The organism is Jatrophihabitans sp. YIM 134969 (genome assembly GCF_054456675.1).
Genome location: NZ_JBTJEQ010000009.1, coordinates 1 through 55609, shown reverse-complemented (window position 1 = coordinate 55609; position 55609 = coordinate 1). Strand labels below are relative to the sequence as shown.

Annotated in this window: 61 protein-coding genes and 1 tRNA gene (1 of these 62 cut by a window edge); 31 read left to right on the top strand and 31 right to left on the bottom strand. The window is 72.8% G+C overall.

What is annotated here, in order from left to right:
• On the bottom strand, positions 1-403 hold the start of the coding sequence (locus tag ACXR2U_RS07065; RefSeq protein ID WP_458824250.1) for an N-acetyltransferase family protein. 422 nt of this gene lie to the left of the window's left edge; only the first 403 of its 825 coding nucleotides appear in the window; its start codon is at positions 401-403; its stop codon lies beyond the left edge, outside the window.
• A 7-nt stretch (positions 404-410) separates the two neighbouring features.
• Positions 411-1238 (bottom strand): alpha/beta fold hydrolase, encoded by an 828-nt coding sequence (locus ACXR2U_RS07060; RefSeq protein WP_458824249.1) that lies wholly within the window; start codon positions 1236-1238, stop codon positions 411-413.
• 107 nt (positions 1239-1345) lie between these two features.
• On the opposite strand from ACXR2U_RS07060, the gene ACXR2U_RS07055 reads away from it, so the two are divergent.
• The 5 genes from ACXR2U_RS07055 to ACXR2U_RS07035 are packed head-to-tail and all read left to right on the top strand — an operon-like array spanning position 1346 to position 5792.
• Positions 1346-1729 (top strand): winged helix-turn-helix transcriptional regulator, encoded by a 384-nt coding sequence (locus ACXR2U_RS07055; RefSeq protein ID WP_458824248.1) that lies wholly within the window; start codon positions 1346-1348, stop codon positions 1727-1729.
• Positions 1730-1753: 24 nt separating this feature from the next.
• The gene (locus ACXR2U_RS07050; RefSeq protein ID WP_458824247.1) at positions 1754-3061 is read left to right on the top strand and encodes a M16 family metallopeptidase; all 1308 of its coding nucleotides are present in this window, start codon (positions 1754-1756) and stop codon (positions 3059-3061) included.
• On the top strand, positions 3058-4392 hold the full coding sequence (locus ACXR2U_RS07045) for a M16 family metallopeptidase (protein WP_458824246.1): 1335 nt from the start codon (positions 3058-3060) through the stop codon (positions 4390-4392). Before ACXR2U_RS07050 ends, ACXR2U_RS07045 begins: the two co-directional genes overlap by 4 nt.
• Positions 4382-5401 carry an NAD(+) diphosphatase gene (nudC, locus tag ACXR2U_RS07040; protein WP_458824245.1) on the top strand — a complete coding sequence of 340 codons (1020 nt, stop codon included), beginning with the start codon at positions 4382-4384 and terminating at the stop codon, positions 5399-5401. The genes ACXR2U_RS07045 and nudC overlap by 11 nt, the downstream gene beginning before the upstream one ends.
• Positions 5402-5450: 49 nt before the next feature.
• Complete coding sequence (locus tag ACXR2U_RS07035; protein ID WP_458824244.1) at positions 5451-5792, top strand: hypothetical protein; 342 nt, start codon at positions 5451-5453, stop codon at positions 5790-5792.
• Between the two features lie 129 nt (positions 5793-5921).
• On the opposite strand, the gene ACXR2U_RS07030 is transcribed toward ACXR2U_RS07035, so the two are convergent.
• From ACXR2U_RS07030 to ACXR2U_RS07020, 3 genes are read right to left on the bottom strand one after another with little or no spacing between them, the layout of a single operon-like run.
• Positions 5922-6446 (bottom strand): GNAT family N-acetyltransferase, encoded by a 525-nt coding sequence (locus ACXR2U_RS07030; protein ID WP_458824243.1) that lies wholly within the window; start codon positions 6444-6446, stop codon positions 5922-5924.
• A 3-nt stretch (positions 6447-6449) separates the two neighbouring features.
• A complete protein-coding gene (locus tag ACXR2U_RS07025; RefSeq protein ID WP_458824242.1) occupies positions 6450-7106 on the bottom strand; it encodes a nucleoside/nucleotide kinase family protein in 657 nt (218 codons plus the stop codon).
• Positions 7107-7370: a mycoredoxin gene (locus ACXR2U_RS07020; RefSeq protein WP_458824241.1), complete on the bottom strand. Its 264-nt coding sequence runs from the start codon at positions 7368-7370 to the stop codon at positions 7107-7109.
• 90 nt (positions 7371-7460) lie between these two features.
• Between ACXR2U_RS07020 and ACXR2U_RS07015 the strand changes: the two genes are divergently transcribed.
• From ACXR2U_RS07015 to ACXR2U_RS07000, 4 genes are all read left to right on the top strand, one after another.
• A complete protein-coding gene (locus ACXR2U_RS07015; RefSeq protein ID WP_458824240.1) occupies positions 7461-9500 on the top strand; it encodes an ATP-dependent helicase in 2040 nt (679 codons plus the stop codon).
• Positions 9501-9617: 117 nt separating this feature from the next.
• Positions 9618-9851: a hypothetical protein gene (locus tag ACXR2U_RS07010; protein WP_458824239.1), complete on the top strand. Its 234-nt coding sequence runs from the start codon at positions 9618-9620 to the stop codon at positions 9849-9851.
• A 208-nt stretch (positions 9852-10059) separates the two neighbouring features.
• Positions 10060-10416 (top strand): WhiB family transcriptional regulator, encoded by a 357-nt coding sequence (locus ACXR2U_RS07005; protein ID WP_458824315.1) that lies wholly within the window; start codon positions 10060-10062, stop codon positions 10414-10416.
• Positions 10413-10658, top strand: a complete 246-nt coding sequence (locus ACXR2U_RS07000; protein WP_458824238.1) for a hypothetical protein — start codon at positions 10413-10415, stop codon at positions 10656-10658. The genes ACXR2U_RS07005 and ACXR2U_RS07000 overlap by 4 nt, the downstream gene beginning before the upstream one ends.
• A 166-nt stretch (positions 10659-10824) precedes the next feature.
• Here the strand turns inward: ACXR2U_RS07000 and ACXR2U_RS06995 are convergent, their stop codons facing one another.
• Positions 10825-12147 carry an ABC1 kinase family protein gene (locus tag ACXR2U_RS06995; protein ID WP_458824237.1) on the bottom strand — a complete coding sequence of 441 codons (1323 nt, stop codon included), beginning with the start codon at positions 12145-12147 and terminating at the stop codon, positions 10825-10827.
• 100 nt (positions 12148-12247) lie between these two features.
• Positions 12248-13312, bottom strand: a complete 1065-nt coding sequence (locus ACXR2U_RS06990) for a hypothetical protein (protein ID WP_458824236.1) — start codon at positions 13310-13312, stop codon at positions 12248-12250.
• 238 nt (positions 13313-13550) lie between these two features.
• Between ACXR2U_RS06990 and ACXR2U_RS06985 the strand changes: the two genes are divergently transcribed.
• A complete protein-coding gene (locus tag ACXR2U_RS06985) occupies positions 13551-14159 on the top strand; it encodes a M48 metallopeptidase family protein (RefSeq protein WP_458824235.1) in 609 nt (202 codons plus the stop codon).
• A 24-nt stretch (positions 14160-14183) separates the two neighbouring features.
• On the opposite strand, the gene ACXR2U_RS06980 is transcribed toward ACXR2U_RS06985, so the two are convergent.
• On the bottom strand, positions 14184-15647 hold the full coding sequence (locus ACXR2U_RS06980; RefSeq protein WP_458824234.1) for a zinc-dependent metalloprotease: 1464 nt from the start codon (positions 15645-15647) through the stop codon (positions 14184-14186).
• Positions 15648-15803: 156 nt separating this feature from the next.
• Here ACXR2U_RS06980 and ACXR2U_RS06975 point away from each other — a divergent pair, with 156 nt between their 5' ends.
• The 4 genes from ACXR2U_RS06975 to ACXR2U_RS06960 all read left to right on the top strand — a co-directional run bounded on the left by ACXR2U_RS06975 (position 15804) and on the right by ACXR2U_RS06960 (position 20489).
• On the top strand, positions 15804-16124 hold the full coding sequence (locus tag ACXR2U_RS06975) for a hypothetical protein (protein WP_458824233.1): 321 nt from the start codon (positions 15804-15806) through the stop codon (positions 16122-16124).
• 26 nt (positions 16125-16150) lie between these two features.
• Complete coding sequence (locus tag ACXR2U_RS06970; protein ID WP_458824232.1) at positions 16151-17179, top strand: YlbL family protein; 1029 nt, start codon at positions 16151-16153, stop codon at positions 17177-17179.
• 158 nt (positions 17180-17337) lie between these two features.
• Entirely contained in the window at positions 17338-20343 is a 3006-nt protein-coding gene (locus ACXR2U_RS06965; protein WP_458824314.1) for a UPF0182 family membrane protein, read from the top strand.
• A 72-nt stretch (positions 20344-20415) separates the two neighbouring features.
• Positions 20416-20489, top strand: a tRNA-Met gene (locus ACXR2U_RS06960).
• A 59-nt stretch (positions 20490-20548) separates the two neighbouring features.
• Here the strand turns inward: ACXR2U_RS06960 and ACXR2U_RS06955 are convergent.
• The gene (locus ACXR2U_RS06955; RefSeq protein WP_458824231.1) at positions 20549-21118 is read right to left on the bottom strand and encodes a TetR/AcrR family transcriptional regulator; all 570 of its coding nucleotides are present in this window, start codon (positions 21116-21118) and stop codon (positions 20549-20551) included.
• Between the two features lie 115 nt (positions 21119-21233).
• On the opposite strand from ACXR2U_RS06955, the gene ACXR2U_RS06950 reads away from it, so the two are divergent.
• Positions 21234-21764: a cupin domain-containing protein gene (locus tag ACXR2U_RS06950; protein WP_458824313.1), complete on the top strand. Its 531-nt coding sequence runs from the start codon at positions 21234-21236 to the stop codon at positions 21762-21764.
• A gap of 44 nt (positions 21765-21808) precedes the next feature.
• Positions 21809-22729, top strand: a complete 921-nt coding sequence (locus ACXR2U_RS06945; RefSeq protein ID WP_458824230.1) for a YhjD/YihY/BrkB family envelope integrity protein — start codon at positions 21809-21811, stop codon at positions 22727-22729.
• 80 nt (positions 22730-22809) lie between these two features.
• On the opposite strand, the gene ACXR2U_RS06940 is transcribed toward ACXR2U_RS06945, so the two are convergent.
• A complete protein-coding gene (locus ACXR2U_RS06940; RefSeq protein ID WP_458824229.1) occupies positions 22810-22953 on the bottom strand; it encodes a hypothetical protein in 144 nt (47 codons plus the stop codon).
• 251 nt (positions 22954-23204) lie between these two features.
• Here ACXR2U_RS06940 and ACXR2U_RS06935 point away from each other — a divergent pair, with 251 nt between their 5' ends.
• Both ACXR2U_RS06935 and ACXR2U_RS06930 read left to right on the top strand, forming a co-directional pair.
• Entirely contained in the window at positions 23205-23762 is a 558-nt protein-coding gene (locus ACXR2U_RS06935; protein ID WP_458824228.1) for a hypothetical protein, read from the top strand.
• Positions 23763-23855: 93 nt separating this feature from the next.
• On the top strand, positions 23856-24293 hold the full coding sequence (locus ACXR2U_RS06930) for a CPCC family cysteine-rich protein (protein ID WP_458824227.1): 438 nt from the start codon (positions 23856-23858) through the stop codon (positions 24291-24293).
• Positions 24294-24317: 24 nt separating this feature from the next.
• On the opposite strand, the gene ACXR2U_RS06925 is transcribed toward ACXR2U_RS06930, so the two are convergent.
• Complete coding sequence (locus ACXR2U_RS06925) at positions 24318-24740, bottom strand: PPOX class F420-dependent oxidoreductase (protein ID WP_458824226.1); 423 nt, start codon at positions 24738-24740, stop codon at positions 24318-24320.
• Between the two features lie 18 nt (positions 24741-24758).
• Between ACXR2U_RS06925 and ACXR2U_RS06920 the strand changes: the two genes are divergently transcribed.
• A complete protein-coding gene (locus ACXR2U_RS06920; RefSeq protein WP_458824225.1) occupies positions 24759-25310 on the top strand; it encodes a YbaK/EbsC family protein in 552 nt (183 codons plus the stop codon).
• A gap of 55 nt (positions 25311-25365) precedes the next feature.
• Here the strand turns inward: ACXR2U_RS06920 and hisN are convergent, their stop codons facing one another.
• From hisN to aroA, 3 genes are read right to left on the bottom strand one after another with little or no spacing between them, the layout of a single operon-like run.
• Positions 25366-26172, bottom strand: a complete 807-nt coding sequence (gene hisN / locus ACXR2U_RS06915; protein ID WP_458824224.1) for a histidinol-phosphatase — start codon at positions 26170-26172, stop codon at positions 25366-25368.
• Between the two features lie 5 nt (positions 26173-26177).
• Positions 26178-27209: a ribosome small subunit-dependent GTPase A gene (gene rsgA / locus ACXR2U_RS06910; RefSeq protein WP_458824223.1), complete on the bottom strand. Its 1032-nt coding sequence runs from the start codon at positions 27207-27209 to the stop codon at positions 26178-26180.
• Positions 27210-27215: 6 nt separating this feature from the next.
• A complete protein-coding gene (gene aroA, locus ACXR2U_RS06905) occupies positions 27216-28514 on the bottom strand; it encodes a 3-phosphoshikimate 1-carboxyvinyltransferase (RefSeq protein WP_458824222.1) in 1299 nt (432 codons plus the stop codon).
• Positions 28515-28614: 100 nt separating this feature from the next.
• Here aroA and ACXR2U_RS06900 point away from each other — a divergent pair, with 100 nt between their 5' ends.
• Together ACXR2U_RS06900 and ACXR2U_RS06895 are read left to right on the top strand one after the other, a co-directional pair.
• Positions 28615-29175: a peroxidase-related enzyme gene (locus ACXR2U_RS06900; RefSeq protein WP_458824312.1), complete on the top strand. Its 561-nt coding sequence runs from the start codon at positions 28615-28617 to the stop codon at positions 29173-29175.
• A gap of 46 nt (positions 29176-29221) precedes the next feature.
• Complete coding sequence (locus ACXR2U_RS06895) at positions 29222-29998, top strand: SOS response-associated peptidase (RefSeq protein WP_458824221.1); 777 nt, start codon at positions 29222-29224, stop codon at positions 29996-29998.
• Between the two features lie 21 nt (positions 29999-30019).
• On the opposite strand, the gene ACXR2U_RS06890 is transcribed toward ACXR2U_RS06895, so the two are convergent.
• Together ACXR2U_RS06890 and ACXR2U_RS06885 are read right to left on the bottom strand one after the other, a co-directional pair.
• Positions 30020-30838 carry a DUF1684 domain-containing protein gene (locus ACXR2U_RS06890; protein ID WP_458824220.1) on the bottom strand — a complete coding sequence of 273 codons (819 nt, stop codon included), beginning with the start codon at positions 30836-30838 and terminating at the stop codon, positions 30020-30022.
• 58 nt (positions 30839-30896) lie between these two features.
• Positions 30897-31664 (bottom strand): DUF4118 domain-containing protein, encoded by a 768-nt coding sequence (locus tag ACXR2U_RS06885; protein WP_458824219.1) that lies wholly within the window; start codon positions 31662-31664, stop codon positions 30897-30899.
• Between the two features lie 99 nt (positions 31665-31763).
• On the opposite strand from ACXR2U_RS06885, the gene ACXR2U_RS06880 reads away from it, so the two are divergent.
• Together ACXR2U_RS06880 and ACXR2U_RS06875 are read left to right on the top strand one after the other, a co-directional pair.
• Positions 31764-32384, top strand: a complete 621-nt coding sequence (locus ACXR2U_RS06880; protein ID WP_458824218.1) for an alpha/beta hydrolase family protein — start codon at positions 31764-31766, stop codon at positions 32382-32384.
• A 30-nt stretch (positions 32385-32414) separates the two neighbouring features.
• Positions 32415-34130 carry an AMP-binding protein gene (locus ACXR2U_RS06875; protein ID WP_458824217.1) on the top strand — a complete coding sequence of 572 codons (1716 nt, stop codon included), beginning with the start codon at positions 32415-32417 and terminating at the stop codon, positions 34128-34130.
• Between the two features lie 26 nt (positions 34131-34156).
• Here ACXR2U_RS06875 and ACXR2U_RS06870 read toward each other — a convergent pair whose 3' ends face one another.
• Entirely contained in the window at positions 34157-34693 is a 537-nt protein-coding gene (locus ACXR2U_RS06870) for a MarR family winged helix-turn-helix transcriptional regulator (protein ID WP_458824216.1), read from the bottom strand.
• Positions 34694-34748: 55 nt separating this feature from the next.
• A complete protein-coding gene (gene ybaK, locus ACXR2U_RS06865) occupies positions 34749-35249 on the bottom strand; it encodes a Cys-tRNA(Pro) deacylase (protein ID WP_458824215.1) in 501 nt (166 codons plus the stop codon).
• Positions 35250-35501: 252 nt separating this feature from the next.
• Here ybaK and ACXR2U_RS06860 point away from each other — a divergent pair, with 252 nt between their 5' ends.
• Both ACXR2U_RS06860 and rsrA read left to right on the top strand, forming a co-directional pair.
• Positions 35502-36146 carry a sigma-70 family RNA polymerase sigma factor gene (locus ACXR2U_RS06860; protein ID WP_458824214.1) on the top strand — a complete coding sequence of 215 codons (645 nt, stop codon included), beginning with the start codon at positions 35502-35504 and terminating at the stop codon, positions 36144-36146.
• Between the two features lie 53 nt (positions 36147-36199).
• A complete protein-coding gene (gene rsrA / locus ACXR2U_RS06855; protein WP_458824311.1) occupies positions 36200-36496 on the top strand; it encodes a mycothiol system anti-sigma-R factor in 297 nt (98 codons plus the stop codon).
• A gap of 75 nt (positions 36497-36571) precedes the next feature.
• Here rsrA and mctP read toward each other — a convergent pair whose 3' ends face one another.
• Complete coding sequence (mctP, locus tag ACXR2U_RS06850) at positions 36572-38212, bottom strand: monocarboxylate uptake permease MctP (protein ID WP_458824213.1); 1641 nt, start codon at positions 38210-38212, stop codon at positions 36572-36574.
• Positions 38209-38475 carry a DUF3311 domain-containing protein gene (locus ACXR2U_RS06845; protein ID WP_458824212.1) on the bottom strand — a complete coding sequence of 89 codons (267 nt, stop codon included), beginning with the start codon at positions 38473-38475 and terminating at the stop codon, positions 38209-38211. Before ACXR2U_RS06845 ends, mctP begins: the two co-directional genes overlap by 4 nt.
• A gap of 128 nt (positions 38476-38603) precedes the next feature.
• Here ACXR2U_RS06845 and ACXR2U_RS06840 point away from each other — a divergent pair, with 128 nt between their 5' ends.
• Positions 38604-40112, top strand: coding sequence for a sensor histidine kinase (locus ACXR2U_RS06840; RefSeq protein ID WP_458824211.1), 1509 nt, complete (start codon positions 38604-38606; stop codon positions 40110-40112).
• Between the two features lie 37 nt (positions 40113-40149).
• On the opposite strand, the gene ACXR2U_RS06835 is transcribed toward ACXR2U_RS06840, so the two are convergent.
• Together ACXR2U_RS06835 and ACXR2U_RS06830 are read right to left on the bottom strand one after the other, a co-directional pair.
• On the bottom strand, positions 40150-40404 hold the full coding sequence (locus tag ACXR2U_RS06835) for a WhiB family transcriptional regulator (protein WP_458824210.1): 255 nt from the start codon (positions 40402-40404) through the stop codon (positions 40150-40152).
• A gap of 566 nt (positions 40405-40970) precedes the next feature.
• Positions 40971-41924, bottom strand: coding sequence for a diacylglycerol/lipid kinase family protein (locus tag ACXR2U_RS06830; protein ID WP_458824209.1), 954 nt, complete (start codon positions 41922-41924; stop codon positions 40971-40973).
• Positions 41925-41983: 59 nt separating this feature from the next.
• Between ACXR2U_RS06830 and ACXR2U_RS06825 the strand changes: the two genes are divergently transcribed.
• Entirely contained in the window at positions 41984-42415 is a 432-nt protein-coding gene (locus ACXR2U_RS06825; protein WP_458824208.1) for a hypothetical protein, read from the top strand.
• Between the two features lie 15 nt (positions 42416-42430).
• Here ACXR2U_RS06825 and ACXR2U_RS06820 read toward each other — a convergent pair whose 3' ends face one another.
• The 4 genes from ACXR2U_RS06820 to sodN form a co-directional block, all read right to left on the bottom strand.
• Entirely contained in the window at positions 42431-43261 is an 831-nt protein-coding gene (locus ACXR2U_RS06820) for a SigB/SigF/SigG family RNA polymerase sigma factor (RefSeq protein ID WP_458824207.1), read from the bottom strand.
• Positions 43258-43707: an ATP-binding protein gene (locus tag ACXR2U_RS06815; protein WP_458824206.1), complete on the bottom strand. Its 450-nt coding sequence runs from the start codon at positions 43705-43707 to the stop codon at positions 43258-43260. Before ACXR2U_RS06815 ends, ACXR2U_RS06820 begins: the two co-directional genes overlap by 4 nt.
• Positions 43708-43842: 135 nt before the next feature.
• Positions 43843-44430, bottom strand: a complete 588-nt coding sequence (locus ACXR2U_RS06810) for a histidine phosphatase family protein (protein WP_458824310.1) — start codon at positions 44428-44430, stop codon at positions 43843-43845.
• A 98-nt stretch (positions 44431-44528) separates the two neighbouring features.
• Positions 44529-44924 (bottom strand): superoxide dismutase, Ni, encoded by a 396-nt coding sequence (sodN, locus tag ACXR2U_RS06805; RefSeq protein ID WP_458824205.1) that lies wholly within the window; start codon positions 44922-44924, stop codon positions 44529-44531.
• Between the two features lie 117 nt (positions 44925-45041).
• Here sodN and ACXR2U_RS06800 point away from each other — a divergent pair, with 117 nt between their 5' ends.
• Together ACXR2U_RS06800 and ACXR2U_RS06795 are read left to right on the top strand one after the other, a co-directional pair.
• Positions 45042-45422 (top strand): S24/S26 family peptidase, encoded by a 381-nt coding sequence (locus ACXR2U_RS06800; protein WP_458824204.1) that lies wholly within the window; start codon positions 45042-45044, stop codon positions 45420-45422.
• 160 nt (positions 45423-45582) lie between these two features.
• Positions 45583-46758 (top strand): NAD(P)-dependent malic enzyme, encoded by a 1176-nt coding sequence (locus ACXR2U_RS06795; RefSeq protein WP_458824203.1) that lies wholly within the window; start codon positions 45583-45585, stop codon positions 46756-46758.
• Between the two features lie 52 nt (positions 46759-46810).
• Here the strand turns inward: ACXR2U_RS06795 and ACXR2U_RS06790 are convergent, their stop codons facing one another.
• Complete coding sequence (locus tag ACXR2U_RS06790) at positions 46811-47743, bottom strand: NAD-dependent epimerase/dehydratase family protein (protein ID WP_458824202.1); 933 nt, start codon at positions 47741-47743, stop codon at positions 46811-46813.
• Between the two features lie 119 nt (positions 47744-47862).
• On the opposite strand from ACXR2U_RS06790, the gene ACXR2U_RS06785 reads away from it, so the two are divergent.
• The gene (locus ACXR2U_RS06785) at positions 47863-48573 is read left to right on the top strand and encodes a TetR/AcrR family transcriptional regulator (protein ID WP_458824201.1); all 711 of its coding nucleotides are present in this window, start codon (positions 47863-47865) and stop codon (positions 48571-48573) included.
• An 89-nt stretch (positions 48574-48662) separates the two neighbouring features.
• Complete coding sequence (locus ACXR2U_RS06780; protein WP_458824200.1) at positions 48663-49850, top strand: alpha/beta hydrolase; 1188 nt, start codon at positions 48663-48665, stop codon at positions 49848-49850.
• A 14-nt stretch (positions 49851-49864) separates the two neighbouring features.
• On the opposite strand, the gene ACXR2U_RS06775 is transcribed toward ACXR2U_RS06780, so the two are convergent.
• The 4 genes from ACXR2U_RS06775 to ACXR2U_RS06760 all read right to left on the bottom strand — a co-directional run.
• On the bottom strand, positions 49865-50041 hold the full coding sequence (locus ACXR2U_RS06775) for a DUF6104 family protein (RefSeq protein WP_458824199.1): 177 nt from the start codon (positions 50039-50041) through the stop codon (positions 49865-49867).
• Between the two features lie 6 nt (positions 50042-50047).
• Positions 50048-51055 (bottom strand): Gfo/Idh/MocA family protein, encoded by a 1008-nt coding sequence (locus tag ACXR2U_RS06770; protein ID WP_458824198.1) that lies wholly within the window; start codon positions 51053-51055, stop codon positions 50048-50050.
• Between the two features lie 95 nt (positions 51056-51150).
• Positions 51151-52032: a DUF559 domain-containing protein gene (locus tag ACXR2U_RS06765; RefSeq protein WP_458824197.1), complete on the bottom strand. Its 882-nt coding sequence runs from the start codon at positions 52030-52032 to the stop codon at positions 51151-51153.
• Between the two features lie 137 nt (positions 52033-52169).
• Positions 52170-55609 (bottom strand): multifunctional oxoglutarate decarboxylase/oxoglutarate dehydrogenase thiamine pyrophosphate-binding subunit/dihydrolipoyllysine-residue succinyltransferase subunit (locus ACXR2U_RS06760; protein WP_458824196.1); only part of this gene is annotated, 3440 nt, incomplete at its 5' end.

Genomic DNA, 55609 nt, shown 5'->3' with positions numbered 1-55609 from the left:
CCTCGACGCTGGTGCTCCGCCACGCCTCGAACTCGTCGGCGGTCATGTCGCGGACGTCGAAACCCTCGGGCAGCGTAGGGGCCCCGGCGGGAGCGGGCTTGACCATGAACCGGCTCAGGACCGTTGCATCCTGCAACACGGTCAGCAGTTCGGTCTGGTCGTCGCCGACCTGCACGGTCATGGCCGTCCGACCGGCCTCCGCGGCGTGGGCCCGCGCGGCGGCGAGGAGTTCGGGGTCGCGGTGGGAACCGGTGGTGCCCGCGATCCGGCCCACCGTCACGAGCCCGCGCTCGACCTTCCAGCCGACGTGGCCCACCACGGAGCCGTCCGACGTCGCCGTCATCCACTCGTCGCCGGCGGCGACCTCGACCCCAGCCGGACCACCGGGATGAAGTTCGATCACCCGCCGATCATGCCCAGAACTCTCGCAGCGCCGCGACCAGGTCGGCCGGCCGGTCCAAGGGGATGAGGTGTCCGCACTCGTCGAACTGTCGTCCGGAGACCCGGTCGCCGAGCGGCTTGAGCTGTCGGAACAGGGCGTCGCCCACCGGGTGCGCCCCGATCGCCAGTGTCGGCACCGTCAGCCCGGATGTGGCCAGCGCCGCGATCTGGGCGGCCGACTCCGGCATCGCGCGGTAGTACTCGAACGCGCACCGCAACGACGCGCGCCCGGTGTAGGCCGCCACGAAGGCGTCGCGGAGGTCCGGCGCGACACCCCGGCCGCCCCAGGTGCCGGCCCGCAGGAACCAGTCGACGTACTCGGCCTCGTGGCCCTCGAGCACGGTCTCGGCCAGGTCGGGCACGGCGTGGAAGCCGAACCACCACGGCGGCCCGGCGGCGAGGAACGCCTCGGCGCCGGGCAGGGTCCCCGCGAGCGACTCCATCACGACGAGGCGTCGGACCCGGCCGGGCTCGGTCAGCGCCGCGACCAGGGCGGGCGGCGCGCCCGCGTCGACCCCCACCACGTCAGCGGGTCCGTCCTCACCCAGCGCGTCGAGCAGGGCCAGCGCGTCGGCGGCGAGGGTGCGGGCGTCGTACCCGTGCGGTGCGCGGGTCGTGTCGCCGAGTCCGCGCAGGTCGGGTGCGATCACGCGGTGGTCGCGGGCGAGGTCGGGCACGACCTCCGACCACAGCGCGCGGGTGTGGGGGAAGCCGTGCAGGAGCAGGACCGGCGGCCCCTCGCCCGCGACCGTGGCGGCGATCTCGATGCCGTTGGCCCTCACCCTGACGTCGTCCACGCCCGTGCTCCCGTCCCGTTGCCGGTTACTGTTGGTGACCAGGTGAACGTAGGAGAGCGCCGCGGTGTGCGACAGACGGCACTTCGAGGGAAGGTGGTGACGTCGGGGTGACCACCTCGCGACGACCGAGGGCCCAGCGCGGTGACCTGTTCGATCCGGCGTGCCCCACCCGGCAGTTGCTGGACCGGGTCGGCTCGAAGTGGGTCGTCATGGTCGTGACGGTGCTCGAGGCGGCGACCGAGCCCGAGGTGCGCTTCGCCGAACTGCGACGACGGATGCCCGGTGTCTCGCAGAAGATGCTGGCGCAGACGCTCAAGCAGATGGTCGCGGACGGCGTCGTCGCCCGGCGGGTCGAGCCGACCGTTCCGCCCGCGGTGCACTACTCCCTCACCGGCCTGGGCCGCTCGCTCGCCGTGCCCGTCGCGGCCCTCAAGGAGTGGGCCGAGGCCCACATGGCCGAGATCGACGCCCACCGCGCCGCCACCCCGTGAGCGTGGGTGCCTAGGGTGGATCGCGTGGCCCGTGCCGTGACCCTCCCGTCCCCGTCGTTCACCTTCCACCGCGAGACGCTCGGCAACGGCCTGCGCGTGCTGATCTCGCCGGACCGCTCCGCGCCCGTGGTCGGCGTGGCCGTCCTCTACGACGTCGGGTTCCGCTCCGAGCCCGAGGGTCGCACCGGCTTCGCCCACCTGTTCGAGCACCTGATGTTCCAGGGCTCCGCGACGTTGGAGAAGCTCGCGCACTTCCGGTACGTCCAGGGCAGCGGCGGCGTCTTCAACGGCAGCACCCACCCCGACTACACCAACTACTTCGAGGTGCTGCCGAGCAACGCCCTCGAGCGCGGGCTGTTCCTCGAGGCCGACCGCATGCGCCGGCCGCGGATCACCCAGGACAACCTGGACAACCAGCTCTCCGTGGTCAAGGAGGAGATCCGGGTCAACGTCATGAACCGGCCGTACGGCGGGTTCCCGTGGCTCGAGCTGCCGCCGGTGCTGTTCGACACCTTCGCCAACTCCCACAACGGCTACGGCGGTTTCGAGGACCTGGAGTCGGCCACCACCGCCGACGCCGAGGACTTCTTCACCCGGTACTACGCGCCGGGCAACGCCGTGCTCTGCGTGGTCGGCGACCTCGACGTCGAGGACACGATGGCCATGGTGCGCACGCACTTCGGCGACATCCCCGCCGGCGCGCCGCCCGTCCGTCCCGACTTCGGTGAGCCGCCGCTGACCGCCGAGCGCCGGGCGCAGGCCCACGACCAGCACGCGCCGATCCCTGCCGTGGCCATCGGTTACCGCGTGCCCGACCCGGTCGGCGACCTCGACGCGCTGCTGGCGTTCGTGGTGCTGGCCGAGGTCCTCTCCGACGGCGACGCCTCGCGGCTGTCGGTCCGACTGGTCCACCGCGACCGGCTGGTCACGGACATCGGCGCCTACATCGGCGAGTTCGGCGATCCCTTCGACGAACGCGACCCCACGCCGTTCACCATCACCGCTCACTACCCCGACGCCGGGTCGCTCGACACCATCCTCGCGGCGATCGACGAGGAACTCGCCCGCATCGCCGGCGGGGACCTCGAGACCGCGGAGATCGACCGCGTCCGCGCCCGGCTCGTGGCCGGCATGAGCAAGGAGCTCGACTCGGTGATGAACCGCGCCCTGGAGTTCGCGAAGTTCGAACTGCTGCACGGGCGGGCGGAAGTGATCGAGGAACTGCCGGCCCGCCTCGCCGCCGTCACCCCCGACGACGTCGCCCGCGCCGCCGCGGCTCTCGCGCCGCACGCCCGCGCCGTCGTCGAGCTCGTGCCGGGCGGTGCCGCGTGAGCGCCCCCGTGACGGGAGTCCCCGCGCTGACCGCGCCGGTGCGCCCGAAGAAGCTGTCGGTCACCGACCGCGTCCTCGACAACGGGCTGCGGGTCGTCGCCGTCCGCCGCACCGGGGTGCCGCTGGTCGAGCTGCGCCTGCGGGTGCCGTTCGCCTCGCCGAACGCCAAGCGCCCGGCCCAGGCGTCGTTGCTGTCGGACGCGATCCTCACCGGTACCGAGCGCTACGACCGCGCGGGTCTCGCCGCGGCCATCCAGGCCCTCGGCGGCGACCTCGGGGTCGGCGTCAACGCCGACCGCCTGCAGGTGTCCGGGTCGGTGCTCGCGACCGCGTTGCGGCCGATGCTCGACCTGGTCGCCGAGGTGCTGACCGCGGCGTCGTACGTCCCCGCCGAGGTCGACGTCGAACGCGCGCGGCTGGCCGAACGCCTGACCATCGCGCGTTCGCGCGCCGGGACCGTGGCGAGCGAGGCACTGGGCCGCGCGATGTACGGCGACCACCCGTACGCCCGTGACCTGCCCCAGGTCGCGGACATCGAGGCCGTCACCCCGGCGCAGCTGCGACGGTTGCACAGGGATGCGATCGTGCCCGAGGGTGCGACGCTCGTCGTGGTCGGCGACGTCACCCCGGCGCGCGCCATCGCGGCGGTCGAGCAGGCCCTCGCCGGCTGGACCGGCGCGGCGAGGACCCCGCGCATGCCGAAGCTCCCGCCGATCACCGGCGGCGCGTTGCAGCTGGTCGACCGGCCCGGTTCGGTGCAGTCGTCGCTGCGGATGGGCACCACCGCGCTGCGTCGCACCGACGACGGGTACCCCGCCCTGCAGCTGGCGAACCTCGTGTTCGGCGGGTACTTCTCCTCGCGTTGGACCGAGAACCTCCGTGAGGACAAGGGCTACACGTACGGCCCGCACAGCCGCATCGAGCACGACGCCCTCGGGTCGTCGCTCACCCTCGACGCCGACGTCTCGACCGAGGTCACCGCGCCCTCGTTGCTGGAGACCGAGTACGAGATGGGCCGCATCTCCACCCTGCCGGTCACCGAGGCCGAGGTGGAATCGGTGCGGCAGTACGCGACGGGCACGCTGGCGCTGTCGATCGCCACCCAGGCGGGTCTCGCCTCGACACTGTCGACGTTGCTCGGCAACGGCGTCGGTGTCGACTGGCTCGCCGAGCACCCCCGACGCCTCGCCAAGGTCACGGTCGACCAGGTGTCCGCCGCGGCCGCGGAGTTCTTCGCGCCGTCGCGGTTCGCACGGGTGATCGTCGGCGACGCCGCGACGGTCGAGGGGCCGCTCGGCCGGCTCACCGAGGTCGCGCGCGATGCCGGCTGAGGGTTCCTCGATCGAGGGCTCGCGCCCGCCCGCGAACGCGTTGGCACTCTCGCGGCTGGCCCACGATCGCGCGGCCCACCGCCGCACCGATCAGGCGTGGCTCGACGCCGAGTGGGAGCACGCGCGGGTCCTCGTGATCACCACGGCCGGTCTGGTCGCCGTCGTCGACACCGAACTCGACGGCGGCACGGTCGAGACGGGCGTGCTGTACGTACGCGGTGGCGACGTCGCGTCCGGCGCCCCGCCCGCGGTGTCGCCCGGGCCGATCTTCCTCGGCGTCGACGGCCCGGCGCCGTTCTTCGCGCACGTCGTCGCCGCCGACGCCACACCGCCGGAAGGCGCCCGGTTCGCGAACCTGCGCGACGTCGGTGCCGCGGTCGACGAACTCGACGCCGGGTTGCTCACCAGTGCCGTCGCCCTCGTCGCGTTCCACACCCGCAACGGGTTCTGCCCGCACTGCGGCGCGCCGTCGGTGCCGGACCACGCCGGCTGGGTGCGTCGCTGCACCAACGAGGGGATCGACCTGTTCCCCCGCAGCGACCCCGCCGTGATCATGCTCGTCCACGACGGCGGTGACCGGTGCGTCCTCGGCCGCCAGCAGGTCTGGCCCGCGGGCCGGTTCTCGGTGCTGGCCGGGTTCGTCGAGGCCGGCGAACCGTTCGAGGCCGCCGTGGTCCGCGAGGTCGGCGAGGAGGTCGGGCTCGACGTCACCGACGTCCGCTACGTGGCGAGCCAGCCGTGGCCGTTCCCGCAGTCGCTCATGATCGGCTGCACCGCCCGGGCCACCACCGATCAGATCGTGCGCCGGGACGAGGAGATCGCCGAGGCGTTCTGGTTCACCCGCGACGAGGTCCGCCAGGCCGTCACGTGGGACGCCGCCGTCGACTTCGAACGGGCGGGCGGCGCGGAGCTGCCGGGCTTCGGCCCGGACGGTGTCCTGAAGGCGCTACCCGGCCCGGTGTCGATCGCGCGCCAGCTGCTCGACGCCTGGGTCGACGGCCGTCTCTGACCCCGCAAACTGCTTGCTCCGCAGCGAGCTCGCGCGGGAGCCTCGCCCGGTGACGTCCCGTGACCTCGGCCCCGCGCACGAGCCGTTCCTGGCCGCCGCCGCCGCCACCGACGCGGCGCGGAACCGGGCCGAGGTCGACCTCGGCCTCGCACGCGAGTTGCTCGGCGAAGCAGCGGTCATGTTGCACAACGGCTTGGCCTGCGACGGCCTCGACGAGCACGACCAGCGCGCCGTGATCGATGCCCTGTGCATCGATCTCCTGGCACCTGACCCCGGCACCGCGGTGCGGGCACGGGGTCAGGCCGCGCTCGACGGCGTCCCCGGCGACCTCCACGACCCCGAGGCGGTCTTCGCCGCCCACCTCACCGCGGCCGCGATCCTGCGCCTCTGAGCCACGGGGTCGGCAACGGCTCACGGCCGGGTGGCCACGGTGAGCAGGTGCGAACCCGCCCCACGCACCGGAGATCCCTCCTCGCCCGCACAGGCCGCGGCGAGGTGTCGCCGCGCGGCGCCCGAGGTTTCAGGCCGTGAGGACGTAGAGCGCGCGGTCGACCTTGCGGTCGGGGAACTCCAGACCGCCCGCCTCGACACCGGCGAGTTCGAAGCCCAGCCGCTCCGGCACGGCGCGCGAACGGCTGTGGGAGGCCGCGACGCCCACCTCGATCCACTCGACGCCGCGCTCCTCGAGGGCGTACTCGACCATGCGACGCACGGCGCGGGTCACCAGGCCGTCGCCCTCGTGCTTGGCGTCGACGAAGTAGCCGATCGAGGCGCGGGTGCGGTCGGACTCCAGCCAGAGGCCGACGGTGCCGACCGGCTCGTCGTCCCGCAGGATGAAGGCGAAGACAGCGCTGCCCTGCGCGAAGCGGTCCAGGCAGTAGCGGACCCATCCGGACGGGTCGTCGAGCGCGCCGTCCTCGGCGGCCCAGGGCTCCCACTCGCGCAGGCGGTCGGCGTTGTCCTGCCACAGGGTGTCGAGCACCGCGACGTGTCGCCGCTCGACGAGCCCCAGCGACACCACGTCGTCGGCCCGCATCGAGAACATGCCTCATGGTACGGCGAGTGCCGGGTGCCGCGGGTCCTCGACGCGCACGACGACGTCGGCCCGCGCGGCCGGTCGCGCCTCGCGTTCGTACCGTTCGAACACCGGCAGCGTCCACGCGTCGGCCTCCGGCGTGCGGCGCGCGAGAGCGGCCGCGGACGCCGACAGGTGCACGACGACGTCGGCGTCCACGCGCAGGTTCCCGAGCTCGTCGGGGACGAGCAGCAGCGAGCCGGACAGCAGCAGCACCGAACCGGGGAGGGCGGTCTCCCGCGCGGCGCGGGTCGAGCGGTTGGTCGACGGGTCGCGCAGCGACGGCAGCCAGGTGCCGTCACCGTCGGGTCCCAGGGTCGCGAGCACTTCGCGGTCCAACGCCCCGAAGTCGATCCAGCCGTCGTAGAGCGAGAGCTCGTCCCGGTGGCCGTACTCCAGGCGCAGGGAGGCGTCACGCCAGAAGGTCTCGGCCCGGACCCGCAGCGGCGCCCGACCGAGGGTGCGCAGCGGTTCGACGAGACGGTCGGCGAGGTCGTGCGCTCCGGTCGCCGGGGCACCGTCGACCAGCACGCGGACCGTGCGGTCCGAGGGCGCCACGTGGGCGCGGGTGACGACCTCGAGGAGGTGGTCGGTGAGCGCCTCGGGGTCGACCGGCCGGAACCGGGGCACTCAGGCGAGTGCGGCGAGCCGCTCGGTGACCTCGCTCGCGGCGGGGTTGGTGAGCGAGGACCCGTCGGCGAACACCACGGTGGGGACGACCCGGTTGCCGTGGTTGATCTCGGTGACCAGCGCCGCGGCGGCGTCGTCACGGTCGACGTCGACCTCGCGGTAGCCGACGCCCGCTTCGTCGAGATCGGCCTTCAGGCGGTGACAGAACGGGCACCAGCCCGTGGAGTACACGATCAGGTCCGGCTTCGGCAGGTCAGCGCTCATGGTGGAGTCCACGGTACGCAGCCGCGTCGTCGTCCACAGCCCCACGGTGGCCCTCGGAAGTGTCGGTGCCGACTGGCACCATCGGTCGACGTGGGCGACCCGGCGACCGAACGCATCCTCACGGGCCTGGACCCGGAGCAGCAGGAGGCGGCGCGTGCCGTCCGCGGCCCCGTCTGCATCCTCGCCGGCGCCGGCACGGGCAAGACCCGCGCGATCACGCACCGCATCGCCTACGGCGTCGCCTCGGAGGCGTTCCCGGCCGGCCAGGTGCTGGCGCTGACCTTCACCGCGCGCGCGGCGGGGGAGCTCCGCACCCGGCTCCGCGGCCTCGGTGTCGGGGGCGTGCAGGCCCGGACCTTCCACGCGGCCGCCCTGCGGCAGCTGACCTACTTCGCCCCGCGCCTGCTCGGCGGGGGACTGCCCCGTGTCGTCGACCGCACGCTGCCGCTCGTCGCCCAGGCGGCGCAGTCGGCCCGCCTGCGCCTCGACCGGGCCGAACTGCGCGACCTGGTCGCGGAGATCGACTGGGCCAAGGCGACGCTCGCAGCCCCGGAGCAGTACGTCGAGCGGGCGGGCGCGGCCGGGCGCGCGATCTCGGTGCCGGCGCCGACCGTCGCCGACCTCTACCGCCGCTACGAGGCGGCCAAGGACGAAGCGGGCTCGGTCGACTTCTCGGACCTGCTGCTGCTCATGGCGGCGGGCATCGAGACCGTGCCGGAGATCGCCGAGGAGGTGCGCTCCCGCTACCGCCACTTCGTGGTCGACGAGTACCAGGACGTCTCGCCGTTGCAGCAGCGGGTCCTCGACGCCTGGCTCGGCGACCGGGACGACCTCTGCGTCGTCGGCGACCCGAACCAGACCATCTACTCGTTCGCCGGAGCCACACCGGACCACCTGTTGCGGTTCCCGCGGCGCTTCCCGGGTGCCGCGGTGGTGCGCCTCGAACGCGACTACCGGTCGACGCCCCAGGTGGTCGCTCTCGCCAACGCTGTGGTGCGGCCGTCGCGCCTCGGGGTGGCCGGTCCCGGGGGACGCCCGGTCGACGGCGTGGGTCTGACGCTCGTCGGGCAGCGGCCCGACGGTCCGGAGCCGGTGTTCCGCGAGTTCGACGACGAACCCGCCGAGGCCGCCGCGGTCGCCGCCTCGTGCGCCGCGCTGGTCGAGCGGGGGACGCCGGCAGCGGAGATCGCCGTGTTGTTCCGCGTCAACGCGCAGTCGGAGGTCTACGAGCAGGCGTTCGGTGCGGCGGGGATCCCGTACGTGCTGCGCGGCGGCGAGCGCTTCTTCGACCGGCCCGAGATCCGCGAGGCGCGGCTGTTGTTGCGTGGTGCAACGATCAACGAGGATGCCGAGAAGCCCCTGCGGCAACGGGTCGCGGAGGTGGTCGCGGGGCTCGGCTGGCACGAGGACGCTCCGCCCGCCGGTGGCACCGCACGCGAGCGGTGGGAGTCGATCGCGGCGCTCGTGGCCCTGGCCGACGATCTCGTCGGTGTCTCGCCCGAGGCCGGCATGCGCGAACTCAACGCCGAACTGGACCAACGCGCGGCGGCGCAGCACGCCCCGACCGTGCAAGGCGTCACGCTCGCCTCGCTGCACGCCGCCAAGGGCCTGGAGTGGGACGCCGTGTTCCTCGTCGGCATCACCGACTCCACCCTGCCGATCGCGCACGCCACCACACCGGACCAGGTCGCCGAGGAACGCCGGTTGCTCTACGTCGGGGTCACGCGGGCCCGTGAGGTGCTGACCATCTCCTGGGCGCGGGCCCGCAGCGCCGGCCAACGTGGCAGCCGCCGCCCGAGTCGCTTCCTCGACGGCCTACGCCCCGGCGCCGAGGACGCCCCCCGCAAGGCGCGGCGCAAGGCGGGCGCCGTCCCCGAGGGGTCGGACGCCGCGACCTTCGGCCGGTTGCGGGTCTGGCGCAAACGCCAGGCCGAGGCGCAGGGCGTGCCCGCGTTCGTCGTGTTCTCCGACGCCACGCTGGTGGCGATCGCCGACGCCGCACCGTCGTCACGCGCGGCGTTGTCGCGCATCGCGGGCGTGGGATCGGTCAAGCTCGACCGCTACGCCGAACCGGTGCTCGCCGTGCTCGGCGGGCAGGACCCCGAAGCCGTCGAACCGGTGTCGGTGTAGCCCCATCGCGCAGCACGATCTGAACGGATCGTTAATTCGGTTGTGGCGTTCTCTCAGGCTGCGATAGCGTCTCGCCCGACACAGCGCGCAGCAGCGCGCCTCGGATGCAGTGAGGAGGTGGCCACCGTGGAGAACTTCAGCCAGACCAACGGTCTGTGGCAGGGCAACGCCTGCTCCGGTGCTGGGTTCCTCGTGCCCGCCTCCGCCGCTCCGTACGCCGCCACCGGTCTGTCCTTCGCCGGCGCCGTCGTCGTGACGGATGCCGCCGCCGGCCTCGGTCAGCCGAAGGCCATGCGCACCCACAAGTCCATCACCCGTCCGGGGAACCCACCTCGAGGTCGACACCGCTGAGCGATCAGCGCCGGCTCACCTCGAGGCCGCGGTTCCCTTCCTGGGAACCGCGGCCTCTTCCGTTTGTCGGGCCACGCACCGCACTCCGGTTCCCTCCGCAGACCAGCACCCAGACACCCATCGCAACAACCAGGAGGTGACCGTCATGAGCACGACTCTCGACACCACACCCGTGACGTGCCCGACGACCGACCACGGTCCGACGGTCATGCCTGCCCGCGATGCCGACGCCTTCACCGCTCCGACCGTCACGGTCGACGCGCTCGAGGGTGTCACCGACGACGAGAGCACCGACGTGATCATCACCTTCGACAGCGACGAGCTGCCGTGCCGCCAGCACGACGCCGACCTGTGGTTCGCGGAGAAGCCCGCGGACCTCGAGACGGCGAAGTCCCACTGCCGTGAGTGCCCGCTGCGGGCCGAGTGCCTCGAAGGCGCACTCGACCGGGGCGAGCCCTGGGGCGTGTGGGGCGGGGAGATCTTCGACCGTGGGGTCGTGATCGCCCGCAAGCGGCCGCGCGGACGCCCGCGCAAGCACGACATCAGCACCCCGGTCGCGGCATGACCGCCGCCCGGACCACCGACTTCACCCCTCAGGAGAACACCATGTACGGACTGCAGGAAGCCCTGTCCCGCGAGCGATGTGCCGACCGCCGTCGTGAGGCGGCCCGGTACCGGCTCGGACGCCAGGAGGCCTCGGCGCGGCGATGGCGTCGTCGCGCCGAGTCCGCCCGCCAGCGGGCCGAGAGCTACGAGGCGGGCGTGGCCGAGTCGGCCCGCCGCGACTACGAGCTCGCCGGCCGCTGACCCGATCCGCTCGTCCCAGTCGAGCGCGGGTCGGCACCACCCGCCCGGTCCGTCGGCCGGTGCGGGTCACACCCCGAAGGCCCGGACGTCTGTCGTCGAGACGTCCGGGCCTTCGTCGTCCCCGTGCGTCGCGTGGGCCCCGGGAGGCCGGACCGCGACGGGCGGGTCAGACGACGGAGTCGGGATCGGCGAAGCCGGGGTACCACTTCTCGGCGATGCCGCGGTACGGCGCGGTGGAGCCGAGCTGGCACAGGATGCCGAGCGAGCCGAGGGTCACGCGGTGCATGAGCAGGTACTCCGGCGGCAGGTTCAGGCTCCGGCCGACGCGGGCTTCCTCGCTGCGCGGATCGCCGACGCGGGCGGCCTGGCCGCGCATCCACTCCCGGGTGAAGGTGAACTCCGGGACGGCGAGCGGGTCGAGGATCGGGCGCAGGTACCCGAGGATCGCGTCGGGGTCGGCCTTGACACCGGGACGGACGAACTTCTCCCGTGTCATCAACCGCATCATGGCGTCGACGTCGCCGTCGACGGTGTAGCGGGTGAGCGCACCGAGGGTGCGGGGGGTGCCGTTCGGCATCCGCGCCACCGCGCCGTAGTCGATGAGCCCGAGCCGGTCGTCGGGCATGATCCGGAAGTTCCCGGGGTGGGGGTCGGCGTGCAGCATGTGGGCGCGTTGCGGGGCGCCGAAGTGCAGCAGCGCCAACAGGTACCCCGCACGGTCGCGCTGCTCCTGGGTGCCGTCGGCGATGACGTGGGCGAGTGGGGTGCCGTCGATCCACTCGCTGACGACGACCTTCGGCGCACTCGCGACGACCTTCGGGACCAGGATGTCCTCGTCGCCCTCGTACGCCGCGGCGAAGGCGCGCTGGGCGTCGGCCTCGAGGGTGTAGTCGAGCTCCTCCTCGATCCGGTCGCGCAGTTCGGCGAGCAGCGGCTTGACCTCGATGCCCGGTGAGATCCGCCCGAACAGGCGGGCGAGGCGCGACATGGTCGCGAAGTCGGCCATCAGCGCGGGGCCGGCGCCCGGGTACTGGATCTTGACCGCGACGGTGCGGCCGTCCTTCCACGTGGCCTTGTGGACCTGGCCGATGCTCGCGGCGGCAGCGGGCACGTCGTCGAACTCGGCGAACCGGGTGCGCCACGAGCGGCCGAACTGTTCGTCGAGCACGCGGTGCATGACGTCGGCGCCCATCGGCGGCGCCGCCTCCTGCAACTTGGTCAGCGCCTCGCGGTAGGGGGCGGCCGCCTCCTCGGGCAGGGCCGCCTCGAACACCGAGAGCGCCTGCCCGAACTTCATCGCCCCGCCCTTGAGCTCGCCCAGGACGGCGAAGATCTGCTCGGCGGTGCGGGCCTGGATCTCGGCGTTGACGGTGTCGGCGGACTGGCCCGCGAGACGGCGTCCGAACCCGACGGCCGAACGTCCGGCCGCGCCGAGCGGCAGTGACGCGAGACGTGCTGTACGCGCCCCCCGCTGGGGGATGTCACTCATCGGCGGAGCCGGGTGTTCCTTCGGGAGGCCACACCGCCATTCTGCCTCGCCGCCTCCTCGGGCGCCGCCGGGACACCCCGTGGTCGACCCCCGGGCGCCCTCATCCCCACGCCGCGCGGCACCCGCACTCGGGGTGGGGTCGCCGGGGCCGCCGCCGGGGCGCGGCCCAACCGGGTCGCAGCTCGTAGGAGCCGTCGAGCGTGCCGCCCGCGGTCGGGTCGTCGTCGAGCCAGCGCAACACGAGGTCGGCGGCGAGCGCGCCCACCCGGACGGCGAGACCGGGGTCGGGGGCGGCGTCGGTTCCGGCTCGCGCGAGCAGTTGGACGGCCAGCACCGACCAGGCGGGGTCGTGGTCGAGGCGGTGCAGGTCGGCGCACCGCAGGCACGCCGACACCCCGGGCAGGACGAGCGGGCCCACCTCGCCGCGGTCCGAGTCGACGTGGACCGCGAGGTGGGCGCGGGTCGTGCGGTGCAGCAGTTCCCGGAGCTCCGGCTCGACCGGGGCGTCCAGGCAGACGACGACGAGGTCGGGCTCGATGTCGGCCGGCGGGGAGACATCGGTGCGGGGGGCCGCGCGCGCCACGGCGTCGGCCGCGGCGGCGGCGAACCGACGGCCCTCGTCGGCCGCGGTCAGCCCACCCGGGAGCAGGTGGCGCCGTCGCACGGTGCCGGTCGACGCGAAGCCGACCGCCCCGACGCCCGCGGCGGCCAGCAGCGCCCCGATGTAGGCCGACACCCGGGTGACGCCGACGACGTCGACCCGGGCCCGCCGGCGGACCGCCGTGGGATGCGGGCGTTCGACGCCGAGATCGGCGTCGAGGGACCGACCGGGGAGGACCCCGCCGATCGGGTCGGTGAGCTCGGCCGCCGGCTCCGCCCGGACGTAGCCCAACTCGGCCAAGCGGTACAGCGTGGCGAGGTCGACAGGCCCCGGGCGGGCCGCGGGTTCGCGACGGGCCGGCCCGGCGCCGCCGAGCGGCCGGGGCGGGCGGGCCAACGAGGCGGCGACGCCCCGGTCCAGGCCGGAGACGACCACGCCGACGTCGCCCGCCTCGAGGTGGAAGCTGCCGTCACCGCGCCAGAGCATCCGGACGCCGGGCGCGAGCCGGAAGTGCGCCGCGGCGTCGTCGATCCCCGGCAGCGGCACGGTGGTCGAGACGGTCACGGACGGACTGTGGCACGACGACGACGCCGGCGGGACGGCCGATCCGCGACCTGTGGACAACTCCCGGCCGCCGCGCGTCGGGCGCACCGGCAGGGCGGGCGTGGACCACCGGAGTGGATCTTGCCTGACCGTCGAGTCGAGGTTCACAGGTGTGGACGGCGTTGTGGACAACCTCGTCGCGGTGCCGCGCCGGTGTTGCCGGCCGGGACTGTCGGTGCCCGCAGCTACCGTTCGGGGCATGTCAGCAGTGCCGTTGCGGTCGGTCGCGGGGGAGCGGGTCGAGGTGCGCCGGAGCACCCGTCGGCGGCGCACCGTGTCGGCCTACCGGGAGGGCGACCGGATCGTCGTCCTGCTGCCCGCCCGGACCACCCGCGCCGACGAGGCGAAGTGGGTCGAGGAGCTCGTGGGCAAGATCGTGGCGCGCGAACGGCGCGGCACCAGCGCGGGTCCGAAGCGCAGTGACACTGCGCTGTTGCGTCGCGCTCGCGAACTCAACCGGCTGTACCTCGGCGGCCGGGCCGAGCCGGACCAGGTCCGCTGGGTCGGTCCGCTGCGGTCGCGGTGGGCGTCGTGCACCCCGGCGGACCGGTCGATCCGGGTGTCGGAGCGGCTGCGCCCGATGCCCGCGTGGGTGCTGGACTACGTCCTGGTCCACGAGCTCGCCCACCTGCTGGAACCCGGCCACGGGCCACGGTTCTGGGCCCTGGTCGAGGCGTACCCGCGTACCGAGCGGGCGCGGGGCTACCTCGACGGCGTGAGCGCCGCTGCGGGGCTCGGCATCGACGCGGACGGGGACGACGCGGACGACCGCGACGACGCCGGCGACGAGGAGTCCGCGACCGGCTGAGCGCCGGGGACCCGCCGCCCGGGCTCAGCGCCCGGTCGGCCCGTCCGGCCCCTCGCCACGGGTCTCGTCGCCCTCCGACCCGTCACCGGCCGGACGCGCCGGGCCCTCGGCGTCGCCGGATCCCGACGCCGCCTGGGCGGTGAGCGCCTCGAAGGCCTCGATGAGCGAGGCGGCGTCGTCAGGGCTGACGTCGTTGGCGGCCTTGACCCGGCGGGCGTAGTCCAGCGGGTCGTCGAGGTCCGCGGCGGTCGGCAGCAGGTCGGGGGCGTCCCACACGCCGTCGCGCCCGGCCGGGCCGACCTGGTCGGTGAGGCCCCACCACAGGGTGGCGGCGTCGCGCAGCCGACGCGGACGCATCTCCAACCCCACGAGGGTGGCGAAGGTCTGCTCGGCCGGCCCGCCCTCGGCCCGGCGGCGGCGCAGCGCCTCGCGCAACGCCGAGGCGCCGGCCAGGCGCGTGCCCGCGGCGGCGTCGACGATCGTGTCCACCCAGCCCTCGACCAACGCCAGCACGGTCTCGAGCCGGGCGAGCGCCGCCCGCTGCTGCGGGGTGTCCTCCGGCGTGAACATGCCCTCGCCGAGGGCGGCCTGCATGCTCTCGGGGTTGGTCGGGTCGATGCGGCCCATGACGTCTTGCAGCGCCGACGCGTCGATGGTGATGCCCTTCGAGTACGCCTCGACGGCCTCGACCACGTGCGCCCGCAGCCACGACGCGTGGTGGTAGAGCCGGTGCGTCGCGGCCTCCCGCAGAGCGAGGTACAGCCGCACCTCGTCCTCGGGGCGTTCGAGCTGGGTCGCGAGGGCGCGCACGTTCTGCGGCAGCAGCGCGGCGGTGCCGACGGGGCCGAGCGGCAGCCCGATCTCGGTGCTCGAGACCGTCTCGGTGGCGAGCCCCGCGATGCCCTGGCCGACCTGGGCGCCGAACATCAGCCCGCCGAAGCGGCCCATGATCGCGCCGAGCGGTCCGAGCTGGCTCGCCATCTCGGCCGGCAGCGCCTGACCCATCGCGCCGACCACCCGACTCGCGACCGGGTCGCACAGCATCGCCCAGCCGTCGAGGGTGCGGGCGACCCAGTCGCTGCGCGACCAGGCGTCAGACGTGGTGACCCCGCTCGGCAGGTCGGTGACGTCGTCGAGCCAGAGGTCGGCGAGGCGCACGGCGTCGCGGACCGCGGTGCGGTCGACCTCGCCGACGACCGCGGAGTCGGCCTGGACGGCGGAGTTCGCGAGCTGGCGGGCGAGGTCCCAGTTGACGGGGCCGCCCTCGCCCGAGAGCAGCTTGCCGAGCTCGGCGAACAGCGGCATGCCGCCGCCCGCCAGGTTGCCGAGGTTGCCCACGTTGCCGAGGTTGCCCAGAGCGCTCAGGTCGAGGTTGCCGAGGTCGCCCAGCCCGAACGCGGCGAACGGGTTGACCGGCTGCTCGCCGTCGCCGTTCTCGTCGTCGGGGTCCCGGTCAGAAGGACCGAACCCGAACGGGAGGTTGCTCATCGAGGGGCTCCTCTGTCGTTGCTGAACTTGAGTCACTGCGACTCACCCTACTGATCGGGGCGTGTCACCTGCACAACGCGCGGGCGCCGCGGTCCGTGCCGCGTGGTGCGGTGTTGCGCCCACGGCGAAACCGTCCCCGGCGGTAGCGTCCGGCCCGTGGGGTACCGGATCGCGACACTCGCGGCGCACGACGCCTGGGCGTTGTGGCTCGCCGCTCCGGTCCTCGGCATCGCGATGGTGTGCCTGGGGGTCTGGTGGTGGTCGCGCCCGGCGCGGCCCGTCACGACCGCACGCAGCATCGACGGCCACCACGCCTACCTCGACGCGTTGTCGCGCAGTCCCCGCGAGCGGGTCGTCGCGCCCGCGGCGGACCTGCCCCCCGTGCTCGTCGACCAGCACGCGCACGCGGTGGTCCTCGACGCCGTGGACGACGACGACACCGACGCCCGGCCGAGCACCGTCACGCTGCACGGCTGAACGGCAGCGCTCGTTACAGTGCGGGCGTGAGTCGTCGCCTGCGCGCCCTGGTGGTGACGGGCGTGCTGTTCGTGGTGGCCGTCGCGGTGGCGATCCTGTTGCCGGTGCCCTACGTCGTGCTCGGGCCGGGCGTCACGCTCAACACCCTCGGCGAGGACCCGAACGGCAAGCCGATCCTCACCATCACCGGTGGGAAGGTCCGCCCGACCAGCGGCAACCTCAACCTCACCACGGTCAGCGTCTCCGGCGACGACGTCAACGCCCTGCAGGCCCTCGCGGGCTGGCTGCGCGGTGACCAGATCGTGGTGCCGCGGGCCTCGGTCTACCCGCCGGGCCAGAGCGAGCAGCAGACCAACGAGCAGAACGCGCAGGACTTCACCGACTCGCAGAACACCGCCGAGGCGGCCGCGTTCTGCGAGCTGGGCTACCCGAAGGGCTTCGGCGTCCTGGCGGTCACCAGCGACAACGCCAAGAAGTACCTCAAGCCGGGCGACCAGCTCGAGAGTGTCGACGGCCGCACCGTGAACTCGCCGGACTCGTTGCGGGCGGTGCTCGCGACCGAGAAGCCCGGCGACACGGTCCAGGTGCGGGTCACCCGCGCCGACGAACCCCTGTCCTTCCCGGTCGTGCTGTCGGCGCCGGTGCAGGGCAGCGAGGGCGCGAGCATCGGGATCGGCGTCGGGCAGGCCTGCCTCGCTCCGTACCAGATCGACTTCGGGCTGGCCGACGAGATCGGCGGCCCCTCGGCCGGGTTGATGTTCGCGCTGGGCATCGTCGACAAGATCGGGCCGGACGACGTCACGGACGGCCGGTTCATCGCCGGCACCGGCACGATCGACAGCACCGGCAAGGTCGGGCCGATCGGCGGGATCCAGCTGAAGATGATCGCGGCGAAGGACGCCGGGGCGACGGTCTTCCTCGCACCCGCCGACAACTGCACCGACGTGCGTGGGCACATCCCCGACGGCCTCGACGTCGTCAAGGTGACCACCTTGCAGGACGCGCTGTCCTCGCTCGCGACCCTCGACGACGGCGGCAGCGTCCCGCACTGCTGACCCCGCGCTCGTCCACGGCTGTCGCCGGGTCCCCGCACAGCCGGGGTGGCGGGCGTTCCGTCACGACGCCGAGGGCGGGACCCCACTCGGTACCGTGAGCGCGGGATCGCGCCGGGCGGTCCGAACCCCTCGTCCAGCGGAGTGTGCAACCCGTGGCCATGCGGCCCCCGATGCCGTCGATGCGTCTGTCCCGGCGCTCGAAGATCCTCCTCGGCGTGATCGGGGCGCTCGTCGTCCTGCTCATCCTCGGGTCGTCCCTGTCGGGGTACTACCTCGACTACGAGTGGTTCGGCGAGGTCGGCCAGCGGGGCGTGTTCACCTCGGTCCTGGTCACGCGGCTGGTGCTGTTCGCCGTGTTCGGCGTGATCATGGCCGCGATCATCGGCGTCAACGTGGTCGTGGCCTACCGGCTGCGTCCGCCGTTCCGTCCGATGTCGCCGGAGCAGCAGAACCTCGAGCGCTACCGCAACCGGATCGAACCGCGGCGCGGCCTGCTGCTCGGCGTCCTGCTCGCGTTGTTCGGCATCATCACCGGCCTGTCGATGCAGGGCGGCTGGCAGGGCTGGACGCTGTGGCTCAACGGGGTCTCGTTCGGCCAGAAGGACCCGCAGTTCGGCCTGGACGTGAGTTTCTACGTCTTCAACCTCCCGGTCTACCGCACCCTGTTGGGCTTCGGTTTCACCGCGATCATCTTCGCGTTCCTGCTCTCGCTCGTCGTGCACTACATCTTCGGAGCGGTGCGGTTGCAGACCCCCGGCCCGAAGATGACGCTCGCGGCCCGGCGCCACCTGACCGTGCTGGTGTTCGTGTTCGTCGTGCTCAAGGCGATCGCCTACTGGCTCGACCGGTACGAGCTGGTCTTCTCCTCCCGAGGGCAGGGTTTCAACGGCGCCTCGTACACCGACGTCAACGCGGCCCTCCCGGCCAAGACCATCCTGTTCTGGGTCGCGATCGTCATCGCCCTCGCCGTGCTGGCCAGCATGTGGCTGCGCAGCGTGCTCATCCCGACCACGGCCTTCGTCGTGCTGCTGGTGCTGGCGGTGCTCGCCAACGGCATCTACCCGGCCGTCGTGCAGCAGTTCAAGGCCAAGCCCAACGCCAACGTGCTGGAGTCGACGTACATCGCGCGCAACATCGCGGCGACCCGGCAGGCCTACGACATCGTCGACTCCGCCCAGGGCGGCGGCGTGACCTACCAGAACTACAACGTCACGGGCACGCCGGACGTCGGTTCGTTGACCACCGACAACCCGACCATCGAGAACATCCGCGTGCTGGACCCGAACATCCTCTCGCCGACGTTCAACCAGCTGCAGTACATCCAGAACTTCTACGGGTTCCCGGACAAGCTCGACATCGACCGCTACGACGTCGACGACACGACGAAGGACTACATCGTCAGCGCCCGTGAGCTCAAGGCGCAGAACCTCACCGGCGACCAGCTGAACTGGATCAACCAGCACACCCGCTACACGCACGGGTACGGGTTCGTCGCCGCGGCGGCGAACAACGCCGCGGCCACGACCTCGGGCACCTTCGACGCCGGCAACATCCCGCAGACCGGCGCCGGTTTCCCCCTGAGCCAGCCGCGGATCTACTTCGGCGAGGACATGGTCGACTACTCGCTGGTCGGCGCCCGGCTGCCCACGCCGGCCGAGTACGACGGCTCCGAAGGCTCGTTCACCTACGACGGCAAGGGCGGCGTCAGCCTGTCCAGCCTGTTCAACCGGTTGGCGTTCGCCACCCACTACCGCGAGCTGTCGTTCCTGCTCAACGACGTCGCCACCGCGCCGGGCGCCCGGGTCATCTTCGACCGCGACCCGCGCGAGCGGGTGCAGAAGGTCGCGCCGTTCCTGAAGATCGACGGCGACCCGTACCCGGTCGTGGTCGACAACAAGGTCGTCTGGATGGTCGACGGTTACACCACGACGGCCAACTTCCCCTACGCGCAACGGGGTTCGCTGGCCGACCTGACCTCGGACACGCTCACCGTCAACAACCGCAGCGCGGTGCTGCCGGACGACCAGGTGAACTACATCCGCAACTCGGTCAAGGCGACGGTCGACGCCTACGACGGCACGGTGACGCTCTACCAGTGGGACGAGAAGGACCCGATCCTGAAGGCCTGGATGAAGGCCTTCCCGGGGCTGGTGCAACCCAAGAGCAAGCTCACCGACCAGACCGACCTGGTCAGCCACGTGCGGTACCCCGAGGACCTGTTCAACGCCCAGCGGTCGATGCTGCAGAAGTACCACGTCGACGACCCGTCGACGTTCTACTCCTCGACCGCGCAGTGGACGACGCCCTCGGACCCGACCTCGACGGCGACCAACAAGCCGTTCCAGCCGCCGTACTACGTGCAGGCGTCGAACGCGGAGAACCCGGACGTCACCAGTGGTGACTCGACGTTCCAGCTGACCTCACCCATGAACGTCCAGAAGTCGGAGAACCTCGCCGCGTACGTCAGCGTCGACAGCACGTACGGCGACGACTACGGCAAGATGACCGTGCTCCAGGTGCCGAAGTCGCCGTCTATCTCCGGGCCCGAACGGGCGTTCACCACCAGTACCGGCCGCGCCGAGGTCAGCCAGGACATCCGGTTGCTGGAGGGCAACCGGAACACGGTCCTCTACGGCAACGTGTTGACCCTGCCGATCGGCGGGAGCTTCCTCTACGTCATCCCGGTCTACACGGTCGGCTCCAACGAGGGCAGCTACCCGATCCTGCGCCGCGTGCTGCTCTCGTACGGCAGCGCGATCGGCTACGAGCCGACCCTCACGCAAGCCCTGCAGGGCCTGCAACAGGGCTTCGTCGGACGGTTCCTCGACACCAACAACCAGACCGGGGGCGGCACGGTCACGCCCACCTCGCCCGGCTCGACGTCGTCGCCGACCGGGAGCACGTCGGCGCCGACGACCGGATCGAACGGCTCGGTCGACCAGCAGTTGCAGGCCCTGCGCCAGCAGATCGCGGACCTCGCCTACCAGATCAACGTGGCCCAGCGGGCGGGCGACTACACCAAGGCCGGTGAGCTCCAGGGCCGCCTGGCCGAACTGGCCTCCCAGTACGGCAGCCTCTCGGCGAGTGCGTCGCCGTCGACCGGCACGCCGTCGACCGGAGCAGCCTCGGCCGGCAGCAGTCCTCCCGCCACGCCCACCGGCTGACGTCCGCACGTCACCGTCCCGACACCCCGGTGTCACGGCCACGACCCCGCGCGCTACAGTTGGTCCTACCGACGCGGGGTGGAGCAGCTCGGTAGCTCGCTGGGCTCATAACCCAGAGGTCGCAGGTTCAAATCCTGCCCCCGCTACAGATCGACGAAGGCCCCGGACCACCTGGTCCGGGGCCTTCGTCGTGTCCGGGGTGGTCTCAGCGGGGCGCGAGGCCCGCGAGCCAGGTCGCGAGGAGCCGGCGGCAGGTGGCGTCCCAGCCGGGGTCGACCGGCCGCGGCTGCGCGAGCAGCGACCCGAACACGACGACGTCGCGCGCGGTGACGTCCGACCCGATGCTGCCGTCGGCCCGCCCACGGGCGAGGACGCGCCGCACACAGCGGTGCACGGCCGCGCGGACGACGAGGGTCTCGGGGGCGGTGGCCGGCGGGCCGCCGTGCAGCGGGAGCACGAGCTCGTTGCGCTGACTGATCGCCGCCTCGACGAACCGGCGCAGCGCGTCCACCGGGGTGCTGCCGTCGCGTTCGGCCGCCTCGGCGTTGGCCAGCACCTGCAGGAACGACCGGTGCGTGAGGTGGTCCAGCAACGCCTCCCGGGTGGGGAAGTGGCGGTAGAGCGTGCCGATCCCGACCCCGGCGTCGTCGGCGATGGTCGCCATCGGCACCCGGGCGCCCTCGCGGTGGACGGCGGCCACCGCGGCCGCCACGAGGGCGTCGTGGTTGCGGACGGCGTCGCGGCGTCGCTCGCCGGTTCCCGTCCGTGCGGCCACGGCCCCATCGAACCACCTCGACCCGCTCTTGAAGCGGAGGAAATCATCCGGTTGACTGACGGCGTCCCGACGACCACGACCCGAGGAGAACGACGTGTCGGACGAAGACCTCTCGATGGGTGTGGACGTGGTCCCGCCGGACGACCCCGCGCGGCGGCTGACGTTCTCGAACCCCGACGACCCTGCGCTGCCGCACATCGGGTTGGTCGGTGACACCTACACGATCGTGGTGTCGGGCGCCGACACCGACGGCCGCTACACGGCCATCGACATGCACGTGCCCGCGGGCGGCGGTCCGCCGCCGCACCGGCACGACTTCGAGGAGATGTTCCTGGTCCTCGAGGGCGAGGTCGAGGTGACCTTCCGGGGCGAGACGCGGACGGCCCGCCAGGGCGAGACGATCAACGTGCCGTCGAACGCACCGCACGCGTTCCGCAACGCCAGCGACCGGCCGGCCCGGCTCATGTGCGTCTGCGCGCCCGCGGGCCAGGACGAGTTCTTCACGCTCGTCGGCCAGCCGGTCGACGGCCGCACGACCCCGCCTCCGCCCCTGGACGAGGAGGCCCAGGCCGCGTTCGTCGCCCGCGCGCGCGAGCTGGCACCGCGCTTCCGCAGCGAGCTCCCGCCGCCGCCGGGCGCCGGCTGAGAACCGGCCGGGTGCCCCGCGCCGGAGCGGGTACAACCGCACCCGTGACCGTCGCTCCCTCGTTCGCGGCTCTGCGTGAGCGCACCGGGTCCGCGGTCGCCCGGTGGCAGGAAACCGGGGCGGCGCGGGTCTACGGCCGCGCCCGGCACTACAACTTCGTCGCGCACGTGCTCGCCCTCGGCGCGCAGCAGGTGCTCTGCACGGCGCCCCTGGTGGTCGCGGTGTCGGCCGTCGTCGAGCGGGTCAGCGGCCGGGGGATGGGCGAGCTGCTCGCCACCCTGTTCGGACTGGACCCCGAGGCCGCCGCCGACGTCGACCGGCTGTTCTCCGGCTCCGCCCGCGTGAGCATGGCGGAGCTGGTCATCGGACTGCTGGTCGCGCTCGCGTTCGCGACCGGGGTCGCTGCGACCCAGCAGCGCGGTTTCGAGCTCGTCTGGGGGCTGCCGCGGTCCGACGGTGTCCGGATCTGGTTGCGGCAGGCCGCCTGGGGGATCGCCCTGGCGCTGTTCGTGACGGCCATGGTGCTCGCGGGCCGGCTCGGACGGTGGGTCGGGCACCCGGTCGCCCTCGACAGCTGGACGGCCGCGCTCGCACAGGGCGTCCTCGCGGCGTTGTTCTACTGGTGGGGACAGCGGATCCTGCTCGACGGCCGGGTGTCGTACCGGCGGCTGCTGCCGGGCGCGGTGGCGGTCGGGATCGGCATCCTCGCCCTGACCCGGATCTCGCCGCTGGTCCTCTCGGGTCAGATCACCGAGGAGGTCCGCGACTACGGCCTCATCGGAGCCGTCTTCGTGCTGTCGGTCTGGCTGATGGTGCTCAGCGCCGTGCTCATGGGCGGGGTGCTGCTCGGGGTCGTGATCGTGCGCCGGGGTGAGGCCATGCGGCCCGTGCCGACCGGCGAGACGCAGACGGCGGGCGAGGGTGAACCGCACCTGGCGCTGACGGAACCGACCCCACCAGCCTGATCACTCGATCTCCGAGTGTTCGGATCAGGTCAGCGTGAGGGCACGACGATCAGCGCCGTGCGGTGCCGGACGCGTGAGGGTCAGGCGCCGAGTTCCCAGTAGGCCGAGAGCTGGTCGCGGCACGCGGAGGAGCAGGTTCCGCGGGTGGACGTCGCGGTGCCGCACCAGCGGCAGCGACGGCCGTGCCGGTGGGCGTCGGACCAGCGCAGCAGGAGAGCGAGCATGGTCCGTGTGTGCCCCCGTGCGGAGCGATTCTCACACCGTCAGCGCTTCCGAATTCTCGAGTTACTCGAAACTCGATGTTTCAATCCGGACAGACCCGGACACACCGTTCGGCGGCGTTCGAGGGGGTCGGATCGTCACGCCGGGTCCGCTCGTCCGTTGGGCACGGGTGACGGGTGCCGACGGGGCGCACCGCGTGGTTGGCTGGGTGACGGTCGCTCCGGGGAACGGCGACCGCGAGGGGGACTGACGCATGGCAGGTACGGCAGCGGCGGGGTCGTTCGGGCACGAGGGCGCCGGTGCCGGCATCGGCCACCACGGCGGCCGCGTCCTCGTCGGCGCGATCGTCGCGATGATCGCGCTCGCGGTCTTCCCGCTCCCGCCCGAGAACCCGGCGTCCTTCGCCCTGCCCCTGCTGCTGTTCGTCGTCGTGCTCGGCGCCTGGGTCCTCATGCGGCGGCACGACCGGTCGCTGTGCGAGCGCTGCGTGCGCACCATGCCGCTCGACGCCGCGGCCACCGCGCAGCGCCGGCACCGTCGGTTCGCGGTCGTGCACCTCGGCGCGCGCCGCGGTGTCGTCGCGGGCTACCTCGTCGTCCTGCTCGGGTCGAACGCGTTGCTGTTCCTCGAGTCCACCCCGGCCCGGTTGCTGTGGGCGGCGGTGCAGTTCTCGATGGTGTACCTGGTCCTCGCCCACTCGACCCACCGCAGCCTGCAGCCGTGGTGTCCCTGGTGCTCCGAGGGTGGGGGCGGCGAGGACGTCGTCGACACCCCGGGCCCGCTGCCGGTGGGCGGCACGAAGGTCGGCTGACCGGGTCGTCACCCGTCCGGAACGGCGACCGGTTCTGAACGTGTTCGACACACCTGTCCGGTGAGGGCGGAGGCGTCTGGCAGGCTGTCGTGCATGAGTGAGGCCGACCGTTCCCCCAGCACCGCGACCGATGCCGCGACGACGCGCTACCCGTGTGTCTGCTGCGGCCACCTCACGCTGACCGCCCCGCCCGGGTCGTACGACGACTGCCCGGTCTGTGGCTGGGAGGACGACATCGTCGGGCTGCGGTGGCCCGACCTCGACGAGGGCGCGAACCGGCTCTCGCTCATCGAGGCCCAACGGGCCTACGCCGCGAGCGGTGCGGCCGACCCCGAGCGCGACGTGCCGGTGCGCCCCGCGCGCGCCGACGAGCCGCTCGACGACGGCTTCCGCCCGGTCGACCCGGTGCGGGACAACGTCGAGTTCGCCGAGGCCCACGAGTCGCCGTACCCCGCGGACCCCACCGAGCTCTACTGGTGGCGGCCCACGTTCTGGCGCACCCCGCAGCCCGTCGAGTCCCGAGGCGTCTGATCCCGGGGTCGGCGCGTTCGCACCTCAGCCCTGGACGGTCGGGCCGACCCGTTCGATCGTGAGCTGCAGCAGGCACCGCTGGTCGCGGACCATGGCCGCGCGGTAGTCCTCCCAGTCCGGGTGCTCGCCGGAGACCCGGCGGTAGTACGCGACCAGGCCGTCCATGGCCTCGGGCAGCGGGACGATCCGCACCGGCCCCTCGACCTGCACCCACTCGCCGTAGAACGCGTCGGTCACGACCATGACGGCCGCGTACGGGTGACGGCGCAGGTGGGCGACCTTGCGGGCCGTCTCGCGGGTGCTCACCACCACGAGGCCGTCCTCGTCGACGTCGGTCGTGACCGGCGACATCTGGGTGCGGCCGTCGGCGCGGGTGGTCGCCATGGTGGCGCGGTGGTGGGTGCGCAGGAACGCACGGGCGGACTCGATCGCGGCGGCGTCGCTCACGAGTGCCACGCTAGCCCCGTGACCGACGCTCTGGACTGGCAACCGTGGGTGGCCGCGCCCGACCTGCTCGCCCCACCGACCGCCACCGCACTGGCCGCGTGGGAGGCGTCCTCGCCCGGCGCCACCGCCACCGTGCAGGTCGCGGCGATCGACCCGGAACTCGCCGACACCGCCGCGTTCTGCGAGCGGTACGGCGTCGAGCCCGAGCAGTCGGCCAACTGCGTGGTCGTCGCGGGCCGGCGTGGCGAGGTGACCCGGCACGCCGCCTGCCTGGTGCTCGCCACCACCCGCGCCGACGTCAACGGAGTCGTCCGCAGGCGCCTCGACGCCCGCAAGGCGTCGTTCGCGCCGCTCGACGAGACCGTCGCCGCCACCTCGATGGAGTACGGCGGCATCACGCCGGTCGGGCTGCCCGGGGACTGGCCGGTGTGGCTCGACGCCCGGGTGGCCGCGGCGCCGTGGATCGTCATCGGCAGCGGCGTGCGCGGTTCCAAGCTCTCGTTGCCGGGCGCGACCCTGCTCGACTACCCCGGCGCGGAGGCCGTCACCGACCTCGCCCACCCCGTGTAGGCCCGAATTCTGTGTACTCCTGCGTCGTCACGCTGCAGGAGTACACAGAATTCGGTCAGCCGCCGAGGGCCTCAAGCAGGGCGGCGTGGAGCCGGCCGTTGCTGGCCGCGGCGTCGGGGCCGTGGGGGCCGGGGGTCCCGGCGAGGTCGGTGAAGGTGCCGCCCGCCTCGGTGACGATGGGGACGACGCCCGCCATGTCCCAGAGCGACAGGTCGGGTTCGGCGGCCATGTCGACCACGCCCTCGGCGACGAGCATGTAGGACCAGAAGTCGCCGTAGCCGCGGTTGCGCCAGGCCCGCTCGGTGAGCCCGACGAGGTTGTCCAGCAACCCGCGGGCCTTCCACCCCTCCAGCGAGGAGTACGACAGCGACGCGTCCTCGAGGGCGCCCACGCCGGACACCCGCAGGCGCCGGGGCGGACCACCTGCCACCGACCCGTACGCGCCGGCGCCGCGGGCCGCCCACCAACGGCGGTGCAGGGCGGGGGCGGACACGACGCCGACGACGGTGTCGTCCGGGCCGCCCGCCTCGGTGTCGACCAGGCCGATGAGCGTGCCCCACACCGGGACGCCGCGGACGTAGTTCTTGGTGCCGTCGATGGGGTCGACGATCCACCGGCGCGGGCCGGCGGTCGGGTCGACGCCGTACTCCTCACCGGTGATCGCGTCGTCGGGCCGTTCCTCCGCCAGGTGGGCCCGGATGGCTTCCTCGACGGCCTTGTCGGCGTCGGAGACGGGGGAGAGGTCGGGCTTGGTCTCGACGACGAGGTCGTCGGCGCGGAACCGGGCCGCGGAGATGGCGTCGGCGATGTCGGCGAGTTCGAGTGCGACGCGCAAGTCGTCGCTCCACGGGGAGTCGGGCACGGACCTCAGTGTTCCGCAGTCCGCTCGGCACCACGGGCGAGGCTCTCGGCCAGGCGCCGGAAGGCCGCCAACCGTTCGGGTACCGCATGCCCGGTGGCCACCCACTCGTCGAGTCGGCAGCCGTCGGTCGCGGTGAGGTGCCTGCAGCCGCGGGGGCACAGGATCGCGCCGCCCTCGAGGTCGGGGAAGGCCCAGAGCAGGTCGTCGGGGCCGACGTGGGCCAGGCCGAACGAGCGCACGCCGGGGGTGTCGACGACCCAGCCGTGCTCGGGGTCGTCGGGCAGCGGCAGGGCGATCGCCGAACTCGACGTGTGGCGACCCTTGCCGATCGCGCTGACGGTGCCGGTGCTGCGCAGCGCGGTGGGCACCAACGCGTTGACCAGCGTCGACTTGCCCACGCCGGAATGCCCGATCAGCACCGAGGTCTGACCTTCGAGTCGCTGCCGGAGGCGGACGAGGTCGACGTCGAACCGGTCGCGCTGCAGGACGATCGCCGACACGTCGAGGACCTCGTAGCGGGCGATGGTCTCCTCCGGGCTGGCGAGGTCAGCCTTGGTGAGACACAACAACGGTTGCAGGCCGGCGGTGAGCGCGGCGACGACACACCGGTCGATGAACCCGTAGCTGGGTTCGGGATCGGCGAGCGCGGTGACCACCACGAGTTGGTCGGCGTTGGCCACCAGCACCCGTTCGGTGGGGTTGTCGTCGTCGGCGCTGCGCCGCAGGATCGTCGTGCGTTCGTCGCGGCGGACGATGCGGGCCAGGGCGTCGTCGTCGCCGGAGGTGTCACCGACCACGCCGACCCGGTCACCCACGACGATCCCGGCCCGGCCGAGTTCGCGGGCGCGCATCGCCACCAGTTCGGTGCCGTCGTCGAGGAGCACGGCGAAGCGGCCGCGGTCGACGGTCGTGACCCGGCCGTCGAGGGCCTCGACGTGCTCGGGACGCTGCTTGGAGCGGGGGCGGCTGCCGCCCCGGGTGGGACGGACGCGGACGTCGTCCTCGTCGTACCGCTCGAGGCCGCCCCGACGCGCCACGGGTGCTCAGGCCTCCGTGGATCCCACGAGCGCGGCCCAGCGCTGCGGGAAGTCGGTCATGGTCTTGGTGGTGCTGGCGATGTCGTCGACCGTGACGTCGTCGACGGCGAGGCCGAGCACAGCACCGGCCTGGGCCATCCGGTGGTCGGCGTGAGCAGCCCAGGTTGCACCATGCAACGGTCGCGGGGTGATGGCGAGACCGTCGGCGGTCTCGGTGACGTCGCCGCCGAGTGCGTTGACGCCGTGAGCCAGCGCCGCGAGGCGGTCGGTCTCGTGTCCGCGCAGGTGACCGATGCCGCGCAGCACCGAGGGGGAGTCGGCCAGGGCGAGCGTCGCGGCGAGCACGGGGGTCAGCTCGCCGACGTCGCGCAGGTCGGCGTCGACCCCGTGGACGACGCCCGTGCCGGTGACGACCAGGTCGCCCTCGGCGAACTCGACCCCGGCGCCCATCTCGGCCAGCAGGGTGCGCAGCCGGTCGCCGGGCTGGTGGGTGCGGGCCGGCCACCCCGTGACACGGACCTCGCCGCCGGTCACGAGGGCGGCGGCCAGGAACGGTGCGGCGTTCGACAGATCCGGCTCGACGTCGACGTCGACGGCTCGCACGGTGCCGGGTGCAACGGTCCAGACGCCGGGGCGGGAGACGTCCACGCTCACGCCGGCGTCGGTGAGGGCCTGCACGGTCATGGCGATGTGGGTGGCGGACGGCACCGGGTCGGCGCCGACGTGCACGATCTCCAGGCCCTTGTCGAACCGGGCGCCCGAGAGCAGCAACCCCGACACGAACTGCGAACTCGCCGACGCGTCGATGGCGATCCGCCCGCCCTCGGCGGACCCGCTGCCGTGGACCGTGACGGGCAGGTTCCCGCCGGTCGCGGCCTCGATGTCGACACCGGCCTGGCGCAGGCCGTCGACCAGCACGCCGAGCGGGCGTTCACGGGCGTAGGGATCGCCGTCGAAGTGGACGTCGCCGCGGGCGAAGGCGGCGACGGGCGGCAGGAACCGCATGACCGTGCCGGCGAGGCCGACGTCGACCGTTGCTCCGTGCAACGTCACGGGCGTGACCGTCCAGCCGCCGTCCGGTTCGTCACTGATCCCGGCGCCCAGGGCGCGCAACGCCCCGGCCATGAGCAGGGTGTCGCGAGCGCGCAGCGGCCGGGAGATCCGCGACGGGCCGTCGGCGAGCGCGGCGAGCACCAGCGCGCGGGCGGTGTGGGACTTCGAGCCGGGCAGCTCGACCGTGGCGCGCACCGGCGCCGTGGCGCGGGGTGCGGGCCAGGCGGGCGCTGCCGCCGGTGTCGAGGTCACCCGGCCATCATCCCGTACGGTCCGTGGCGTGACGGACCCACGGCAAGGCAGTTCCCCAGCTGAGGGCGTGAGCCGGTTCGGGCACGTCGAACTCGCCGACATGCCGGAGGACATCCGGGCGCGGATCGCGCCGATCGCCGAGAAGTCGGGCTTCGTGCCCAACGTCTTCCGCGCCCTGGCGCGCCGGCCCCGCGAGCTGCGGGCGTTCCTCGACTACCACGACGCGCTGATGGAACCTGATGCCGTCCCCTCCGCCGGTGCGGGGCACAGCGGGACGCTGTCGAGGGCCGAGCGTGAACTCATCGTGGTCGCGACCTCGGCCGCCAACGACTGCACCTACTGCGTGGTGGCCCACGGCGCGATCCTGCGCATCCGCAGCAAGGACCCGGAGAAGGCCGACCGGGTGGCCACGAACCCCGGCGGTGTGCCGCTGTCGCCCCGCGAGCGGGCGATCGTCGACCTCGCGCTGGTGACCGCGGTCGACCCGGCGTCGCTGACCCCGGCCGAACTCGACAGCGCGCGCGACGCCGGCCTCACCGACGACGAGATCTGGGACATCGGCGCCATCGCCGCCCTGTTCGCGCTGTCCAACCGGATGGCCCACCTGACCGGCCTGCAGCCCAACCCCGAGTTCTTCACCATGGGCCGCACTCCGCGCTAGGGCGGCCCGCCCGCGGCTGTCGGTGGTCGCCACTACCGTCGGGGCCATGTGCGGGCGCTACGTGTCGGTGCGGTCGGATGCCGACCTGCTGCGGGAGTTCGAGGCCGAGGACGCCACCGGCGACGGCGCCGCGCAGCCCGAACCCACCAGCTACAACGTCGCGCCGACCATGACGGTCCGGGCGGTCGTCAACCGGCGCCGACGCGATGCCGAGGGTGCCCCGGTCGGTGAACCGGTCCGGCAACTGCGCACGATGCGGTGGGGCCTGGTCCCGAGCTGGGCCAAGGACCTCTCGGTCGGTGCGCGGATGATCAACGCCCGGGTGGAGTCGGTGCCCGAGAAACCCGCCTTCCGCAAGGCGTTCGCCGCCCGCCGCGCCCTCATCCCGGCCGACGGCTGGTACGAGTGGAAGCGCCCGGGCGAGGGATCGGGGCCCAAGCAGCCGTTCTACATGGTCCCGCGTGACGGTCACCCGCTCGCGTTCGCTGGGCTCTACGAGTTCTGGTCCGACCCGGCTGATCCGGACGCACCGACCCTGACCACCTGCACGATCGTCACCGCGCCCTCGGCCGGCGAGCTCGCCGAGATCCACGACCGGATGCCGCTGGTGCTCGCCCGCGACGTGTGGGCGCGCTGGCTCGACCCGGCCGAGAAGGCCCCGGTCGACCTCCTGCAGCCGTGGGACGAGGCGCACGGCGAGCTGCTCGAGCTGCGGCCGGTGTCGGCGCGGGTCAACAAGGTCGACCACGACGACCCGAGCCTGCTCGAGCCGGCCACCGTCGCGGGCGGCGCCGAGACCAGCGCCGAACCCACCCTCTTCTGACGAGCTCCCGGCGGGAGCGGGTCAGACCGTCTCGGCCGGGATCCGCTCGCCCGCCTCGACCGCCAGCTCGAGGTGGTTGCCCTCGGGCGGCAGCGGGCAGGTCGCGAACGGGGTGTAGGCGCACGGCAGGTTGGTGGCCCGGTTGAAGTCCACGACCGTTCGGCCGTCGGCGTCGGGCTCCGGCACCGACAGCGACCGGTTGGCGGCGTAGGTCGTCACCCCGGACGTCGCGTCGGTGAACAGCACCATGAACGTGCCCGGCGTGAGCCCGTCGAACGCGACCAGCCGGTGGGTGGTCCCGTCGCCCAGGTCGACGACCAGTTCCCCGGGCGCGGCGTAGACGTGCTGCAGCCCGTCGACGACCGCGCCGACCGTGACGTCGCGCGGGGCGTCGTAGCGCTCGAAGACGGCCGGCCGGGCCCACCGCGGGTCTGGGGCGAAGGTCGGGGTGCCGCGGTAGCCCGCGCGGACCGGGGCGTCGGGGTGGCGCGGGCGCACGATGTCGTTGCCGGCACGCCGGGCCACCTCGATCACGGCATCGCCGGCGCCGGCCATGACGCTCCCGCGTTCGGGGATCCGTCCGAAGACGTACCGGCCGGTCACCGGTGCACCGTCGACGGTCAGCGTCTCGCCCTCACCCAGCTGGACCACGATGCCCTCGGCGTCGGTGGTCGACCACTCCCCGGGCGCGTCGTCGAACCGCGTCGGGCGGTCGTCCAGCCAGCGCAGGCTCGTGATGGCGAGGAACCCGTGGGCGTCCGCACGGTGGACCTCGTGCGCGCGGTGCCAGTCCTGCCAGGCGAGCGCGAAGTCGGTGTCGGTCGCGGTGGTGGTCGTCATGGGAGGTGCAACGCGCACCGGCCGGGATCGATGCCCTCTCGCCGGGCTCGCGGCCTCGTCAGACCCGCGACGGGCCGTGGCGCCGGTGTTCGCGTGCCAGCGCCGTCGCGGCGAGGTCGGCCACGACCTTGGCCACCAGCAACGCCGACCGGTCGGCGTGGGCTGCCGGGTGCGCGTGCACCACGAACCGGCCGTAGCCCACGCCACCACGTTCGGCGACGATCTCGAACGGCATCGGCGGCAGGCCGACCTGCTCGACCGGCCAGACCACGTCGTCGTCCCCGCCGATGCGGCCGTCGGCGTGCAACCGGGGCATGCCGCCCAGCCGGGACCGCTCGAACTGCACCTCGGCGCCACCGAGGACCTCGGCGAGCGCGGTCCGGGTCGCCGCCACCGTGGTGCGGTCGCCGGTGTCGGTGGCCGCGAGGTCCGCGAGGCGCGAGATCGTGCGGAGCTGGTGGGCGGCGAGGTCGGCGTGCGAGCGGTGCCGCCGGCCGCGCACCGCGATCTCCGTGACGGTGACGCCGACGACCAGCAGCAGCGCGGTCGTCTCGACGTCCTCGCGCGAGGTGATCGCGAACGACTCGTAGGGCCGCACCAGCAGCAGGTCGAACCACGCCGCGGCCGAGATCGACGCCAGCACGCCCGCGCCGCGGTCTCCGCGGGCCGCCACGGCGACGACGACGGTGACCATCAGCAGCGCCGCCGCCGAACCCGGCAGGTCGTCGCGCCACGGCAGCACGACCAGCGCGATCGCCAGCGGGGCGAGCACGGCGACGATCGGGACGGTGAGCCGGCGGATGCGCCGGTCGGACAGGGTGCGCATCCCTCCACCGTGCGCGCGCGGACCCGGGTGGGGAAGGCGCGCCGCCCGATCGTCACGCGACCCTCACGGCGTCCGTGCGCCCGCCGCTACGGTCGGCGGATGCCGGACGCGGACGCGACGACGGTCGACACCTCGGCGGGTCCCGCCCGCGTGCAGATCAGCGCGGGTGAGGGAGGTGTCGGGCTGCTGGTGCTGACGCACGGCTCGGCGGGCTCGGTCGACGCTCCGGACCTGCGGGCGCTGCGTGACGCCGCGGCGGGCGCCGGCTGGACCGTGGCCGCCGTGACCCAGCCGTTCCGGCTCGCCGGTGCCCGCGCTCCGGGTAGCGCCGTGAAGCAGGACGCCGCGTGGGTCGAGGTGGTGACGGCCCTGCGCGCGACGGTGCCCGGCCCGCTCGTGCAGGCCGGGCGGTCGAACGGTGCACGGGTCGCCTGCCGGACGGCGGACCCGCTCGGCGCCGCCGGGGTCGTGGCCCTGGCCTTCCCCGTGCACCCGCCCGGACGCCCCGAGAAGCACCGGTTGGACGAGCTGGACCTGCCGACGTGCCGCGTCCTGGTCGTGCAGGGCAGCCGTGACCCGTTCGGCGTGCCGAGCCCGCGGCGGGGGCGGCGCACCGTGGTCGTGGTCGACGGCGCGGACCACGCGTTGAAGGGTGCGGCGCCGGTGATCACCCGTGAGGCGCGGCGGTTCCTGCGGGCGGTCGCGGCCCGCCCCTCGTGAACGGCCGGGTCGGTGTGCGAAGGTCCAGGCGTGAGCACCGCCGCTGACGACGTCCGGGCCGCCCGGGACCTGCTGCTGACCCACCGCGAGGACCTCGCCGCCGCCCAGGCGGGGTTCGTCTGGCCGCGGCCCGAGCACTTCAACTGGGCGATCGACTGGTTCGACGGCGTCCTCGCCACCGACCACCCCGACCGGGTGGCACTGCGCATCGTCGAACCCGACGGCACCGACGCCGGCTACACGTTCGCGCAGCTGTCGGAGCGGTCGGACCAGCTCGCCGGGTGGTTGCGCTCGCACGGGGTGGCCCGTGGGCAGCGGGTCCTGCTGCTACTCGGCAACCAGGTCGAGTTGTGGGAGTCGATGCTCGCGGCGGCCAAGCTGGGCGCGGTGGTCATCCCGGCGACCACGATGCTCGGCCCGGCCGACCTGCGCGACCGCGTCGACCGCGGTGACGTCGCGGCGGTCATCGCCCGGTCCGACGTCACCGCCAACTTCGCCGAGGTCCACGGCTCTTACGTGCGCATCGCGGTCGGCGAGCCGGTCGAGGGCTGGCTGCGGTTCGCCGACTCCGAGACCTCGTTCGACCACTTCTCGCCCGACGACGAGACCCGCGCCGACGACCCGCTGCTGCTGTACTTCACCTCCGGTACGACCGCCCTGCCGAAGCTGGTGCAGCACACCCATGCCAGCTACCCGATCGGTCACCTCACGACGATGTACTGGATCGGGCTGCGGCCGGGCGACGTGCACCTCAACGTGTCCAGTCCCGGCTGGGCGAAGCACGCGTGGTCGTGCGTGTTCGCGCCGTGGCTCGCCGGCGCCACCATCGCGGTCTTCAACTACGCCCGGTTCGACGCCGCGGCCATGCTCGACGTGCTGCAACGGTTGCAGGTGACAACGTTCTGCGCGCCGCCGACGGTGTGGCGCATGCTGGTCCAGGCCGACCTCGGCGCGTGGGATCTGCCCGCGTTGCGCGAGGTCGTCGGCGCCGGCGAGCCCTTGAACCCCGAGGTGATCTCGCACGTGCAGCGGGTCTGGGGCATGACGATCCGCGACGGCTTCGGGCAGACCGAGTCGTCGCTGCAGATCGGCAACCCGCCGGGCAACGCCGTCCAGCTCGGGTCGATGGGGCGTCCGCTGCCGGGCTTCGACGTCGTCCTCGTCGACCCGGTCAGCGGTGAGCGCGGCGCGACCGAGGGCGAGATCTGCCTCGACCTCGACGGCCCCCACGGACGTCCGGTGGGCCTCATGACCGGGTACCGCCGCGACGGCGAGCACGCCGACGACGACGCCATGGCCGCCGCCTTCGCGGGCGGGGTCTACCACACCGGCGACGTCGCGACCCGTGACTCCGACGGCTACATCACCTTCGTCGGCCGCACCGACGACGTGTTCAAGGCGTCGGACTACCGGATCAGCCCGTTCGAACTGGAGAGCGTCCTCATCGAGCACCCGGCGGTGGCCGAGGCCGCGATCGTGCCCGCGCCCGACGCGCTCCGCCTGGCGGTGCCGAAGGCGTACGTCGTGCTCGCCGCGGGCCACGAGCCGTCGGCCGAGTTGGCGTACGCGATCCTCGACCACGCCCGGGCGAACCTGCCGGGTTACAAGCGGATCCGCCGCCTGGAGTTCGCCGACCTGCCCAAGACGATCTCGGGCAAGATCCGCCGCGTCGAACTGCGCACCGCGGAGCAGGAGCGCGGCGAGCAACGGCCCGCGGGGGAGTACCGCGACGACGACCCGCGCTGATCACTGCGCCGGCCGGCCGCCCCGGCTCAGACGCCGCTGATGATCTCGGTGCGTTCGTCGAGCAGGTGACCGATGCGCCGGAGGGCGTGCAGCACCTCGACCCCGATCGGGCCGTCGGTGGAGCTCGCCAGCACGGCCCGCAGGTGGTTGTTGGAGAACTGCAGCACGCGCCGCCCGGCGGGGGTCAGCACGATGAGTCGGCTGCGCCGGTCGGTCGGGTGTTGCGTGCGGCGGATGTGCCCCGCGCGCTCCAGGCGGTCGAGGATCGCCGTGACGGTGCCGGAGCTCAGCAGCATGCGGCTGCCGATCTGGTGCGGCGTGAGCGGCTGGCCGGCCTCGGACAGCAGGCTGAGCACGATGGACTCGACCGCGCCGATGCCGAAGTGGTCGGCCACCGCGGCGCGGTAGCGGTCGCCCGCGATGAGCACGGCCCGTAGGGCGACCACGGCCTGGTCGACCGCGTGGTCGGAGGTGGTGTCGGCGGTCGCGCCGGACCCCTCGACGTCGGTGTCGTCCTCGACGTCGTCGGCGGGGCGGGTCACGGTGGCGTCGGCGTCGGGCACGACGTCAGCGTACGCCAGAGACTCGAAAAACGAGTGATACGCCGGGCGAGCGAGGTCAGGCGCTCTCCGCCACCGCGGCGTACCGGGCGTCGGCCGCGCGCAGCAGGTCGTCGGGGGCCAACTCGACGGCCAGGCCGCGCTGACCGGCGGAGACCAGAACCCGGTCGAACAGGATCGCGGTCTCGTCGACGATGCGCGGGATCCCGGTCTTCTGGCCGATCGGGGAGATCCCGCCGCGCACGTACCCGGTGGTCCGTTCGGCGAGGGCGAGGTCGGCCATCGCGGCCCGTTTGACGCCGACGGCTCGCGCGAACGCTCTGAGGTCGAGTTTCCCGGAGACCGGCACGACACCGCAGCCCAGGGGCGGTCGGCGGCCGGGAGCGCCGCCGGTCTCCAACTCCGTGAGCAGCGTCTTGAAGAAGCGGTCGGGGTCGACCCCCAGCGCCGTCACGGCCTCGTCGCCGAACGCGGTGGACCGCGGGTCGTGGTCGTAGGGGTGCAGCACGTACGCGATCCCGAGCGCATCGAGCCGGGCGACGGCGGGCGTGGCGGCCACGGCGCAGACGCTAGGCCACGCCCGCCGTCGGACGCGCCGATGCGGGGGACCGTCGCCGCGGCGCGGGAATGCGGGCGGCCACGCGGTGCGTTCCACCGCCCGATGAACGCCACGCTCGAACGACTCAGCGACCCGGCCGCCGGTATCTCCGTGCGCCCGGTCGTCACGCCCACCACCCCCGTACGATCGGGGTCACGGACCGGTGCCGCACCGGCCGGGGAGGGGACAGTGACGTCGGCCAGCGAAGCGCCCGTGGGCGGGGAGACCGCCCCGATCGAGATCGACCGCGACACCCTCGACCGCGCTCCGGAGGAGACCACCGAGCAGCGCCGCGAGCGGTTCGAGCGCGACGCCCTGCCCTACCTCGACCAGCTCTACGCCGCCGCGATGCGCATGACCCGCAACCCGGCCGACGCCGAGGACCTGGTCCAGGAGACGTACGTGAAGGCCTTCGCCGCCTTCCACCAGTTCACGCAGGGCACCAACCTCAAGGCGTGGCTGTACCGCATCCTCACCAACGCCTTCATCAACAACTACCGCAAGAAGCAGCGCCAGCCGCAGGAGAGCAACTCCGAGAACGTCGAGGACTGGCAGCTCGCACGCGCCGAGTCGCACACGTCCACCGGCCTGCGCTCGGCCGAGATGGAGGCGCTCGACCACCTCCCGGACTCCGACGTCAAGGACGCGCTGCAGCAACTGCCCGAGGACTTCCGCCTCGCCGTGTACCTCGCCGACGTCGAGGGTTTCGCCTACAAGGAGATCGCCCAGATCATGGGCACCCCGATCGGCACCGTGATGTCCCGCCTGCACCGTGGGCGGCGCCAGCTGCAGAAACTGCTCGCCGACTACGCCCACGGTCGTGGGCTCGTCGGCGCCGACGCAGGGAGCGACTCGTGAGCGACCAGGACCCGGGCGGACTTTCGGCGACGCCGTCGGACCACCTCACCGCGGTGGCACCGGGCGGCATCGACTGCACCGCCGTGCTCGCCGACGTCTTCCTCTACATCGACGACGAAGGCGACGTCGACGCACGGGAGCGGATCCGCGCCCACCTCGACGACTGTTCGCCGTGCCTGCGCCAGTACGGCGTCGAGCGCGACGTGAAGGCGCTCATCGCCCGCTGCTGCGGCGGCGACATCGCCCCCGAGCGGCTGCGCAGCTCGATCCGGGTGTCGCTGTCGAGCGTGACGTTCGAGGACGGCTCGTCGGTCGAGAGCTCCTCGGTGGAGTACCGCCAGGGCTTCTGACGCCCGGCCCTCTCGTACGACGCAGGCCCGACCTCGGCGAGTGCGTCGCCGAGGCCGGGCCTCTCGCGTCTGGTTTCAGTGCGCCTTGGTCGTGAGCGGGTCGAGCTCGTCCGCCACCCCGGCGTCGCCGGAGTCGCTGTAGTAGTCGGCGGGTGAGGTCTCGTCCCGTCCGCGCGGCACCTTCACCGCGCGGAGCACGACGGTGAGCACGGCCGCGACCACGACGTTGAGGATCAACGCGGTGAACCCGATGTACCACTGGGTGTTCGTGCCCGGGAAGAACGCCAGTGACGAACCGAAGTGCGCCGTGGTGGGCGACGCCTGGCGGTACGCCATCACCGTGCCGTAGACCATGCCGGCGGCCCAGCCGACAAGCAGCGCCCACCGGTCGAACCAGCGGGTGTACAGGCCGACGACGATGGCCAGCAACGTCTGGAGGATCCAGACACCGCCCAGCAACTGCAGGTTGATCGCGTTCTGCCGGTCGAGGAACAGCACGAACGCGAGCGCCCCGAACTTGACCACCAGCGAGACGATCTTGCTGACCTTGGCCTCCTGCGCGGGGGCGGCGTCGGGCTTGATGAACTCGCGGTAGATGTTGCGGGTGAACAGGTTGGCCGCGGCGATGGACATGATCGCGGCCGGCACCAGCGCTCCGATCGCGATCGCCGAGAAGGCGAGGCCGGCGAACCAGCTCGGGAACTGCTGCTCGAAGAAGCTGGGGACCGCGAGCTGCGGGTTGGGCTTGCCGTCGGCACCGATCACCGAGGTCTTGGCCGCGATCGCGGCGAACCCGAGCAGGGCGAGGAAGCCCAGCATCAGCGAGTACAACGGCAGCACCGTGGTGTTGCGCCGGATGGTGTTGCGGCTCTTGCTCGCCAGCACACCGGTCATCGAGTGCGGGTACATGAACAGCGCCAGCGCCGAACCCAACGAGAGGGTGGCGTACGCGAACGCCGACTGCTGGCCGGGGATCAGCGCGCCGGTCGGCTTGTTGGTGACCGGGTTGGTCTTGGCGAGTTTCTCGCCGGCGGCGTCGAAGATCTGCGCGAACCCGAACTTGGTCGCCACCAGCACGATCGCCACGATGATCACGATGTAGATGAGGAAGTCCTTGACGAACGCGATCAACGCCGGCGCCCGCAGCCCCGAGGAGTACGTGTAGGCCGCGAGCACCGCGAAGGCGATCAGCAACGGCAGGTCACGCAGGAACACGTTGTCGGCGCCGCCGATGCCCACGACGTCGAGGACGGCCTGGATACCCACGAGTTGCAGGGCGATGTAGGGCATCGTCGCGACGATGCCGGTGATCGCGACGGCCAGCGACAGTGCGCGCGAGCCGTAGCGACCGCGCACGAAGTCGGCCGGTGTCACGTATCCGTGCTTGTGGGCCACCGACCACAACCGCGGCAGCACGATGAAGGCGAACGGGTAGATCATCACCGTGTAGGGCACGGCGAAGAAGCCGCTGACCGCACCGGTCGCGTACATCGCCGCGGGCACCGCGACAAACGTGTACGCGGTGTAGAGGTCGCCGCCCAACAGGAACCAGGTGATCCAGCCGCCGAACCCGCGACCGCCGAGCCCCCACTCGTCGAGGCTCTCCTCCTGGTTCGCGCTGCGACGCCACCGCGCGGCGAGGAAGCCCGCGACCGTGACCAGGACGAAGAAGAAGATCAGGACGCCGAGCGCGACGCCGTCGACACCCTGCTTCACCGTCGACCTCCCCGGCCGCGGCGGGCGCGCTGCACGATGACGTAGGCGGCGTACGTCAGCAGCGACGCCACGACGACCATGAGCAGCTGGAACCAGTAGAAGAAGGGGAAGCCCAGCAGCCGCGGGTCCTCGCGGGCGTACAGCGGGACGATGACGAGCACCACGACCGGGATCGCGAGCAGGACTACCGCGGCGAGGGCCGGTCCGACCGGTAGGGGCCGCTTGTCCGGCGGCGGCTGGTCGGTCGAGCGCAGGTCGGACATCGTTGCCTCCCGGGTGCGAGTGCCCGCCGCCGGTCATCTGCGGCGAAATCGTCCGAAACCCTAGACCCAGCCCGCTCCAGGGTCGGTGCGGGCCGCGGCGTGGCGACGGCGTGGAACGATGGACCCCGATGGCCACCCTCGCCGACGTCCTCGCCGCCCGCACCGATCTCGCCGACGACGCCGCCGCCCACCTGCAGCGGCTCGTGCAGGAGTGGCAGCTGCTCTCGGACCTGTCCTTCGCCGACCTGTTGCTGTGGGTGCCGCTGCGCGGTGAGGACCCCGAGGCCCCCGCCACGTTCGTGTGCGCCGCCCAGTGCCGTCCGACCACCGCGCCCACCGCGTACCAGGACGACCGGGTCGGCAACCTCGACCAGAGCCCGGGCCTGCGCACCGCGCTCACCGAGGCGCGCATCCTGCGCCCCCCGAGCGACGACTGGCTCGAGGGTGTGCCGGTGCGTCGCGAGGCCGTCCCGGTCCGGTTCGGCGACGCCGTCGTGGCGGTCATGGGTCGCGACAGCAACCAGACCACCGTGCGTCACCCGAGCCAGCTGGAGCTCGCGTACCTGCAGAGCGCCGCCGACCTCACCGCGATGGTCGCCGACGGCACCTTCCCGGGGCCCGCCCGCAGTGACGACTTCGGAGCAGGCCCCCGCGCGGGCGACGGCCTGCTCCGCCTCGACAGCGACGGCACGATCCTCTACGCCAGCCCCAACGCGCTGTCGGGGTTCCGCCGCCTCGGCGTGACCGGCAACCTCATCAACGCCCGCATCGAGGACACCCTCTCCCAGGCGTCGGCGGGCGACCCGCTGCAGGTCGCCGACCTCGCCCGGGCGGTCGCCACGGCCCTGTCAGGAGTCGAGCCCGCGAGCCACGAGGTCGACATCCGCGGTGCGACCGTGCGGTTCCGGGTGCTGCCGCTGCGCCCGCGCGGGGAGCCGCTCGGCGCGCTCGTGCTGCTGCAGGACATCACCGAGCTGCGCCGGCTCGACCGTCAGATCATGAGCAAGGACGCGACCATCCGCGAGATCCACCACCGGGTGAAGAACAACCTGCAGACGGTGGCCGCGCTCCTGCGGCTGCAGGCGCGCCGGACCGCGGCGCCGGAGGCCCGGCTGGCGCTCGAGGAGTCGATGCGACGGGTGAGCTCGATCGCGATGGTCCACGAGACGCTCTCGACCTCGATCGACGAGACGGTCGCGTTCGGGGAGATCGTCGACCGGCTGCTGCAGATGCTGGCCGAGATCGCGCCCGGCGACGCGCACATCACGATGCGCCGCACGGGGGAGTTCGGGCCGCTACCGGCCGAGGTCGCGACCTCGCTGGTGCTGGTGCTGACGGAGTTGGTGCAGAACGCGCTCGAGCACGCCTACCCGGGCGGCACGTCCGGCACGGTCGAGGTGACGGCGCGACGCGCCGAGGGGCAGCTGGAGGTGAGCGTCCGCGACGACGGCGTGGGGTTGCGCGACGGCTTCACCCTCGAGGGCACCGACCGGCTCGGGCTGCAGATCGTCCGGACGTTGGTCACCGCCGAGCTCTCGGGCTCGGTGGCCTTGCAGCCCCGGGACGACGACGGCCGCGGGGCGGAAGCCGTGGTACGGCTCCCGGTCCCCGCGGCCGGTCTCGACGCGGTGGTCTGACAGCGACGTCTGATCTGGGGTCAGACGGACGCAGCGGTCAGACGTTGCTCCTCGCCCGCTGACGGGCGGTGCGGCGCTTGAGCGCGCGGCGCTCGTCCTCGGACAGCCCGCCCCAGACGCCGGCGTCCTGGCCGGACTCGAGGGCCCAGGTGAGGCACTCCTGGACGACCGGGCAACGGCGGCAGACGCTCTTGGCCTGCTCGATCTGGAGCAGGGCCGGGCCGGTGTTGCCGATCGGGAAGAAGAGCTCGGGGTCCTCGTCACGGCAGATCGAGCGGTGACGCCAATCCATGGGGTGTTCTCCTGTTCGCCGGGCCGGTGTGGCCCGGTGGTCTCGTGCCGCCGGTCGTGGTGGCGGTCGGTCGGGGCCCTCGCGTTGCGCCCTCAGCTCCTACCCGTGCGGCCCGCCGGTGTCACGGCGGTCGCGGTGTGGTGGGGGCGACGGTGCGGCGGGACTCCGTTCCTGGGTGGTCGGTGAGGTCGTGCTCCAAGGGGTGGTGCAGACTGCGTACAAACGGCGGTTCCGGTGGTGCAGACGTGCGACGTGCGGTCCTGCTGCGTCCGGAGAGTTCCGGGCGCTTGTGAATTCTTTCACGAGCACCGTCGGGCGGCAACCGTCTTCCCTGCGAGGTGGCGCACCCTGGCCTCCGGTCGCCGGGTGTGGCTGTCCGGATCGTGCAGATCGTGACGGTTCCCGGACGACCTGTCCGCACAGCGTGTCGGACTCGGCGCGACACGCGCAAGCCCCATCCGGCGTCCGATCCATCAGGCCGCCCACACCACTTGCCGTGGAAGCAAAGCCCGCGACAGTCTCCGTCCGCCCGGTGAACGGGCCCCGGGGCGGCGGGTGGAGCGGTCTCAGCCCGCGACGGTGAGCGCGCGGGGGACCGACCGGATCTCGACCTGTTCGCGTTCGCCGAGGTAGTCGCCGTCGACCTGGAAGGGCATCGGGCGCGACGCCGTCAGGGTCAGACCGGGGAGGTCGTGGCGCAGCAGCACCCCGCGACCGCGCGGCCGGGGCTTCGCCCGGAGCATCTCGGCGAACCCGCGGACCGCGCTCACCGTGCCCATCGAACGACGGGCGTAGAGGTCGACCCCGGTGTCGAACGAGGCCTCCGGGGTGGGCCGGATCGGGCGGTCGCCGACGAACGTCCAGGGGTCGGAGTTGGTCGCGATGGCGAAGTAGAGGTCGGAGACCTCGGTGCCGTCGTCGAAGCGCACCGACAGCGAGGGGTGCCGTCGGTCCTCCCGCAGGAACGCGCGGACGCCGGTCCGCGCGTAGAGGGCGTGGGTCGACGGCTTGCCCTTCGCCCGGACCCGTTCGACGTCGCGCACGATCGCGCCGTCGAACCCGATCCCCGCGGCGAAGACGAACCAGCGGCTGTCGGCCCGACCGAGGCTCACGGTCCGGCGGCGGCCCTCCCGCAGGGCGTCGAGCAGGTGGCCGGTGGCCTCGATCGGGTCGGTGGGCAGACCGAGCGCCTTGGCGAAGACGTTGGTGGATCCCGCCGGGATCAGGCCCAGCGCGGGCACCCCGGGGTGGACGCCGTCGGTGAGGATGCCGTTGACCACCTCGTTGGCGGTGCCGTCGCCACCGAGCGCGACCACGAGGTCGACGCCGGCCCGCATGGCCCGGCAGGCGAGCGCCGCGGCGTGGCCGCGGTTGGACGTCTCGGCGAGGTCGAGACCCTCGATCGGGCCGCTGGACTCGTCGAGCAGATCGGCCTCGCTGGCGAGCGCCCGCATGACGACGTCGCGCTGGCGGTCGCTGACTCCGGTGGCCCGGGGGTTGGTGATGACCAGCGCGCGCACGTCCGCGCACGGTACGGCAGGTGCCGGACGGGCCCGTGCGCCCGGTTACCGTGAGAGGCGTGGCGGACCTGCGCGACGACGAGACCGGGTCGCCCGACGTCCGGTCGGGTGTCGTTCCCGGCACGCTGCTCGCCGCCGTCGTGGTCGTGCTGCTGGAGGCCCTGGCCCTGGTCGCGGTCGCGGTCGTCGTCGTGGCCGAGACGGTGTTCGGCACACCGGAGGACCTCGCCGGTTCCCTGTTGCAGGCCGCCCTGGCGGTCGTCGGGGCCGTCGTCCTCGTGGCCTGCGCCCGGTCGCTCGGACGCCTGCGGACCTCGGCCCGCACCCCGGTGCTCGTGCTCCAGCTGCTGGCGCTGCCGGTGGCCTACAGCCTGTGGTTCCAGGGCAGCGGGCGCCCGCAGATCGGCGCCCCGATCGCGGTGGCCGCGTTGGTGACGATCTTCCTGCTGTTCGCCCCGCCGTCCCGCGAGGCGCTCGACCGCCCCGAGTAGACGCCGGTCCGGGCCTCAGTCCTCGACGAGCTGGTCGCGCAGCTTGGCGAGGCTGCGGGCGACGAGCCGGCTCACCTGCATCTGCGAGAGCCCGACGATCGTGGCGATCTCGGCCTGGGTCTTGCTGGCGAAGAACCGCAGCACGAGGATCTGCCGCTCACGTTCGGGCAGCGACTCGATCATCGGGCGCAGGGCCTCGCGCGACTCGACGTGGTCCAGGCGGGCGTCGACGTCGCCGAGGGTCTCGTGGACGGGCTGGCCGCTGCGGCCGACCGTCATCGAGTCCAGCGGCACCCCGGCGTAGGCGCGGGCCGACTCCAGGACGTCGATCACCTCGTCCTCGCTGATGTCCAGGCGCTTGGCCAGCTCCGGCACGGTCGGCGCCCGGCCGAGCTCGTGCGAGAGCTCCGAACGGGTCGTCGACATCGCGGTCTGCAGCTCCTGCAGCCGCCGCGGGACGCGCACCAGCCAGCCGGCGTCGCGGAAGTGACGCTTGATCTCACCGAGGATGGTCGGGGTCGCGTAGGTCGAGAACTCCAGGCCGCGCTCGGTGTCGAAGCGGTCGATGGACTTGATCAGACCGATCACGCCGACCTGCACCAGGTCACCCAACGGCTCGTTGCGGCCGGTGAAGCGGCGGGCGAGGTACTCGACCAGGGGCAGGTGCAGTTCCACCAGTTCGTCGCGGATGCGCTGGCGTTGGCTGCTGCCCTCGGGAGCCTCGTTGAGGCGCGCGAACAGACCCATGGCCTGTTCGCGTTTGGCGGCGGCGCGCGCCTTGCGCTCGTCCCCACTCTCGTTCCGGGCGGCGGCGCGTGCCGCGGCCCGTCCGGCCGAGTCGATCACGGAGCCGCCGGTTCGCTGACGTCGGCGAGCACGGGGGAGTCGGCGACACCGGACGCCTCGAGGGCGTCCTTCTGCAGGGTCAGGCCGAGCGCGCCGTCGGCGTCGCGCACGTCCGACACGTGGGCGAGCGCCTCGAGCAGCGTCCACCCGAACCCGCCCTGGTCGAGGGTCCGGCCGTCGGCGGCGGTCACGTCGACCGCGACCTCGATGGCGTCGGGACGGACACGGAACCCGGTGCGCACGGTCGAGTCGCGGACGGCCAGCGGCAGCAGCACCGCGAAGGCCTCGTCGACCGCGATGCGGAGGTCGTCGATCTCGTCGAGGGTGAACGGGAGCCGCGCGGCCAGGCCCGCGGCCAGGCTGCGCACGACTCCGACGTAGGCGACGTCGGCGGGAACCTCGAGGGCGACGACGGCGCCGCCGTCGTGCACGTCGGATTCGGTCACGTACCCACCTTCCGGGGCCGGTCGACGCCGGACGGCGTCGTGAGGGATCACCGGAAGGGTAACCGGCGCCGATGTGGAGGTCCCGGCGAACGTCGCCCGGGCCTCTCCCCGGGTGCGGCGTCCGCGACCGGGGGTCTACTGCGCGGGGTTCGGGAAGTTCCAGCCGGCGATGACGGGGGTGCCGTGCTCGCTGCCGAGCCGCGACGGCGCCGCCGTGCCGAGGGCGAACTTCCCGCCGTCCAGCGCGGTGAGCCCGATCCACCGGGCGCCGATGACCCGGCAGATGTGGCCGTGGGCCACGAGCACGACCGGGCCGCGCGCGGTGGCGTCCATCGCGCGGCGCAGGACGCGGTCGGCGCGCTTCGCGACGGTCGCCGGGGAGTCCCCACCCGGGGTGAAGTGGGTCCAGAGCGTCCAGCCGGGGACCGTCTCGCGGATCTGCGGGGTGGTGAGGCCCTCGTACTCGCCGTAGTCCCACTCCGCGAGGTCGTCGTCGACGGCGTCGACGTGCAGGCCGGCGAGTTCGGCGGTGCGCACGGCGCGCGTCCGAGGGCTCGACAGCACGAGCGCGGGGTGGAGCCCCGCGAACATCGGGGCGAGCGCCGCCGCCTGTTCCTCGCCCTTCTCGGTGAGGGGGACGTCGGTGCGGCCCGTGTGCTTGCCGGTACGGCTCCACTCGGTCTCGCCGTGGCGCACGAGCCAGATCGCGGCATCGGCCGGGATGGGACCCGTGTGCAACGATCCGACCGAGTCCGCCGACGCCAGCAGGGCCGGCTCCACCTGGGCGGAGCCGGCCGCTGCCGGGTCGGTACTGGTGGAACTCACGCCTTCTTGGTCTCCCAGAAGATGTCCGAGATCTTGGCGATCTGGTCCAGCAGCTTCTGGCCCTCGGCCGGGTCGACCGCGCCCTTGCCGCCGGCGGCGCCCGCCTGCTTGGTGGCCTCGTTGAACAGCTGGTGCAGCTCCGGGTACTTCTCGAAGTGCGGGGGCTTGAAGTAGTCGGTCCACAGCACCCAGAGGTGGTGCTTGACCAGTTCAGCCCGCTGTTCCTTGATGATCAGGGCGCGGGTGCGGAACACCGGGTCCTCGTTGCCCTGGTACTTCTCCATGATCGCCTTGACCGACTCGGCCTCGATGCGGGCCTGGGCGGGGTCGTACACACCGCACGGCAGGTCGCAGTGGGCCGATGCGGTGGCGGAGCGGTGGAGCAGTCGCACGGTTGCCTCCTGGTGTCGAGACGGTCCGCGCGGCCGGGTGCGGTCGCGGGAACCGTCAGGGTCGTCGGGCCCCGGACTCCGGGTCCGGAACCGCGTTCCGACCCTACTCTGAGGCCCGTGCCATCAGTCCCCGCACGAGGCCCGGGCGAAACGTCGGGCGCGCCACGGGAACGCACCCTGCTGCCGCTGCAGCTGATCACCGTGCGCGGCCCGTCGATGGTGCCGACGTTGCGTCCGGGCGACCGGCTGCTGGTGTGGCGCGGCGGCCGCGCCCGACCCGGCGACGTCGTCCTCGGCACGTTCGCCGATCTCCCCGGTCGGCTCGTGGTCAAGCGGCTGCGGGCGCTCGAGCCGGGCGGTCGTGCGCTCCTCGCGAGCGACAACGACGCCGCCGGCGGTGACAGTCGCACGCACGGCCCGGCCCGGGTGCTCGGACGGGTCGTGCTGGTGCAGCGCGGCGCCACGATCCGGCGGCCCGCGGCGGCGCCAGCGCTGTGACGCGGGACCGCGTGGCCCGGCTCACGACGCTCCGCCCCCGGTGGCGCGTCCCGGCAGACTGTCCGCCACCGGCACACGCGCGACGCGTCCACCACCCCTCGGACCGTCACCCGCGGGTCCGCTCCCGCGGAGCCCGCCCGATCCTGGACGAGAGGACGTCATGGTCAGCGCCGACCGGCCCACCTTCGACCCCGAGCACGAGGTCTTCCGCGCCCACGTGGGTGGCAAGTTGCGGGTCTCGTCGACGATGCGGTTGACCGACCGCGCCGCGTTGTCGGTGGCCTACACGCCCGGCGTCGCCGAGGTCTGCACCGCGATCGCCGGCGACGCCGCCCTGGCCCGGGAGTACACGTGGGCGTCGCGGGTGGTCGCCGTGGTCAGCGACGGCACCGCCGTGCTCGGTCTCGGCGACATCGGCCCGAAGGCGTCGCTGCCCGTCATGGAGGGCAAGTGCGCGTTGTTCGCGGAGTTCGCCGGGTTGAACGCCGTGCCGATCGTGCTGTCGACCACCGATCCCGACGAGATCGTCGCGGCGGTCACAGCGATCGCGCCGTCGTTCGGCGGCATCAACCTCGAGGACATCTCTGCGCCGCGCTGCTTCGAGATCGAGGACCGGTTGCGGGCGGCGCTGCCGATCCCGGTCTTCCACGACGACCAGCACGGCACGGCGATCGTCGTGCTGGCCGCGCTGCGCAACGCCGCGCTGCTGACCGGCCGCACCCTGGCCGACCTCCGGGTGGTCGTGAGCGGAGCCGGCGCCGCCGGGGTGGCGTGCACGAAGATCCTGCTCGCGGCGGGGATCGGTGACATCGCGGTGTGTGACTCGAAGGGCGTCGTGCACGCCGGCCGCGCCGATCTCAACGGCCCCAAGACCGCACTGGCCGCCTCGACCAACCGTTCGGGTCTGACCGGCTCGCTCGACGACGCCCTGCGTGGCGCCGACGTGTTCCTCGGGGTGTCGGCCGGGCGGGTCCCGGAAGCCGTCGTCGCGACCATGGCGCCGTCGGCGATCGTCTTCGCGCTGGCGAACCCGCACCCGGAGGTCGACGTCGACGTCGCCCACCGGCACGCGGCCGTGGTGGCCACGGGGCGGTCGGACTTCCCCAACCAGATCAACAACGTGCTCGCGTTCCCGGGCGTGTTCGCGGGCGCGTTCGACGTCGGCGCACGCGCGATCACCGAGGGCATGAAACTCGCCGCGGCCGCGGCGATCGGTGCGGTCGTCGCCGACGAGTTGGCGCCGGACCTCATCGTCCCGACCCCCTTCGACCCACGGGTTGCCCCGGCCGTCGCCGCGGCAGTGGCCGCTCGCGCCGTGCTCGACGGCGTGGCCTGACGCGTCTCGCCTGACGCGGCACGCCGTCGCGCCGTCGCGGTCGCGCGTCGGGTCAGGCGGTCGCCGCGAGCGCGGCACGCAGGGCGTCGTCCCACGGGGTGGGCGCGAGGCCCAGTTCCCGCTGGGTGGTCTGCGACTCGAGCAGGTACGGCTCGGTGAACTGGTGGCGCGTCTCGCCGAGTTCGCGCAGGAACGGCACGGCGATCCCGGCGGTGCGGACCAGCGGCCACGGCACGGTGGTGATGCCGGGCGTCTTCGCCCCCGACAACCGGGCGACGTCGGCCGCGACCTCGCGCGGTGACTTCGCGGGGTTGCTCGGGACGTGCCAGACCCGACCGACCGCCCGCGCGTCGGTGCCGAGCGTGGCGAGGGTGCGTCCGACGTCGGGGACGTAGGTCCAGGTGTGCGGGGCGTCGACGTCGCCGGTCAGCATGAAGACGTGCTTGCCGCGGCGTGCCCGCGGCAGGATCGTCGCGGTGACGTAGGACGTCGAGGTGGTCGTGCCGGGGCCGAAGTAGTCCGAGGCGCGGGCTTCGGTGTAGCGCAGGGTGCCGGCGGCGTGCGCGGCGAAGGCCTTCTCGGTCATGACCCGTCGCAGTTCACCCTTGTGGCCGTTCGGGCGCATCGGGGTGTCCTCGGCCATGGTCCGGGTGGCCTCGTCGAAGACGTAGAGGTTGCCCATCGTCACGAGGGTCTTGCCCGCTGCGGCAGCGAGGATGGCCTCGGCCATCGGCGGCCACTGCTGCTCCCACTCGTTGTACGACGGCGGGTTGAGCGCGTTGTAGACGACGTCGAACCCCTCGGCGGCCTCGGTGACCGCCCGGCTGTCGGTGGCGTCGACTGCGAGGCGCCGGACCCCGGGGAGGTCGGGGCCGGTGCCGGACCGGCTGGCCAGCACGACCTCGTGGGAGGGGTCGAGGTCGAGCAGGGCGGTGGCGGTGGCGCGGCCGACGCCGCCGGCTCCGACGATGAGGTGACGCGACATGGGAACTCCTCGGTGATTGACGTTCGCTGATGAGAACAGTGTTCTCGAACCCGGCGCTCGTGTCAAGAACGGTGTTCTCGGATGTGGACAGGCGTCACGTCGGCTGGCAGACTGGCGGGGTGACCGCACCCGGCATCCGCGAACGCAACCGCCGCGACCTGACGACCGCCCTGCTCGACGCCGCCCGGCAGCAGTTGGGGGAGGTCGGGGCCGCCGCGCTGTCGCTGCGCAGCGTCGCCCGCGAGGTCGGCATGGTGCCGTCGGCCGTCTACCGCTACTTCCCGAGCCGCGACCACCTCCTCACCGCCCTGCTGATCGAGGGCTACGAGGGGCTGGCGTCCGCCCTGGAATCCGCCGAGGCGGGCGCCCGACCGTCCGACGCCGCCGGCCGGTGGCGGGCGGTCTGCCACGCCGCACGGGACTGGTCCGCCGCGCATCCGCAGGAGTGGTCGCTGCTCTACGGCTCACCGGTGCCGGGCTACGGCGCGCCCACCGACACCGTCGCGCCCGTCGAACGGATCGTCGCGGTCTTCGGCCGGGTGTTCGTCGAGGTCGGCGCGGGGGAGCGGCCGCCCACCGGCCCGCGCCGACTGCCGTCCGCCCTGCGCCGCGACCTCGCTGAGCTGAAGGCTTCGCCGATGTTCGCGGTCGACGGCGCGCCGGCCGACGTCCCCGACCTCGCCCTGCTCCGCGCGGTCGGCGCGTGGGTGCAGGTGTTCGGTCTGATCAGCTTCGAACGTTTCGGTCAGTTCCAGAACGGGATCGACGACCTCGACGGGTTGTTCGCCGCGGAGGTCGACATCCTCTGGCGGACCCTCGCGGGGGTGTGACCGCCGCCTGAGACGCCCATGTGGTCGGACAGGTGGCTCACAGCCGACGGTCGTGTGCTCTGGGACGCGGCGAGTCGAGAGGGGTTCACGTGGGGCTGACAGGTGCGGGCACGGTCGTGGTCGCGGTGGTGGTGGTGGTGGTCGGTCTCGCGGTGGCGACCGTCGTCTGCTGGAACCGGATCCGCCCGCGGTGGCGCTGGCCCGCGCGGTTGGGCCTGCTGCTCGCGGGCGACCTCGCCGCCGTCCTCGTGGTCGCGTTGCTCCTCAACGACGCGTACGCCTTCTACCCGTCGTGGTCGGAACTGCTCGGCGACGGCGCGCACAACGGGGAGACCACGGTGGCGGCGGGATCGCTGGACCCGTCGTTGCACCAGCAACTCGCGGCCGCGGCGCAGAGCGGGCACGGCACGCTCGTGCCGCTGCGCATCGAGGGTCCAGCGGCGCACCTGGTCACCGGCGTCTCGAGCCTGGTCTACCTGCCGGCCGTGTACGGCGACCCGGCCTGGGCCAACACCCGGTTCCCCGTCGTCGAACTGCTCGACGGTTACCCCGGCAGCCCGGGGACCTGGACGGGCGTCCTGCACGTGCAGGACATCCTGGACGCCGAGATCGCCGAGCACCGCATGCCGCCGACCATCGCGGTCATGGCGGTGTCGAACGTCGACCTGCCGCGTGACACCGAGTGCGCGAACGTCGTCCACGGTCCGCAGGTCGACACCTACCTCACCGACGACGTCCGCACGGCGGTCACCACCGCGTTCCGCGCCTCGGAGAGCGGCTACGCGTGGACGCTCGCCGGGTTCTCGACCGGTGGCTACTGCGCGGGGGTGATCGCGGCGCGCCACCCGCAGATGTTCGCGGCGGCGGCCTCCATCGACGGGTACGCCGCGGCCGCGCACGACCACACCACGGGCGACCTGTTCGGCGACGACACCGCGTTGCGGGAGCGGGCGGACCTCCACTGGTGGATGCGCCACCCGCCCTCGCCGAGGGTGCCGTTGCTGCTGATGGCGAGCCGTCAGGACGCGGGTCCCTGGCACTCCGACACCACGCTGGCGGTCGAGGCGGTGCGCGCCCGCTGGCCGGTGTCGCAGTTGGTGCTGCCCACCGGCGGCCACGACGCGTCGACCTTCGACGCCGAGATCCCGGTCGCGCTGTCGTGGCTCGCCCATGCCGCCAGTGGCCCGCTGGCCCCGGTGCCGTCGGTCGACGGTCTGCTGCCCAGCCCGGTCCTGCGTGCGCCCCAGGACGCGGTGAGTGGCGACTTCACCCGGTGAGTCGGTGAGGGGGCCTACTCGTCCTCGTCGTCGGCGCGGGCCAGCCAGGTGGCGAAGCGGTCGACGGCCGTCTCGAAGTCGGGGTTGAGGTCGACGAACGTCGCGAGCCGCTCGCCCAGCCACTCCAGGCTGACCTGCTCCTCGCCCCGACGGCTGACCAGTTCCTCGATGCCGCGGTCGGTGAAGTACACGGCTGCTCAGACCTCCTCGAGGGCGCCGTACGAGACGCCGAGTTCCTCACGGGCGGCGTCGAGCACCCGCAACACGCCCACGGTGTCGACCAGCGGCACCAGGGGACTCTCCAGGTCACCGTCACGCAGAGCCCGTTCGACCTCCACGATCTCCGGGGTGAACCCCTCGTGGCGACCGACGGCCACGGTCTCCTCGACGCCGTCGGGCGACACGAACACGACCCGGTCGGGATCGTGGGTGCGGCCGTACATCACCAGGTGCCCCTCGGTGCCCGACACCACGGTGTGCGGGTCGGCCGTCGTCGTCTCGAAGCTCGCGGCGAGCTGCGCCGTGGCACCGTCGGGGTAACCGAGCTGCAGCGCGACGCTGGCGTCGACCCCGTTCGGTGCGACCCGCCCGCTGATCGCGAGTGACTCCGGTGGGCCGAGGAACGCCCACGCGAGGTGGGTGACGTACACGCCCACGTCGAGCGCGGCGCCTCCGCCGGTGGCCGGGTCCCAGAGTCGACTGGTCGGGTCGTAGGGGAAGCGGCGGGACAGATCGCTGCGCAGGGCAACGATCCGACCCAACCGGGTCTCGGCCGCCTCGACGGCCGCGCGGACCGCGGGCAGGCAGCGGGTCCAGAGCGCCTCCATGCAGAACACGTGCTCGCGGGCGGCGAGGTCGACGAGGTCCTGCGCCTGGTCCGCGGTGAGCGTGAACGACTTCTCGACCAGCACGGGCTTGCCGGCCTCGAGCAGGGTCCGCACCTGCGGGTGGTGCTGACCGTGGGTGGTCGCCACGTACACGACGTCGACGTCGGGATCGTCGGCCAGGGCGCGGTAGTCGCCGTACGAGGTCGCCGCCCCGAACTCCCCCGCGAACGCCGCCGCCCGGTAGGCGTCCCGCGCCGCCACGGCCTGCACGACACTGTCCGGCGACGCCGCGATCGTCGCCGCCGTCTGCCGCGCGATCGCCCCCGCCCCCTGGATCCCCCACCTGATCGGCCGGTCCGGGTCGAGCGTCGTCGCCATGCCCGCCAACCTACCGACCCCCACCCCCACACTGTTGATCAAGACGTTTCTGTCGTTGTCGGGCCTCGGATCGCGACACTTTCGTCGTGATCAACTCAGAAGGGGACGCGGGGGACGGCGAAGCGGGGTCGGACGCCGATCGCCGCGCCGATGCGGGCGGCCGTCCGGTTCGGGTGGCTGATGTCGTCCTTGGTGAAGTACAGGAGTCGCCACCGCAGCGCGTCGAGGGCGTTGTGTCGCGCACGGTCGTAGATCAGTCGATCGGCGTGGATGACGCCGTCGTACTCGATGCCGACCCTGTACCGCGCGTAGCCCAGGTCGAGCCGGTATCGGCCCGTCGGTGTGCGGATGTCGATCTGCAGGTCGAGGTCCGGCAACGCGGCCGCGATGGCGATCCACCGCAGTCGGCTCTCCTGCGGCGACTCCGCCCGCGGATCCGCGATCTCGATGGTGCGGCGTACCGCGACGATCCCGCGGAGCCCGTGCTGGGCCTCCGCCTCGGCGCGCAGCGTGTCGGGCGTGACGAGGCCGGTCCGGAGTGCGGCGTCGAGCACGACGAGCTGCTCGCGCGGGTGCAGTTCCCGGGCGAGGTCCACCGCGGTGCGGTCCGGAGCGGTGACGAGCACGCCACCCACGCGGTAGGTCGCCGGCGGCCGGTGGGTCGAGTGCAGCCGGAGTCCCTTCTGGCCGCGGTCGACCTCGGACTCCGCGCCGCACAGGTGCACACACCGGTCGTCGACCACCCCGAAGCCCAGCAGGTGGGCGCCCGAGTGGTGCGAGCCGGGGAACTGCTCGCCCACCGACAGCTGCGCCGCACGGACCATGACCGACGGGTCGCGCTCGACCTCACCACCCACCAGCACGCCGCGGAACGGGCTGCCGAGGACCTGCTTGGCGCGGGCGTGACGGATGGCGGCCGGGGAGTGACAGGTCAGGTCACGGACGCGGGTGGGCGGGAGTAGCCGGAGGTCGCACACCCGGCGATCCTCGGCCCGCTGCGGCCACCTCGGCTGATCTTTCTCCAGCCTGTGGACAACCCGAGTTGATCACGACGTTCCTGTCGTTGTGAGGGGCCCGACAACGACAGAAACGTCTTGATCAACTCGCCCCGGGGTCAAGCGAAGGCGGAGGTGACGACCTCGCGCTGCTGGGCCTCGTGGACGCTGGCGGAGCCGACGGCGGGGGAGGCGGAGGGCTTGCGGGAGACGAGGCGGACGGTGCGGTCGAGGTGCGGGACGATCGACAGCGCGACGAACGGCCAGGCGCCCTGGTTGCCCGGCTCCTCCTGGGTCCACACGAGTTCGGCGTCGGGGAAGCGGGCGAGGACGGCCTGCAGCTCCTCCACGGGCATCGGGTAGAGCTGCTCGAGGCGGATCACCGCGACCGAGCCGGTGGCGTCCCGCGAGGCGCGCTCTGCGAGCAGGTCGTAGGCGACCTTGCCGGTGCAGAGCAGCACCTTGGTCACGGCGGAGTCGTCGCCCGAGGGGCCGTCGACCAGCACCGGGGAGAAGCCGCCGGAGGTGAAGGCCTCGACCGGCGAGGTCGCGGCCTTCAGCCGCAGCAGCGACTTCGGTGTGAAGGCCACCAGCGGGCGACGGACCGTGGTGAGGCCCTGACGACGCAGCAGGTGGAACCAGTTGGCCGGCGTGGTGCACTGTGCAACGGTCATGTTCTTCTCGCCGCACAGCTGCAGGAACCGCTCGATGCGGGCCGACGAGTGGTCCGGCCCCTGACCCTCGTAACCGTGCGGCAGGAGCAGGGCCACCGACGAGCGCTGGCCCCACTTGGCCTCGCCCGCCGAGATGTACTCGTCGATGATGCTCTGGGCGCCGCCGACGAAGTCGCCGAACTGCGCCTCCCAGCACACCAGCGAGTTCTCGTCGACCACCGAGTAGCCGTACTCGAAGCCGAGCGCCGCGTACTCCGACAGCAGCGAGTCGTAGACCCGGAACTGGCCGCTGGCGCCGGCGAAGCTTCGGAGCGGCGTGTACTCCTCGCCGGTGGCGCGGTCGATGAGCACCGCGTGGCGCTGCGCGAACGTGCCGCGGCGGCTGTCCTGACCCGCCAGCCGGACGTTCTTGCCGTCCGCCAACAACGCGCCGTACGCGAACAACTCGCCGGTGGCCCAGTCGACGTTGCCGCCGGTGGCCATCGCGGCCCGGCGGTCGATCTGCGGCTTGAGCCGCGGGTGGACGGTGAAGCCCTCGGGCAGTTGCACGTACGCGTCGCCGATGGCCTTGATGACCTCGGGGGTCGTGGCGGTCGGCACGGACTGGTCGGGCGTGCGGGGCATGTCCGGGGTCTTGGTCGGCCGGCCGGTCGCGCCGCGGGTCTCCACGAACACCTTCTCGAGCTGGCTCTGGAAGTCGCGCAGCGCTTCCTCGGCGTCGTCGAGGGTGATGTCGCCGCGACCGACGAGGGCCTCGGTGTAGAGCTTCCGCACGCTGCGCTTGTTGTCGATGATGTCGTACATCACCGGCTGCGTGAACGACGGGTTGTCCGCTTCCTGGTGGCCGCGCCGCCGGTAGCAGATCAGGTCGATGACGACGTCCTTCTTGAACTCCCGCCGGTAGTCGACGGCGAGCTTGGCGACCCGCACGCAGGCCTCGGGGTCGTCGCCGTTGACGTGGAAGATCGGCGCGGAGATCATCCGCGCGACGTCCGTTGCATAGAGCGTCGAGCGGGCCGCGGCGGGCGACGTGGTGAACCCGACCTGGTTGTTGATGACGACGTGCACGGTGCCGCCGGTGCGGTACCCGCGCAGCTGCGACAGGTTGAGGGTCTCGGCCACCACGCCCTGGCCCGCGAACGCGGCGTCGCCGTGGACCAGCAGCGGCAGGACGGTGAAGCCGCCCTCGCCCTTGTCGATGACGTCCTGCTTGGCGCGCACGATGCCCTCGAGGACCGGGTCGACGGTCTCCAGGTGCGAGGGGTTCGCGACCAGTTCGACGTCGATCTCGCCGTTGGGGTGCTTGAACCGGCCGGTCGCCCCCAGGTGGTACTTGACGTCGCCCGAGCCCTGCGCGGTCGAGGGGTCGATGTTGCCCTCGAACTCGTTGAAGATCTTGGCGTACGGCTTGCCGACGATGTTGGCGAGCACGTTGAGCCGGCCGCGGTGGGCCATGCCGATGACGACCTCGTCGAGCTCCTGCTCGACCGCGCGGCCGAGCACGGCGTCGAGCAGCGGGATGACGCTCTCGCCGCCCTCGAGGCTGAACCGCTTCTGCCCCACGTACTTGGTCTGCAGGAAGGTCTCGAACGCCTCGGCGACGTTGAGCCGGCCGAGGATGTGCTTCTGCTCCTCACGCGGCAGGGAGGTCTCGACCTTCTCGACCCGCTCCTGGATCCACACCCGCTGCTCGGGGTCGGTGATGTGCATGTACTCGACACCGACGCGGCGGCAGTAGGCGTCGCGCAGGACGCCGAGGATGCCGCGCAGGCTCATCAGCCGGGCCCCGGTGAACCCGCCGACCGGGAACTCGCGGTCGAGGTCCCACAGGGTGAGGCCGTGGCGGGTGATGTCGAGGTCGGGGTGGTTGCGCACCGTGAACTCGAGCGGGTCGGTGTCGGCCATGAGGTGACCGTTGGTGCGGTACGCGTTGATCAACTCGACGACGCGGGTCGCCTTGTCGATCTGGCCCTCGTGGGAGGTCTCGCGGTCGACCATCCACCGCACCGGCTCGTACGGGATCCGCAGCGACGCGAAGATGCCGTCGTAGAACTCGTCGGCGAGCAGCAGCTCGTGCACCGTGCGCAGGAACGCGCCGGACTCCGCACCCTGGATGATGCGGTGGTCGTAGGTGGAGGTCAGCGTCATGATCTTGCTGATGGCGCGCTGCGCGAGGCCCTCGGGCGACATCCCGCTGAACTCCGCGGGGTACTCCATCGCCCCGACACCGACGATCGTGCCCTGCCCCGGCATGAGCCGCGGGACCGAGTGGTTGGTGCCGAGCGTGCCGGGGTTGGTCAGGCTGATGGTGACGCCGGAGAAGTCCTCGACCCCCAGCGACCCGCCGCGTGCGCGGCGCACGATGTCCTCGTAGGCCGCGACGAACTTGGCGAAGTCGAGCGTCTCCGCCTTCTTCAGGGCGGCGACGACCAGGTTGCGTGAGCCGTTCTTGCCCGGCAGGTCGATCGCGAGCCCGAGGTTGACGTGCGCGGGCTGGACGACGGTCGGCTTGCCGTCGACCTCGGCGAAGTGCTTGTTCATCTCCGGGTGACGGACGACGGCCTCGACCATCGCGTACCCGATGAGGTGGGTGAAGCTGACCTTGCCGCCACGCGCGCGGCGCAGGTGGTTGTTGATCACCGTGCGGTTGTCGGCGATGAGCTTGCTCGGCACCGCCCGCACGCTCGTGGCGGTGGGCAGCGCGAGCGAGGACTCCATGTTCGCGACGACCCGGCTGGCGGCGCCCCGGATCGGCGAGCTGACGTCGACGGCGTCGTCCGTGGCGTCGGGCGCAGCGGCGGCCGGGGTGGCGGCGGTCGGCTTCGGCGTGGCGGGCGCGGTGACGGCCGCCGGGGGAGTCGGGGGTGCGCTCACCTGCGCCGCGG

Bases quoted from the DNA above. Each gene is read 5' to 3' on its own strand.
- nudC (WP_458824245.1), top strand. From the start codon at position 4,382: ATGCCGGCTGAGGGTTCCTCGATCGAGGGCTCGCGCCCGCCCGCGAAC.
- ACXR2U_RS07030 (WP_458824243.1), bottom strand. From the start codon at position 6,446: ATGTTCTCGATGCGGGCCGACGACGTGGTGTCGCTGGGGCTCGTCGAG.
- ACXR2U_RS07020 (WP_458824241.1), bottom strand. From the start codon at position 7,370: ATGAGCGCTGACCTGCCGAAGCCGGACCTGATCGTGTACTCCACGGGC.
- ACXR2U_RS07005 (WP_458824315.1), top strand. From the start codon at position 10,060: ATGCCTGCCCGCGATGCCGACGCCTTCACCGCTCCGACCGTCACGGTC.
- ACXR2U_RS07000 (WP_458824238.1), top strand. From the start codon at position 10,413: ATGACCGCCGCCCGGACCACCGACTTCACCCCTCAGGAGAACACCATG.
- ACXR2U_RS06995 (WP_458824237.1), bottom strand. From the start codon at position 12,147: ATGAGTGACATCCCCCAGCGGGGGGCGCGTACAGCACGTCTCGCGTCA.
- ACXR2U_RS06985 (WP_458824235.1), top strand. From the start codon at position 13,551: ATGTCAGCAGTGCCGTTGCGGTCGGTCGCGGGGGAGCGGGTCGAGGTG.
- ACXR2U_RS06980 (WP_458824234.1), bottom strand. From the start codon at position 15,647: ATGAGCAACCTCCCGTTCGGGTTCGGTCCTTCTGACCGGGACCCCGAC.
- ACXR2U_RS06965 (WP_458824314.1), top strand. From the start codon at position 17,338: ATGCGGCCCCCGATGCCGTCGATGCGTCTGTCCCGGCGCTCGAAGATC.
- ACXR2U_RS06950 (WP_458824313.1), top strand. From the start codon at position 21,234: ATGGGTGTGGACGTGGTCCCGCCGGACGACCCCGCGCGGCGGCTGACG.
- ACXR2U_RS06940 (WP_458824229.1), bottom strand. From the start codon at position 22,953: ATGCTCGCTCTCCTGCTGCGCTGGTCCGACGCCCACCGGCACGGCCGT.
- ACXR2U_RS06935 (WP_458824228.1), top strand. From the start codon at position 23,205: ATGGCAGGTACGGCAGCGGCGGGGTCGTTCGGGCACGAGGGCGCCGGT.
- ACXR2U_RS06930 (WP_458824227.1), top strand. From the start codon at position 23,856: ATGAGTGAGGCCGACCGTTCCCCCAGCACCGCGACCGATGCCGCGACG.
- ACXR2U_RS06900 (WP_458824312.1), top strand. From the start codon at position 28,615: ATGCCGGAGGACATCCGGGCGCGGATCGCGCCGATCGCCGAGAAGTCG.
- ACXR2U_RS06895 (WP_458824221.1), top strand. From the start codon at position 29,222: ATGTGCGGGCGCTACGTGTCGGTGCGGTCGGATGCCGACCTGCTGCGG.
- ACXR2U_RS06890 (WP_458824220.1), bottom strand. From the start codon at position 30,838: ATGACGACCACCACCGCGACCGACACCGACTTCGCGCTCGCCTGGCAG.
- ACXR2U_RS06885 (WP_458824219.1), bottom strand. From the start codon at position 31,664: ATGCGCACCCTGTCCGACCGGCGCATCCGCCGGCTCACCGTCCCGATC.
- ACXR2U_RS06880 (WP_458824218.1), top strand. From the start codon at position 31,764: ATGCCGGACGCGGACGCGACGACGGTCGACACCTCGGCGGGTCCCGCC.
- ACXR2U_RS06845 (WP_458824212.1), bottom strand. From the start codon at position 38,475: ATGTCCGACCTGCGCTCGACCGACCAGCCGCCGCCGGACAAGCGGCCC.
- ACXR2U_RS06840 (WP_458824211.1), top strand. From the start codon at position 38,604: ATGGCCACCCTCGCCGACGTCCTCGCCGCCCGCACCGATCTCGCCGAC.
- ACXR2U_RS06835 (WP_458824210.1), bottom strand. From the start codon at position 40,404: ATGGATTGGCGTCACCGCTCGATCTGCCGTGACGAGGACCCCGAGCTC.
- ACXR2U_RS06795 (WP_458824203.1), top strand. From the start codon at position 45,583: ATGGTCAGCGCCGACCGGCCCACCTTCGACCCCGAGCACGAGGTCTTC.
- ACXR2U_RS06790 (WP_458824202.1), bottom strand. From the start codon at position 47,743: ATGTCGCGTCACCTCATCGTCGGAGCCGGCGGCGTCGGCCGCGCCACC.
- ACXR2U_RS06770 (WP_458824198.1), bottom strand. From the start codon at position 51,055: ATGGCGACGACGCTCGACCCGGACCGGCCGATCAGGTGGGGGATCCAG.